General features: G+C 66.6%; 59 protein-coding genes and 1 pseudogene (1 of these 60 running past the window's edge). 33 read left to right on the forward strand and 27 right to left on the reverse strand.

Going from position 1 to position 54,532, the window contains the following annotated elements; genetic code table 11:
* From HZI36_RS00260 to HZI36_RS00280, 5 genes are all read left to right on the forward strand, one after another.
* On the forward strand, positions 1-882 hold the 3' portion of the coding sequence (locus HZI36_RS00260; protein ID WP_179400605.1) for a glycosyltransferase family 2 protein. The gene continues 81 nt to the left of window position 1, outside the view; only the last 882 of its 963 coding nucleotides appear in the window; its start codon lies beyond the left edge, outside the window; the stop codon is at positions 880-882.
* 66 nt (positions 883-948) lie between these two features.
* A complete protein-coding gene (locus HZI36_RS00265) occupies positions 949-2,112 on the forward strand; it encodes a glycosyltransferase family 4 protein (protein WP_179400606.1) in 1,164 nt (387 codons plus the stop codon).
* Positions 2,109-3,599, forward strand: a complete 1,491-nt coding sequence (locus HZI36_RS00270; RefSeq protein WP_179400607.1) for an O-antigen ligase family protein — start codon at positions 2,109-2,111, stop codon at positions 3,597-3,599. Before HZI36_RS00265 ends, HZI36_RS00270 begins: the two co-directional genes overlap by 4 nt.
* On the forward strand, positions 3,596-4,753 hold the full coding sequence (locus HZI36_RS00275) for a glycosyltransferase family 4 protein (protein ID WP_179400608.1): 1,158 nt from the start codon (positions 3,596-3,598) through the stop codon (positions 4,751-4,753). The genes HZI36_RS00270 and HZI36_RS00275 overlap by 4 nt, the downstream gene beginning before the upstream one ends.
* 46 nt (positions 4,754-4,799) lie before the next feature.
* Positions 4,800-5,966: a glycosyltransferase family 4 protein gene (locus HZI36_RS00280; RefSeq protein ID WP_179400609.1), complete on the forward strand. Its 1,167-nt coding sequence runs from the start codon at positions 4,800-4,802 to the stop codon at positions 5,964-5,966.
* Between the two features lie 19 nt (positions 5,967-5,985).
* Here HZI36_RS00280 and HZI36_RS00285 read toward each other — a convergent pair whose 3' ends face one another.
* Both HZI36_RS00285 and HZI36_RS00290 read right to left on the reverse strand, forming a co-directional pair.
* Positions 5,986-6,822 carry an AraC family transcriptional regulator gene (locus HZI36_RS00285; protein ID WP_179400610.1) on the reverse strand — a complete coding sequence of 279 codons (837 nt, stop codon included), beginning with the start codon at positions 6,820-6,822 and terminating at the stop codon, positions 5,986-5,988.
* 20 nt (positions 6,823-6,842) lie between these two features.
* Entirely contained in the window at positions 6,843-7,184 is a 342-nt protein-coding gene (locus HZI36_RS00290; RefSeq protein WP_179400611.1) for an FKBP-type peptidyl-prolyl cis-trans isomerase, read from the reverse strand.
* Positions 7,185-7,494: 310 nt separating this feature from the next.
* On the opposite strand from HZI36_RS00290, the gene HZI36_RS00295 reads away from it, so the two are divergent.
* Both HZI36_RS00295 and HZI36_RS00300 read left to right on the forward strand, forming a co-directional pair.
* Positions 7,495-8,439, forward strand: coding sequence for a metal-dependent hydrolase (locus HZI36_RS00295; protein WP_179400612.1), 945 nt, complete (start codon positions 7,495-7,497; stop codon positions 8,437-8,439).
* A 556-nt stretch (positions 8,440-8,995) separates the two neighbouring features.
* Complete coding sequence (locus HZI36_RS00300; RefSeq protein ID WP_179400613.1) at positions 8,996-10,492, forward strand: sigma-54 dependent transcriptional regulator; 1,497 nt, start codon at positions 8,996-8,998, stop codon at positions 10,490-10,492.
* 8 nt (positions 10,493-10,500) lie between these two features.
* Here HZI36_RS00300 and HZI36_RS00305 read toward each other — a convergent pair whose 3' ends face one another.
* Genes HZI36_RS00305 through HZI36_RS00320 form a run of 4 tightly spaced genes read right to left on the reverse strand, consistent with a single transcriptional unit; the run spans position 10,501 to position 14,611 of the window.
* On the reverse strand, positions 10,501-10,884 hold the full coding sequence (locus tag HZI36_RS00305; protein WP_179400614.1) for a GtrA family protein: 384 nt from the start codon (positions 10,882-10,884) through the stop codon (positions 10,501-10,503).
* Positions 10,885-10,904: 20 nt separating this feature from the next.
* Positions 10,905-11,966, reverse strand: coding sequence for a glycosyltransferase family 2 protein (locus HZI36_RS00310; protein WP_179400615.1), 1,062 nt, complete (start codon positions 11,964-11,966; stop codon positions 10,905-10,907).
* 24 nt (positions 11,967-11,990) lie between these two features.
* Positions 11,991-13,373, reverse strand: coding sequence for a glycosyltransferase family 87 protein (locus HZI36_RS00315; protein ID WP_179400616.1), 1,383 nt, complete (start codon positions 13,371-13,373; stop codon positions 11,991-11,993).
* Complete coding sequence (locus HZI36_RS00320; RefSeq protein ID WP_179400617.1) at positions 13,373-14,611, reverse strand: glycosyltransferase family 87 protein; 1,239 nt, start codon at positions 14,609-14,611, stop codon at positions 13,373-13,375. Before HZI36_RS00320 ends, HZI36_RS00315 begins: the two co-directional genes overlap by 1 nt.
* Positions 14,612-15,662: 1,051 nt before the next feature.
* Here HZI36_RS00320 and HZI36_RS00325 point away from each other — a divergent pair.
* The 17 genes from HZI36_RS00325 (at position 15,663) to HZI36_RS00405 (ending at position 30,120) form a co-directional block, all read left to right on the forward strand.
* On the forward strand, positions 15,663-15,833 hold the full coding sequence (locus HZI36_RS00325) for a Flp family type IVb pilin (RefSeq protein WP_179400618.1): 171 nt from the start codon (positions 15,663-15,665) through the stop codon (positions 15,831-15,833).
* A gap of 111 nt (positions 15,834-15,944) precedes the next feature.
* Positions 15,945-16,115, forward strand: a complete 171-nt coding sequence (locus HZI36_RS00330; RefSeq protein WP_179400619.1) for a Flp family type IVb pilin — start codon at positions 15,945-15,947, stop codon at positions 16,113-16,115.
* Between the two features lie 24 nt (positions 16,116-16,139).
* Positions 16,140-16,373, forward strand: coding sequence for a Flp family type IVb pilin (locus HZI36_RS00335; RefSeq protein WP_343049903.1), 234 nt, complete (start codon positions 16,140-16,142; stop codon positions 16,371-16,373).
* A gap of 31 nt (positions 16,374-16,404) precedes the next feature.
* The gene (locus HZI36_RS00340) at positions 16,405-16,944 is read left to right on the forward strand and encodes an A24 family peptidase (RefSeq protein ID WP_179400620.1); all 540 of its coding nucleotides are present in this window, start codon (positions 16,405-16,407) and stop codon (positions 16,942-16,944) included.
* 29 nt (positions 16,945-16,973) lie between these two features.
* On the forward strand, positions 16,974-18,374 hold the full coding sequence (locus HZI36_RS00345) for an ATP-binding protein (protein WP_179400621.1): 1,401 nt from the start codon (positions 16,974-16,976) through the stop codon (positions 18,372-18,374).
* Positions 18,375-18,410: 36 nt separating this feature from the next.
* Entirely contained in the window at positions 18,411-19,262 is an 852-nt protein-coding gene (cpaB, locus tag HZI36_RS00350) for a Flp pilus assembly protein CpaB (protein WP_179400622.1), read from the forward strand.
* A 99-nt stretch (positions 19,263-19,361) separates the two neighbouring features.
* On the forward strand, positions 19,362-21,383 hold the full coding sequence (locus HZI36_RS00355; protein ID WP_179400623.1) for a type II and III secretion system protein family protein: 2,022 nt from the start codon (positions 19,362-19,364) through the stop codon (positions 21,381-21,383).
* A 20-nt stretch (positions 21,384-21,403) separates the two neighbouring features.
* Positions 21,404-21,703, forward strand: a complete 300-nt coding sequence (locus HZI36_RS00360) for a hypothetical protein (RefSeq protein WP_179400624.1) — start codon at positions 21,404-21,406, stop codon at positions 21,701-21,703.
* A 25-nt stretch (positions 21,704-21,728) separates the two neighbouring features.
* Entirely contained in the window at positions 21,729-23,015 is a 1,287-nt protein-coding gene (locus tag HZI36_RS00365) for a pilus assembly protein TadG-related protein (protein ID WP_179400625.1), read from the forward strand.
* A 43-nt stretch (positions 23,016-23,058) separates the two neighbouring features.
* On the forward strand, positions 23,059-23,592 hold the full coding sequence (locus tag HZI36_RS00370; RefSeq protein WP_179400626.1) for a TadE/TadG family type IV pilus assembly protein: 534 nt from the start codon (positions 23,059-23,061) through the stop codon (positions 23,590-23,592).
* Positions 23,589-24,071 (forward strand): TadE/TadG family type IV pilus assembly protein, encoded by a 483-nt coding sequence (locus tag HZI36_RS00375; protein WP_179400627.1) that lies wholly within the window; start codon positions 23,589-23,591, stop codon positions 24,069-24,071. Before HZI36_RS00370 ends, HZI36_RS00375 begins: the two co-directional genes overlap by 4 nt.
* A 22-nt stretch (positions 24,072-24,093) precedes the next feature.
* Positions 24,094-25,302: a CpaE/TadZ family protein gene (locus HZI36_RS00380; protein ID WP_179400628.1), complete on the forward strand. Its 1,209-nt coding sequence runs from the start codon at positions 24,094-24,096 to the stop codon at positions 25,300-25,302.
* Positions 25,303-25,326: 24 nt separating this feature from the next.
* Entirely contained in the window at positions 25,327-26,694 is a 1,368-nt protein-coding gene (locus HZI36_RS00385; protein WP_179400629.1) for a TadA family conjugal transfer-associated ATPase, read from the forward strand.
* A gap of 35 nt (positions 26,695-26,729) precedes the next feature.
* Complete coding sequence (locus tag HZI36_RS00390; protein ID WP_179400630.1) at positions 26,730-27,707, forward strand: type II secretion system F family protein; 978 nt, start codon at positions 26,730-26,732, stop codon at positions 27,705-27,707.
* A gap of 40 nt (positions 27,708-27,747) precedes the next feature.
* A complete protein-coding gene (locus HZI36_RS00395) occupies positions 27,748-28,719 on the forward strand; it encodes a type II secretion system F family protein (protein ID WP_179400631.1) in 972 nt (323 codons plus the stop codon).
* Between the two features lie 283 nt (positions 28,720-29,002).
* Positions 29,003-29,422: an MbcA/ParS/Xre antitoxin family protein gene (locus tag HZI36_RS00400; protein WP_179400632.1), complete on the forward strand. Its 420-nt coding sequence runs from the start codon at positions 29,003-29,005 to the stop codon at positions 29,420-29,422.
* 5 nt (positions 29,423-29,427) lie between these two features.
* Positions 29,428-30,120, forward strand: coding sequence for an RES family NAD+ phosphorylase (locus tag HZI36_RS00405; protein ID WP_425485186.1), 693 nt, complete (start codon positions 29,428-29,430; stop codon positions 30,118-30,120).
* A 63-nt stretch (positions 30,121-30,183) separates the two neighbouring features.
* Here HZI36_RS00405 and HZI36_RS00410 read toward each other — a convergent pair whose 3' ends face one another.
* Positions 30,184-30,915, reverse strand: a complete 732-nt coding sequence (locus HZI36_RS00410; protein ID WP_179400634.1) for a metallophosphoesterase — start codon at positions 30,913-30,915, stop codon at positions 30,184-30,186.
* 112 nt (positions 30,916-31,027) lie between these two features.
* On the opposite strand from HZI36_RS00410, the gene HZI36_RS00415 reads away from it, so the two are divergent.
* On the forward strand, positions 31,028-31,681 hold the full coding sequence (locus HZI36_RS00415; RefSeq protein ID WP_179400635.1) for a DUF1345 domain-containing protein: 654 nt from the start codon (positions 31,028-31,030) through the stop codon (positions 31,679-31,681).
* Positions 31,682-31,748: 67 nt separating this feature from the next.
* On the opposite strand, the gene HZI36_RS00420 is transcribed toward HZI36_RS00415, so the two are convergent.
* Entirely contained in the window at positions 31,749-32,417 is a 669-nt protein-coding gene (locus tag HZI36_RS00420) for a glutathione S-transferase family protein (RefSeq protein ID WP_179400636.1), read from the reverse strand.
* Between the two features lie 301 nt (positions 32,418-32,718).
* Here HZI36_RS00420 and HZI36_RS00425 point away from each other — a divergent pair, with 301 nt between their 5' ends.
* Entirely contained in the window at positions 32,719-34,356 is a 1,638-nt protein-coding gene (locus tag HZI36_RS00425; RefSeq protein WP_179400637.1) for a DUF3459 domain-containing protein, read from the forward strand.
* Positions 34,357-34,366: 10 nt separating this feature from the next.
* Here HZI36_RS00425 and HZI36_RS00430 read toward each other — a convergent pair whose 3' ends face one another.
* The 3 genes from HZI36_RS00430 to HZI36_RS00440 all read right to left on the reverse strand — a co-directional run bounded on the left by HZI36_RS00430 (position 34,367) and on the right by HZI36_RS00440 (position 37,286).
* Positions 34,367-34,957: a thiamine phosphate synthase gene (locus tag HZI36_RS00430; protein WP_179401032.1), complete on the reverse strand. Its 591-nt coding sequence runs from the start codon at positions 34,955-34,957 to the stop codon at positions 34,367-34,369.
* Between the two features lie 46 nt (positions 34,958-35,003).
* The gene (locus HZI36_RS00435) at positions 35,004-36,347 is read right to left on the reverse strand and encodes a hemolysin family protein (protein ID WP_179400638.1); all 1,344 of its coding nucleotides are present in this window, start codon (positions 36,345-36,347) and stop codon (positions 35,004-35,006) included.
* A gap of 78 nt (positions 36,348-36,425) precedes the next feature.
* A complete protein-coding gene (locus tag HZI36_RS00440) occupies positions 36,426-37,286 on the reverse strand; it encodes a sensor histidine kinase (RefSeq protein ID WP_343049904.1) in 861 nt (286 codons plus the stop codon).
* 211 nt (positions 37,287-37,497) lie between these two features.
* Between HZI36_RS00440 and HZI36_RS00445 the strand changes: the two genes are divergently transcribed.
* Positions 37,498-38,406, forward strand: coding sequence for a patatin-like phospholipase family protein (locus HZI36_RS00445; RefSeq protein WP_179400640.1), 909 nt, complete (start codon positions 37,498-37,500; stop codon positions 38,404-38,406).
* Between the two features lie 96 nt (positions 38,407-38,502).
* Here HZI36_RS00445 and HZI36_RS00450 read toward each other — a convergent pair whose 3' ends face one another.
* Positions 38,503-39,423: a DMT family transporter gene (locus tag HZI36_RS00450; RefSeq protein ID WP_179400641.1), complete on the reverse strand. Its 921-nt coding sequence runs from the start codon at positions 39,421-39,423 to the stop codon at positions 38,503-38,505.
* 39 nt (positions 39,424-39,462) lie between these two features.
* Positions 39,463-40,320, reverse strand: a complete 858-nt coding sequence (locus tag HZI36_RS00455) for a LysR family transcriptional regulator (RefSeq protein WP_179400642.1) — start codon at positions 40,318-40,320, stop codon at positions 39,463-39,465.
* A 103-nt stretch (positions 40,321-40,423) separates the two neighbouring features.
* Here HZI36_RS00455 and HZI36_RS00460 point away from each other — a divergent pair, with 103 nt between their 5' ends.
* The 3 genes from HZI36_RS00460 (at position 40,424) to HZI36_RS00470 (ending at position 43,509) form a co-directional block, all read left to right on the forward strand.
* On the forward strand, positions 40,424-40,807 hold the full coding sequence (locus HZI36_RS00460; protein WP_179400643.1) for a tautomerase family protein: 384 nt from the start codon (positions 40,424-40,426) through the stop codon (positions 40,805-40,807).
* Positions 40,808-40,934: 127 nt separating this feature from the next.
* Positions 40,935-42,566: a CHAD domain-containing protein gene (locus HZI36_RS00465; RefSeq protein WP_179400644.1), complete on the forward strand. Its 1,632-nt coding sequence runs from the start codon at positions 40,935-40,937 to the stop codon at positions 42,564-42,566.
* A gap of 37 nt (positions 42,567-42,603) precedes the next feature.
* A complete protein-coding gene (locus HZI36_RS00470; RefSeq protein ID WP_179400645.1) occupies positions 42,604-43,509 on the forward strand; it encodes a TOBE domain-containing protein in 906 nt (301 codons plus the stop codon).
* 46 nt (positions 43,510-43,555) lie between these two features.
* Here the strand turns inward: HZI36_RS00470 and HZI36_RS00475 are convergent, their stop codons facing one another.
* The 4 genes from HZI36_RS00475 to HZI36_RS00490 all read right to left on the reverse strand — a co-directional run bounded on the left by HZI36_RS00475 (position 43,556) and on the right by HZI36_RS00490 (position 46,737).
* On the reverse strand, positions 43,556-44,257 hold the full coding sequence (locus HZI36_RS00475) for an ABC transporter ATP-binding protein (protein ID WP_179400646.1): 702 nt from the start codon (positions 44,255-44,257) through the stop codon (positions 43,556-43,558).
* Positions 44,258-44,376: 119 nt separating this feature from the next.
* Complete coding sequence (gene modB, locus HZI36_RS00480) at positions 44,377-45,051, reverse strand: molybdate ABC transporter permease subunit (protein ID WP_179400647.1); 675 nt, start codon at positions 45,049-45,051, stop codon at positions 44,377-44,379.
* 29 nt (positions 45,052-45,080) lie between these two features.
* Positions 45,081-45,866 (reverse strand): molybdate ABC transporter substrate-binding protein, encoded by a 786-nt coding sequence (modA, locus tag HZI36_RS00485; protein WP_179400648.1) that lies wholly within the window; start codon positions 45,864-45,866, stop codon positions 45,081-45,083.
* Positions 45,867-46,038: 172 nt separating this feature from the next.
* On the reverse strand, positions 46,039-46,737 hold the full coding sequence (locus HZI36_RS00490; RefSeq protein ID WP_179400649.1) for a phosphatase PAP2 family protein: 699 nt from the start codon (positions 46,735-46,737) through the stop codon (positions 46,039-46,041).
* Positions 46,738-46,983: 246 nt separating this feature from the next.
* Between HZI36_RS00490 and HZI36_RS00495 the strand changes: the two genes are divergently transcribed.
* Together HZI36_RS00495 and HZI36_RS00500 are read left to right on the forward strand one after the other, a co-directional pair.
* Positions 46,984-48,081 (forward strand): extracellular catalytic domain type 1 short-chain-length polyhydroxyalkanoate depolymerase, encoded by a 1,098-nt coding sequence (locus HZI36_RS00495; RefSeq protein ID WP_179400650.1) that lies wholly within the window; start codon positions 46,984-46,986, stop codon positions 48,079-48,081.
* Between the two features lie 82 nt (positions 48,082-48,163).
* Positions 48,164-48,340, forward strand: a complete 177-nt coding sequence (locus tag HZI36_RS00500; RefSeq protein WP_179400651.1) for a DUF3563 family protein — start codon at positions 48,164-48,166, stop codon at positions 48,338-48,340.
* Between the two features lie 108 nt (positions 48,341-48,448).
* Here HZI36_RS00500 and HZI36_RS00505 read toward each other — a convergent pair whose 3' ends face one another.
* The 3 genes and pseudogenes from HZI36_RS00505 to HZI36_RS27455 form a co-directional block, all read right to left on the reverse strand.
* The gene (locus tag HZI36_RS00505; protein ID WP_179400652.1) at positions 48,449-48,868 is read right to left on the reverse strand and encodes an organic hydroperoxide resistance protein; all 420 of its coding nucleotides are present in this window, start codon (positions 48,866-48,868) and stop codon (positions 48,449-48,451) included.
* 166 nt (positions 48,869-49,034) lie between these two features.
* Positions 49,035-49,487: a MarR family winged helix-turn-helix transcriptional regulator gene (locus HZI36_RS00510; RefSeq protein ID WP_179400653.1), complete on the reverse strand. Its 453-nt coding sequence runs from the start codon at positions 49,485-49,487 to the stop codon at positions 49,035-49,037.
* A 171-nt stretch (positions 49,488-49,658) separates the two neighbouring features.
* Positions 49,659-49,763, reverse strand: a pseudogene (locus HZI36_RS27455) (BPSS1780 family membrane protein); the annotation flags it as partial.
* Between the two features lie 96 nt (positions 49,764-49,859).
* Here HZI36_RS27455 and HZI36_RS00515 point away from each other — a divergent pair.
* Positions 49,860-50,930: a site-specific integrase gene (locus HZI36_RS00515; RefSeq protein WP_179400654.1), complete on the forward strand. Its 1,071-nt coding sequence runs from the start codon at positions 49,860-49,862 to the stop codon at positions 50,928-50,930.
* Between the two features lie 30 nt (positions 50,931-50,960).
* Here the strand turns inward: HZI36_RS00515 and HZI36_RS00520 are convergent, their stop codons facing one another.
* From HZI36_RS00520 to HZI36_RS00550, 7 genes are all read right to left on the reverse strand, one after another.
* Positions 50,961-51,212 carry a hypothetical protein gene (locus HZI36_RS00520; protein WP_179400655.1) on the reverse strand — a complete coding sequence of 84 codons (252 nt, stop codon included), beginning with the start codon at positions 51,210-51,212 and terminating at the stop codon, positions 50,961-50,963.
* 61 nt (positions 51,213-51,273) lie between these two features.
* Positions 51,274-51,768, reverse strand: coding sequence for a hypothetical protein (locus HZI36_RS00525; protein ID WP_179400656.1), 495 nt, complete (start codon positions 51,766-51,768; stop codon positions 51,274-51,276).
* Positions 51,768-52,004, reverse strand: a complete 237-nt coding sequence (locus HZI36_RS00530) for a hypothetical protein (protein ID WP_179400657.1) — start codon at positions 52,002-52,004, stop codon at positions 51,768-51,770. The genes HZI36_RS00525 and HZI36_RS00530 overlap by 1 nt, the downstream gene beginning before the upstream one ends.
* Positions 52,004-52,462 (reverse strand): hypothetical protein, encoded by a 459-nt coding sequence (locus tag HZI36_RS00535; protein WP_179400658.1) that lies wholly within the window; start codon positions 52,460-52,462, stop codon positions 52,004-52,006. Before HZI36_RS00535 ends, HZI36_RS00530 begins: the two co-directional genes overlap by 1 nt.
* Before the next feature lie 711 nt (positions 52,463-53,173).
* Complete coding sequence (locus HZI36_RS00540; protein ID WP_179400659.1) at positions 53,174-53,593, reverse strand: beclin/Apg6 coiled-coil domain-containing protein; 420 nt, start codon at positions 53,591-53,593, stop codon at positions 53,174-53,176.
* A 42-nt stretch (positions 53,594-53,635) separates the two neighbouring features.
* Positions 53,636-53,848, reverse strand: coding sequence for a hypothetical protein (locus HZI36_RS00545; protein ID WP_179400660.1), 213 nt, complete (start codon positions 53,846-53,848; stop codon positions 53,636-53,638).
* A gap of 196 nt (positions 53,849-54,044) precedes the next feature.
* Complete coding sequence (locus HZI36_RS00550; RefSeq protein WP_343049946.1) at positions 54,045-54,431, reverse strand: PDDEXK family nuclease; 387 nt, start codon at positions 54,429-54,431, stop codon at positions 54,045-54,047.
* Positions 54,432-54,532: the final 101 nt, after the last annotated feature.

The following is a 54,532-nucleotide window of genomic DNA, read 5'->3' on the forward strand; positions in this document are numbered from 1 at the left end:
CGCATGCCGGACGAGGTGATCGTCGTCGCGCGTCCGGACGACGACGCAACGCACGAGCGCCTCGCGGACCCGGCCGTCGGTGGCGCGCTGCCGCTGCGCGTCGTGCCGGTCGGCGTGCCGGGGCAGGTCGCGGCGCTGAACCACGGGCTCGACGCGGCCCACGGCGACGTGATCGCGATCACCGACGACGACGCGGCGCCGCGCCCCGACTGGCTCGCGCGCATCGACGCGGCGTTCGCGGCCGATCCGCTGCTCGGCGCGCTCGGCGGGCGCGACTGGGTGCACGAGAAGGGCCGCGTGCTCGACGAATCGCGGTCGCTCGTCGGGCGCGTGAGCGCGTCGGGCAGGCTGATCGGCAACCACCATCTCGGCGTCGGCGACGCGCGCGAAGTCGACATGCTGAAGGGCGCGAACATGAGCTACCGGCGCGCGGCGATCGAGCGGGTGCGCTTCGATACGCGGCTGCGCGGCGCCGGCGCGCAGGTCCACAACGACATGGCGTTCAGCATGCGCGTGAAGCGCGGGGGCTGGAAGCTCGTCTACGACCCGGCGGTCGCGGTCGACCACTATCCGGCCGAGCGCTTCGACGACAACCGGCGCGATGCCGCGTCGCTGAACGCGGTCGCGAACGCCGCGTACAACCTGCATCTGATCCTGCGCGAGCATCTGCCGCCGGTGCGGCGCGAATTCGCGTGGTGGTGGTACATGCTGGTCGGCACGCGCGTGTATCCGGGGCTCGCGCACGTGCTGTTGTCGCTGCGCGGCGCCGACCGGTCACGCGTGCACGCGCACTGGCGCGCGGTGCGCCGCGGCGCGCAAGACGCGCGCCGCACCGCGGTTCACGCGCCGCATCACGCGGCGCTGCCGCCCCTGACGCGATGAATATGCGATGAACACGCGATGAACGACGGGCCGCGCGTTTGCCGCGCGGTCCAATCCGGAGGGCTCATGAGTGCAGCAACGAAGGTGCACGTGCATCTGTTTTACGGCGCCGATCCGCGGACTTACCGGAAAGGCGACGACATCGGCTGTCTGTATGGCTATCACCACGCGGAATCCGACGAGTTCGCGCTGACCTACTCGCGGGACGTGCGCGAGCACCGTGTCGTCGGCATCGCGCGCCGCGCGCTGAAGGCGGTGCTCGGCTTCGACGTCGTGCATGCGTGGCGCAACCGCGCGGCACTGCTGCAAGCCGATGTGATCTGGACGCATACCGAGCAGGAGCATCTGGCGGCCGCGCTGATCCTGAAGCTCGCGGGCGCGCACGGCCGCCGGCCGCTGCTGCTCGCGCAGAGCGTCTGGCTGTTCGACAAGTGGGCCGGCTATGGCGCGGCGCGCCGCTGGGCGTACCGGAAGCTGCTCGCGCGCGCCGACGTGCTGACGACGCTCGCGCGCGACAACGCGGAGCTGTGCCGCCGCTATCTCGACCGCGACGCGGTCCACGTCTATTACGGACTGAACACGCAGGACTTTCCGATCGGGACGCCGCAACGCTGGCTGCCGAATCGTCCGCTGCGGATCGCGGCGATCGGCAACGATCGCGACCGCGACTGGAAGACGTTCCTCGAAGCGTTCGGCGGCGATGCGGGCTATGACGTGCGGCTCGCGACGCGCCGCCGCGTGCCGCGCGCGTGGCATGCGCCGAACGTCCCGAATGTGCGGGTGGCTTCCGCATCGGGGCTCGCGAAGCAGCACGAACTGTACGACTGGGCCGATGTGATCGTCGTGCCGCTGCGGCCGAACTTCCATGCGTCGGGGATTACGGTGATGCTCGAGGCGGCCGCGCTCGGCAAGCCGATGATCGTGTCGGATGTCGGCGGGCTGCGCGACTACTTCCCGCACGGCACGGCCGCGTACGTGCCGCCGTTCGACGCGCGCGCGATGCGGCACGCGGCCGACGCGTTCGCCGCGCAGCCGGAGCACGCGCTCGAGTGCGCGCAGGCCGCGGCCGAGCGGCTGCGCGAGCGCGACCTGACCACGCAGGCGTTCGCCGCGCAGCACGTGCGGATCACGCGTGAGCTGCTGCGGGCCGGCCATGCGGGCGCGCAGCAGCCCGCGCGGCGGCCGGTCGCGGGTGCGCGCGCGTCGTCGAACCAGGCGGGCACGCGATGAGCACGACCGTCACTGCCGCTGCCGGTGCAGGTGCGGTTCGGCCGCCGCGCGCGCGTCGCCTGCTGGGCGAGCCGAGGCACTGGCTCGGCCAGGCCGGGCTGTGGACCGTCACCGCCGCGCTGATCGCCGCGCACCAGGGCACTGTGCTGACGCTCGCGTTCCCGGTGCTGTCGATCGCGGTCGGGCTGTGGCTGTATTTCATGAGTCCGGCGCGCTACGTCGGCTTCATGTGGTGGACGTGGTTCTTGAGCCCCGAGGTACGGCGGCTCGCGGACTGGTCGAAGGGCGCGTACACGCCGACGAGCCTGATCCAGATCGCGCCGCTCGCGGTGACGATGATCGCCGGGCTCGGCCTGCTGCGCCACTACCGCGCGCTCGGGCAGCGGCGCGGGATTCCGGTGCTGCTGATCCTGCTCGGGCTCGCGTACGCGTATTGCGTCGGCATCGTGTCGAGCGGCGTGCTCGCGGCGACCTATGACCTTGCGAACTGGGTCTATCCGGTGTTGATCGGCTTCCACATGATGGTCAACGCGCGCGACTACCCCGAGTATCGCGACACGCTGCTGTCGACGTTCATCTGGGGGATGCTCGTGATGGGCGTGTACGGCGCGGTGCAGTTCTTCGTGATGCCGCCGTGGGACGTGCTGTGGATGGTCGGCTCGCAGATGAATTCGCAGGGCGACCCGGTGCCGTACGGCGTGCGCGTGTTCAGCACGATGAACTCGTCGGGCCCGTTCGCGTTCGCGATGATGGGCGCGCTCGTGTTCGTGCTCGCGGCGACGCAGCGGGTCCGCTGGCTCGCGGGCGCGGCCGGCTTCGTGTCGTTCGGCCTGTGCCTGGTGCGCTCGACGTGGGGCGGCTGGGTGATCGCGCTCGCGCTCCAGTTGTTGCAGTCGAGCAACCGCGTGCGCGTGAAGATCGTCGTCAGCGCGCTCGTGCTCGCGGGGCTCTGCGTGCCGCTGTTGACCGTCGGGCCGGTTGCCGACCGTCTCGGCCAGCGTCTGCAGTCGATCACGGATCTGAAGAACGATCGCAGCTACGACGACCGTAACCAGTTCTACGCGACGTTCGCGGCGACCGCGTTCACCGACGTCGCCGGCGAAGGGATGGGCGCGACGGGCGCGTCGACGAAGCTGTCGAGCGATAGCGGCGAGCTCGGCAAGTACGGCAGCTTCGACAGCGGCGTGATGAACGTGCCGTTCGTGCTCGGCTGGCCCGGCACGCTGCTGTATCTCGCGGGCACGATCTGGCTGCTCGGGCGCACGTTGCGCGTCGCGTTCCGGCTGCGAAACGACAAGTTCGTCGGCGCGTGCCTGAGCCTGTGCCTGTCGGTGTTCGCGATGCTCGTGTTCACGAACTCGCTGATCGGCACGGGCGGCCTGCTGCTGTTCACGAGCATCGCGTCGATTCTTTCCGCGGCGCACTGGCAGAAGATCCGGCGCCGGAGCGCCGCCATGCATTTACCGTTACAGGGGAGCGACCATTGAGAATCGCGATCGTCACGCACGTCGTGCGCCATAACGACGGGCAGGGCCGCGTCAACTACGAGATCGCCCGCGCGGCGCTCGCCGAGGGGCACGAGGTCACGCTCGTCGCGTCGTTCGTCTCGCCCGAGCTGCTCGAACATCCGCGCGTGCGCTGGGTGCCGGTGAAGGTCGGCCGCTTCTGGCCGTCGAATCTCGTGAAGCAGCAGGTGTTCGCGATCCGCAGCGCCGCGTGGCTGCGCGCGAACCGGGCGTCGCACGACGTGCTGCACGTGAATGGTTTCATCTCATGGATCAAGGCCGACGTGAACACCGCGCACTTCGTGCACGGCGGCTGGTTCAAGAGTCCGTACTATCCGTTCGGACCGACGAAGGGGATGTGGTCCGCGTATCAGTACGTGTACACGCGCGTGAACACCGCGCTCGAGCGCTGGGCGTACCGGCGTTCGCGCGCGATCACCGCGGTGTCGCAGAAGGTCGCGGACGAAATCCGCGGGCTCGGCATCGACGGCCGCAAGATCAGCGTGATCCACAACGGCGTCGATACGAACGCGTTCGCGCTCGCGCGCGCCGATCGCGCGGCGTTCGGGCTGCCGGACGACGCGTTCCTGCTTCTGTTCGTCGGCGATTTGCGCACGCCGCGCAAGAACCTCGGCACCGTGCTCGACGCGCTGACGAAGCTGCCTTCGCACGTGCATCTCGCGGTCGCCGGCTACTTGCCGGGCAGCCCGTACCCGGACGAGGCGCGCGCGCTCGGGCTCGAATCGCGCGTGCATTTTCTCGGGCTCGTGAAAACCATGCCGACGCTGATGCGCTCGGTCGACGCGTACGTGTTCCCGTCGCGCTACGAGGCGATGAGCCTGTCGCTGCTCGAGGCGATGGCGGCCGGGCTGCCGGTCGTCACCGCGCGCACCGCCGGCGGCGCGGAGATCATCACGCCCGCGTGCGGGATCGTGCTCGACGATCCGGACGACGCCGCCGCGCTCGCGGACGCGATCGGCACGCTCGCGCGCTCGCGCGAGCGGTGCCGCGCGATGGGCGCTGCGTCGCGCGAACTGATGACGCAATTCGGCTGGTCGCGGATGGGCGCGCAATACGTCGCGCTCTATCGCCGCCTTGGCCAGCCTTCCCAACCGGCCGTGCTTGAACGCGCTTGAACACACTTGAACGCGCCGAGCAAGCGGTCACGCAGGAGCAATTTCGATGAATCCGTCTTCTTCCCCGTCGATCCGGTCGCTGCAGATCGGGATGCACTGGTTTCCCGAACGCGCGGGCGGTCTCGACCGGATGTACTACTCGCTCGTCGGCGCGCTGCCGGGCGCGGGTGTCGCCGTGCGCGGCCTCGTCGCCGGCTCGGACAGCATCGAGCGTGACACCGGCGGCGCGATCCGCGGCTTCGGCCCGGCGTCGCAGCCGCTCGCGCGGCGGATGCTCGCCGCGCGCCACGCGCTGCGCGACGTGGTCCGCGCGGAGCGGCCCGACGTGATCTCGTCGCACTTCGCGCTCTACACGTTCCCCGGCCTCGACGTGATGCGCGGGATTCCGCAGGTGTCGCACTTCCAGGGGCCGTGGGCCGACGAGAGCCAGGTCGAGGGCGCGGCGTCGCTCGGGCAGCGCGCGAAGCGCTATCTGGAGCAGACGGTCTATGCGCGCTCGTCGCGGCTGATCGTGCTGTCGCAGGCGTTCGGCGAGATCCTGACGAGCCGGTACGGGATCGATCCGGCGCGCGTGCGCGTGATCCCGGGCTGCGTCGACACCGCGCAGTTCGACACGCCGCTCACGCCGGCCGACGCGCGCCGCAAACTGCAACTGCCGCAGGACCGGCCGATCGTGCTCGCGGTGCGGCGGCTCGTGCGGCGCATGGGGCTCGAGGATCTGATCGATGCGATCGCGCTCGTCAAGCAGCGCCATCCGGACGTGCTGCTGCTGATCGCGGGCAAGGGACGGCTCGCCGACGAGCTGCAGGCGCGTATCGACGCGGCGGCGCTCGGCGACAACGTGAAGCTGCTCGGCTTCGTGCCGGATCAGCATCTCGCGGCGCTGTATCGCGCGGCGACGGTCAGCGTCGTGCCGACCGTCGCGCTCGAGGGCTTCGGGCTCATCACCGTCGAATCGCTGGCGTCGGGCACGCCGGTGCTCGTGACGCCGGTCGGCGGGTTGCCGGAGGCGGTCGCGGGCTTGTCGCAGGATCTCGTGCTGCCGGAGACCGGCGCGCACGCGATCGCGGACGGGCTTGGCGCGGCGCTGTCCGGCGCGATCGCGCTGCCGGATGATGCGGCGTGCAAGCGCTACGCACGCGAGCATTTCGACAACGCGGTGATCGCGCGGCGCGTCGCGCGCGTGTACGAGGAGGCGATCCGCGCGGGGTGACCCGCGTGGATCGAGCGGCTCAGTGCCGCTCGCCGCGCCAGCGGCCCGGCGCGATGCCGAACCGTTTCGTGAACGCGTGCGTGAACGCGCTCTGGTCAGCGAAGCCGACCTGTCCGGCGATGTCCACGAGCGCGTGCCGCTCGTCGGCGAGCAGCACCACCGCGGTGTCGAGGCGCAGCCGCTGCAGATAGCGATGCGGCGTCTCGCCGAACGCGTCGACGAACAGTTGATGAAAGCGCCGCATCCCGAAGCCGCAGTGCGCGGCGAGATCGGCGATGCGCAGCGGCTCCGCGAGCCGCGCGCGCAGCCACGCGTCGATCCGCGCGAAATCGAGGCCCGCGGCCGGCGCGGCGATCCCGCTGTCGCCGATCAGCGCGCCGCACAGCCGCGCGGCGGCCTGCCACTGGAAACGATGCGCGCCCGCGTGCCGCGCGTCGTGGCGATGCCTGGCGTCGAGGTCGAGGTCGAGGTCGAAGTCGAGATCGATGTCGAGGCCGACTTCGAGCCGCGACGCGGCGGCGGCGAGCTGCGCGACGAGCGCGGTCAGACGCGGATCGATCGCGATCGCGCGCGCGGTGTCGAACAGCCGCTCGGGCACCGCGAGCGACGTCGCCGGCAGATCGAGCACGAGCTGGCGGTTCTCGCCGAGCCCCGCGTACTCGTGCCGCGCGCCGGCAGGGATCAACCACGCCGCGTGCCGGTTGATCCGCTCGCCGACGCCGTCGACGGCCATCACCATCGCGCCGTCGACGCCGAGCACGACCTGATGGAAGTCGTGCACGTCCGATGCCTCCGACGCGCCGTAGCGCCGGAGCGCGAGCGTCGGGGACGGCGACGAGGATGGGGCGTGGATCATCGCGGCGGGCGCAGCCGGTGTCAGACGGCGAGCAGCTCGACTTCGAACACGAGCGTCGCGTTCGGCGGAATCACGCCGCCCGCGCCGCGCACACCGTAGCCGAGTTGCGGCGGAATCGTCAGGCGGCGCACGCCGCCGACCTTCATCCCCTGCACGCCTTCGTCCCAGCCCTTGATCACCATCCCGCCGCCGAGCACGAACGCGAACGGGTCGTTGCGGTCCTTGCTCGAGTCGAACTTCTGGCCGTCGGTCAGCCAGCCGGTGTAGTGAACGCTGACCGTCTGGCCGGCTTTCGCTTCGGCACCGCTGCCTTCGGTCAGATCTTCGTATTTGAGGCCCGACTCGGTCGTGACGACTGACATGACTTGCTCCTGAAAATGAACGATTGAAGCCGCTATTGTAGGGGAGCCCGGGCCGGATCGCCCGGCCGGGCGACCCAAACGCGCGTTTGAATTGTCGTGCGTACGCGCTGATTTTTCGGCCTTTCGCGGCCGGCCGGCGTTTGGAAGCGCACCACTACCGTGCGCCTTGCGCGAGCGGGCGGCGCCGGCCTATCGTTACAGCTGTCAATGTAACGATTCGCGCGGGGCGCGGCGGCCGGACCACAGCCGGCTGGCCCGCCACCCGCGCGCCCGCGGCGCCGATGCCGCGGCCGAGAACGGAGAAACAAGAATGAATGCGTCAGCAACCGCTACCGCCGCCGAAGTGATGCCGGTGCGCCGCGACCTGGTTTTCGATCTGCCGGTCGAGCGCGCGAAGGACTGGCACGCGATGGGCCCGCACGTCACGCACTTCTTCAACGCACTGTCGCTGCTGTTCCCCGCCGGCGAGCGCTTCTTCATGGATTCGGTGCGCCACTACCGCGACCGGATCGACGATCCGGTGCTGAAGAAGCAGGTGATGGGCTTCATCGGCCAGGAGGCGATGCACACGCGCGAGCACGTCGAGTACAACGAGATGCTGCAGGCGAACCGGCTGCCGGCGCGCAAGCTCGACCAGCGCGTATGGAGCATTCTCGGCTTCATGAAGCGCAAGCTGCCGCATTCGGTGCAGCTCGCGCACACGATCGCGGCCGAGCACTACACCGCGATGCTCGCCGACCTGCTGCTGCGCGATCCGTCGCGGCTCGAAGGTTCGGTCGAAGGCTACCGGCAGATGTGGGTCTGGCACGCGCTCGAGGAAACGGAGCACAAGTCCGTGTCGTTCGACGTGTGGAACGCGGCGATGAAGCCGGGCCTGCGCCGCTACCTGATGCGCGTCGGCGTGTATCTGCTGACGACGCTGACCTTCTGGCCGTCGGTGTTCGCGATGCACGCGACGCTGCTGTGGGCCGACCGCAAGCGCCGCGCGCGCAGCGAGCGGCCGAGCCTGCTCGACAGCGCGCGCGGGATGCTGAGGCTGACCGCGTTCCTGTACGGGCCGCGCCACGGGCTGTTCCCGAGCATCACGCGCGAATGGCTGAGCTTCCTGCGGCCCGGCTTCCATCCGTGGGATCACGACAACCGCCAGTATCTGACGCGGGTCGATGCGCTCGTCGCCGAATACGGTTCGCACGACGGCGCATCCGCCGGTCGCGGCCGCGTGACCGCGCTCACGCCGCTGCCCGCCGTGCGCTGAATTGTGCGCTGAAGTTGCGCTGAGTTGTGCCGGCACCGGCGACGGCGCCGGCGGGCGCTTCCGTGCGCCGTTCCGCGCGCGCGATGTTGCGCGCGCACATCAATCCCGTTCGTCTGAGGATTGATCCAGATCGAACATTGTGCATGCGAACGGGCGGCCCGACCGGCCGTTCGCATCGACCCGCCGGCATCCGCTGATCCCCCCGACACCCGCCGACGCCGCTTTCCCGCTCACCGTCGCGCGGCCGCCGAACGCCGCGCGAGCCGCGCCGGGCGGCCGTCCTGGCGGTTTCATCCGAATCCGTCATGTTCTCCCCGACACGCGCGCCGGCCGGCGCGCGTCAGGCTTTTCGATCGCGCTACCGGGATAACACCCATCTAGCCGCGCCGCGCCGTCGCCGATATACCGCTGTAGGGAAGGTTCGGGCCGGCGGGGCATGCGCCGTGGGGTATTTTATTCGGACGGAATTCCGGCGAACATGTCGGTTCCGATGTCCGGTCCGCGGCGTGTTGCTGCGCAGGCCGAAGCGCGATACCAACGCAATACGGGGAAGAAGATGGTTGCAAAAGCACCCGAGTCGAGGCGGGTAGGGACGTCGGCTGCGCGCGACGCGGCGGCACCGGCGTCGATTACCGCGCCTGAAGCCGGCCGGCGGCTGTACGTGATCGCGCGTTCGCCCGACGAGCCGTTGCTCGATCAGTTGCGCTCGCTTGGCTGGGAGATCTCGATCGCGAAGACCGCGGGCGCCGCGCAGAACATGACGGCCACCGTCGGCGTGGCCGCGGGGCTCATCGATTTCAGCGGCTTCACGTCGCGCGACTATCCCGCGCTGAAGTCCTGCCTGAGCCAGCCGGCGATCGGCTGGATCTCGGTCACGACCGCGGGCTCGTCGATCGGGCCGGCCGTGCGCGAGCTGATCCGCAGCTATTGTTTCGACTATGTGACGCTGCCGCTGCCGTACGAATGGATTTCGCACGTGCTCGGCCACGCGCGCGGCATGGCCGCGCTCGATCGCGTCGACGGCGCCGCGTATGCGGCATCGATCGGCGAGCACGGGATGATCGGCAACTGCGAGGCGATGCAGCAGTTGTTCAGCACGATCCGCAAGGTCGCGAAGACGGATGCGAGCGTGTTCGTCTCCGGCGAATCGGGCACCGGCAAGGAACTGACCGCGCTCGCGATCCACGAGCGCTCCGCGCGCGGCAAGGGGCCGTTCGTCGCGATCAACTGCGGTGCGATTCCGCATCATCTGCTTCAATCCGAACTGTTCGGCTACGAGCGCGGCGCGTTTACCGGCGCGAGCCAGCGGCGCGCGGGCCGGATCGAGGCCGCGAACGGCGGCACGCTGTTCCTCGACGAGATCGGCGACATGCCGCTCGAAGCACAGGCGAGCCTGCTGCGCTTTCTCGAGATGCGCAAGGTCGAGCGGCTCGGCGGCAACGAATCGACGCCGGTCGACGTGCGCGTGATCTCGGCGACGCACGTCGATCTCGACAGCGCGGTGCAGGAGGGACGCTTCCGTTCCGACCTGTTTCACCGGCTCTGCGTGCTGCGGATTCACGAGCCGCCGCTGCGCGCGCGCGGCAAGGACATCGAGATCCTCGCGCATTACGTGCTGCAGAAATACAAGACCGACAGCGGCCGCAAGATCAGCGGCTTCACGTCGTCGACGCTCGACGCGATGCGGCGCTACGAATGGCCCGGCAACGTGCGCGAGCTGATCAACCGCGTGCGGCGCGGGATCGTGATGGCCGAGAGCCGGCTGCTCACGCCGCACGATCTCGGCCTCGAGGTTCCCGGCGAAAGCGAGCCGGTGACGCTCGAGCAGGCGCGCGCGATCGCGGAGCGCACGGCGATCGAGAACGCGCTGCTGCGCAACGATCACCGGATCAACAAGGCCGCCGCGGAACTCGGCATCTCGCGCGTGACGCTGTACCGGATGATGATCGAGTACGGCCTGCACGACAGCGCGGACAACGGCGAGAACGGTGGTGGCGGAGACGGCGGGAAGGACGGCGATCCGTCGGGCGAAGGGCATCGGCAGGTCAGCTGAGGCTCGCTTCAACGGTAGGTCCAGAGCCGGTGCAGCACGAACGTGACGGGCGGCACGAACAGCACGACCGCGACGATGCTCCAGAGCGCCGCGAGCCCGAGCATCTCGGTCGCGCGCGCGAGCAGCATCGTCTCGGCGAGGCCGCACAGCGCGACCGCGAGGAAGCGCAGCAGGTTGTTCCAGCGCACGCTCGACGAGAAGCTCCACAGCGTGTTCGCGAGGTACGAGAACACGGTCGCGCAGACGAACGCGACCGCGTTCGCGGCGACCGGCGTCGCGTCGAACAGCGCGAACATCGCGGACGCGATCAGCGTGTGAATCGCGGTCGAGCAGAGGCCGGAGATGCCGAAGCGGAACAGTCGCTCGCGCTCGGCGTACAGGACGCGGATCATGACGTTCTCCACCGTGCCGGTTAGCGCGCGGCGACGCGGTGGCGCGGCTGCGCGCGGCGGCGCGCGAGCTCGGCGCGCGCATACAGCGCGTGGCGCTGCGCGTCGCGCGCGACCGGCAGCGCGGTCACCTTGCTACGCGCCTGATAGCGGCGGCGCACCAGATAGACGGGACGCTCCTTCGATTCGTAGTAGATCCGCCCGATGTATTCGCCGACGACGCCGATGCCGATCAGCTCGATGCCGCCGATGAACAGCATCACCGAGATCAGCGACGCATAGCCGGGCACCGGATTGCCGAACAGCAGCGTGCGGGCGATCACGAACGAGCCGTACAGGAACGACAGCAGCGCGATCCCGAGCCCGATGTAGGTCCAGCTGCGCAGCGGCACCGTGCTGAAGCTCGTGATCCCTTCGAGCGCGAAGTTCCACAGCTTCCAGCCGGAGAACTTCGAATGGCCGGCGCTGCGCATCTCGCGCTGGTATTCGACGATCACGGTCCGGTAGCCGACCCACGCGAACAGCCCCTTCATGAAGCGCCGGCGTTCCGGCAGGCTGCGCAGCGCGTTGACGACCTGGCGGTCCATCAGGCGGAAATCGCCGACGTTCTCGGGCAGCTTCACTTCCGACAGCGCGTTGTGCACGCGGTAGTAGATCGCGGCAGCGGTGCGTTTCGCGAACGAGTCGCACGCACGGTTGCTGCGCTTCGCGGCGACGACTTCGGCTCCGTCGCGCCAGTGCTCGATCATCACGGGGATCAGGCTCGGCGGATCCTGCAGGTCGGCGTCGATCGGGATCACCGCGTCGCCAATCGCTTCGTCGAGGCCGGCCGTCAGCGCCGCCTCCTTGCCGAAGTTGCGCGACAGATCGATCACGCGCACACGCGCGTCCTTCGCGCTGTAGGCGATCAGGCGCTCGAGCGTGTCGTCGCGGCTGCCGTCGTTCACGCAGACGATCTCGAAGCGGATCGATTCGATGCCCGACATCAGCGGCATCACCGCGTCGAAGAAGTGGTCGATCGCGTCGCCTTCGTTGTAGAACGGCACGACCAGCGAGATGAGCGGTGTCCGGATGTGAGCCCGCATGATGGTTCCCCTTGGTATGCCGGTCTAGCGGTGGCCGCCGAGCGGCAGCGAGCGGTCGAGCCGAACCGCCAGATGGGCGGCGCGGTGCGGCCTCGCGGCATGTGCGAATTCGGTTTCGTTCGCGACGTCATGTGCGTCGGGCAGACACGGCGACGCGCGGCGTTCCTGCGCGATGCGGGCGACCAGCAGCGCGAGCGAGCCGAGCGTGATCAGCGGGACGAACTGGACCTGGATATAAACGACGATCGCGAGGCACGCGACCGGCGTCACCCACAGCAGCGTGAGCCATTCGCGATCGAAGCGCCGCCAGCCGTACGCGAGCGCATGGCGCGCGTACCACGCGATGACGAGGCCGAGCCACGTGAGGTCGTAGTCGTACAGATACGGGCTGACGAGCAGGCTCGCGCACGCGAGCGTGGCGGCGCGCAGCGAATAGGCGCAACTGCCGCGCCATGCGTAGCCGACGGCGGCGAAGGCCGCGATGCCCGAGAGCGTCTGCAGGCCCTGCGCGACGAAGCGTGGCAGGCCGGCGAGCATGACCATCGAATAGACGGTCGGCATCCGGTCGAGCTTCGCGTGGCCGGGGACGCTGATCGCCTGATACGCGAAGTCCAGCCCATGCGCGAATGAAATCCACGTGCCGATGCCGAATGCGAGCGTCGCCAGCGCGGCGATGCCGGCGACGCTCGCCGTCCACGCGACCAGCGCGCGCCATTGGCCCGAGCAGAGCAGCGCGAACGGGAACAGTACCGCGAATTGCGGCTTGACCGTCAGTATTGCGAAGCAGATGCCGGCGAGGGCGGGGCGCCGTTGCAGCAGCAGCAGCCCGAGCCCGCCGATTGCCGCGGTGAAGAGACTGGTTTGCCCGACGATGACGACCACGAGCGCCGCCGGGAACGCCACCGCGCAGAGCGCGGCGGTATTGTGCTGCACGATGCCGCGTATGACCGCCACGAACATCGCATACGTCGTGCCGAGCCAGAGCATGGCGGCCAGCACGAACGGCAACCATCCGAGCGGCGACACCAGCAGTAGCATATGCGGCGGATAAAGCCACAGCAGCGCGCCCGTGGATCCATGCATCGACGGAACGATTCGCTCCTCGATCGCGCGCAGCACGGCCGGATCCCACGCGGTCGCCGCATGCCCATGCACCGCGAGCCACGCGGCACTCCAGATCGCGGTGAAATCCTGCGACATCGGCGACATGTCCACGGCGTGCGGGAGATTCAGGCGCGTCAGGTAGATCAGGATGAACAGCGACCCGCCGATCAGAGAGGTATACGAGTACGTGCGCACGCGATGCAGGTTGATCCAGTGCGGGCGCCGGCGCGGGCCGGCCACCGGCAGCTCCGTGTGCATGTCGGCCGTGGCCGGTGCGTGATGGCCGGGAAGATGAAGGTTCATCACAGCTCCCTGGGGACGAGTGCGGCGCGCCGGACGACGACGAACAGCACCGCAAGCAGGACGACGGGACCGAACTGCGGCGCATGCAGCACGCGATTGCAGAGTTCGAATACGGGAAGCAGCCACGCGAGCACGATCACGCCCTGGTCGCCGGGCAGCCAGCCTGCTTCGAGGCCGTACGCGACGAGGCAGAACACGGCGATGCCGAGCCACGTGAGTTCGTAATGCCATAGATACGGCGTCGTGAGCAGCGTCGCGATCGCCAGCACGGCGGCGCGCAGGCGCAGGTCGCGCGTGCGGCGCCATACGCCGACGGTCGACGCGATCGCGAGCATCGCGACCGCGAACTGCATCGCGTACGCGATCGACAGCGGCGCACCGGCGAGCCGCAGCGCCGCGAACGTCGTGGGTGACGCGTCCCAGTATGCGGCGCTTCGCATCAGGTGATAGCTCTGCACCGACGATACTGCATGAATGGCGCCGTGTATCGCGCCGGTGCCGCTGATCATGAGGCTCGCGCAGACGAACGCCACGGTGCCGACCGCCGCTGCCGCGAATGCGCGCCACGCGCGAGCGGCGATCAGCGCGACCGGAAACAGCACGGCGAGTTGAGGCTTGATCGCGAGCAGGCTGATCAGCAGGCCGGCGACGATCGGACGCCGGTCCAGATGAACGAGTGCGAGCGCGGCGATGCCGGCGGTCGCGATGCTGTTCTGCCCCTGCATGAACGCGATGAATACGGCGGGATAGGCCAGCACGACGAGCGCGGCGAGCCGCGGCCGCGGAAGCAGCACCCGCAGTCCGGTCAAGGTCCGGAGTGCGTGTGCATAGCATAGAAAACTGCCCGCGAAAAAGAGGAAATACGCGGGCAGAAAGGGCACGAGCGAAAGCGGGGCGACGAACAGCAGCATCGTCGGCGGATAAAGCCACGGCAGGAACATGCCGCTTTGAAACTGGTCGAGCAACGCGTATTGCGCGTGAGCGAAGGCCCGGCTGTCGTAGACGGACGCGGCGTGGCCGTGCAGCGTCATGTCGGATGCCGTCCAGAACACGGCGAAATCGGAACCGGGGCGGATCACGTCGCGCGTGGTGAAGCCGTGACTCATCGTTGCCCAGAGGGCGGTCAGAACACCGGCGGCCAGCAGCATCGCGCAGCTGTACACGACCACCCGGTCGGCCGTCAGCCAGCTGGTGCAGCGCCACGCGCGATAGCGCGATCCCCGATTTGCCATGTACATGATGCCCCGTCCACTGTTGCGGCCGCGCGGTCGACGCGGCCCAGTCCTTCGTATGTGCTTTGCATTGGCTCGGATATCGGAGCGTTTTCGCTCTCTGGTGATGTCCGGTGAATTCATTGTTCAAAAAAAAAACGCGCGACGCAAATCGCCGCGCATTTCATCGGGCGTTTAATTTGTGGTAGAGGCGGGAAAACGGCCGATTGGGGCCGCTGAAAACGCTTTTGGCGGGTATCGGCGTATCAACGCTGAAACATTTCGCGTTTTTGGCCGAGACAAATCCATGTCGGCCATGCGATGCCTGGTCGGGCGGGCCGATTCGGGAAAGTCCCGAGAAAATTTTTTCGACCTTGCCGGGCGGGGCTTTGCGCGCGCCGGGCACCGGCGCACGGCGCCGAATGTGTATCAGAAGCGAAACATTTCGTCAGTCGAGTCCCGCAGCCGGTGCGGCCCGTTTGATCGAGCGGCTTGCGCCGCCTGGGTTTTCCGTGAGCTGGCCCGCTCCTTGCGCTATGGATTGCGCGGAAGTCGACGACGCGACAACCTGCCGATTCAGACTATCGATAAATCCAGAATCGGACCGTTGTCGCTCGCGGGGTGAGGTCGGGGCGTGGGGTTTGCACCGGCGCTCCCGGTAACGCGAGTAGTCGCCGCCTGACCAGCGGAATGCCGGCAACGTCCGGTCATGAGAATAAGCAGGAACAGAAGTCGGGGTAGAAAAATGATTAGTCGAGACCATTCGCGGCTTTCGAGCCGCAATCGCAACGCCGCGTGTCGCCTGGCCGTTGCCTCCCGTGCGTTTGGCCGGCGTGTGCCGGCTGGCGTCATCGCCGTCCCGAGCGGACGGCGCATCCGGCTCATCGCCGCTCATGCGCATCAGGAATGTGCCTCCTCGGTCGCCGCCGCTCTTTCGACGCGAAAGGGCATGTGCGCGCGAGCCCCGATACCTCTGTGTCCGGATCAGGTGTTCCGGGTTTCATGTCGTGCCTGAGGTAGATCGCCCGAAGCCAATGGTGGCAAGGGTTTTTTTGTACTTATCCGCAAGGGGAAAGCCATGTCGAACCTCGTTCAGCAAGTCAAGCAATTCGTCCGTGACGAAGATGGCGTGACCGCCATCGAATACGGCCTCATCGCGGCGTTGATCGCGCTGCTCATCATCGCTGGGGTCACGGCCATCGGCAAGACGCTCAGCGATGTGTTCAACGATATCGCCACCAGCATCTGATGGATCGGGCCACGGGCGATTTGGGCGGCCGAATCGTCCGTCGGCACCTGCCGGCGAGCCGGGAAGTTCAGGGTGATGGTTCACATCGAGTTATCTGCCAGGAGAACGTGAATGTCGACGATCGTTCAGCAATTGATGCGGTTCGCACGTGACGAAGACGGCGTAACCGCGATCGAATACGGCCTCATTGCAGCATTGATCGCATTACTGATCATTGCTGGCGTGACGTCCATCGGTCAGACGCTCAGCGATATTTTCAACGATATCGCTACCAGTATCTGATGAGCCGGACGGCGGGCGATTTGAGTGGTCGGTTCGTCCGTCATCTCTTTCGACGAGGAATCGGGGGGCGCCATGCGCATTGACGTGAATGCGGTATCGCGGTGGATCGACGACGAAGGCGGTGTGACGTCGATCGAGTACGCGCTGATCGGAATGCTGATCGCGGTGGTCATCGTCAGTGCCGTGTCGGCGCTCGGCACCAAGATGCACGACTTGTACCAGACCGTGGCGTCGCAAATCATCGCCGCGGTTCATTGACGAAATCCGAATCCGACAAACGAGCCTAGCCATGCTGCCCCCCGTGCCCCCTCATCCGGTTCCGCTGTGCGTGACGGCACTCGTGCTCGTCGCGGCCAGCACGGACATCACGAGCCGCCGCATCCCGAATCGCCTGGTCGCGGTCGGCCTCGCGGGCGCGCTGATCGCGCAGTGCGTGCTGCACGGCGTTGCGTCGGGTGCGTTCGAATGGTTCGCCGGCGCCGCAACCGGCTTCGCCTTGCTGTTGCCGCTCTATCTGTTGCGCGGGATGGCGGCGGGCGACGTGAAGCTGATGCTCGCGATCGGCGCATGGGTGGGGCCGTGGATGGTCGCATGCATCGTGCTCGCGACCTGCGTCGCCGGCGGCGTCGGCGCGATCGCGGTCACGATCTGGCGCGGGAGCATGCGCCGGATGCTCGGGAACGTTCGCCATCTGTTGCGTCGCGCGCTGGCCGGTCAGTCAACCTCGCGCGCGGCCATATCGGAACAGATGACGTCCGTCGGCTCGTTGCCGTACGGCGTGGCGATCGCGGCGGGCACGCTGGCCATGCTGTTCGCATCGGCGATCTAGATCGGTTTTACGTGACGAGTGGAGCGACCATGAACGTTGACCCTACCGAACCGCGGCACGATGCGCAGATCGCGCATCTGCCCGATCCGTCACCGTCGCGGGAAGCGCATACGAAGCTGCACGCGCGCCTGCCGCACGCACCGCGTTCGCTCGCGGACACCGGGCTGAGCGCGACGTTCCTGTCGGGGCTCGTGCTGAAGTCCACGCTGCAGCACGGCCGCTCGAAGTACAGCGACCTGATCGAGCGGCACTGCCTGCCGATCGCGGTGCTCGACGACGTGCTGAAGTTCCTCGTGCGCGAGCATCTCGTCGAGATCACGCATCGCGGCACGACCGATCTCGACGTGACGTTCCAGCTGACCGACGCGGGCCGCACGTTTGCGATGGAAGAGAAGGTGCGCAGCAACTACAGCGGCCCGGCGCCGGTGACGCTCGAAGCGTATCTCGACATCATCGCCGAGCATTCGGTGCGCAAGATCCGCATCACGCGCGACGACGTGCGCGCCGCGTTCGCCGGCATCGTGATCGACCCGGCGATTCTCGACGGCGCGGCCGCATCGATGAACGCGGGGCGGCCGCTGCTGATCCACGGGCCCGCCGGCAGCGGCAAGACGTTCCTCGCCGAACGGCTCGCGACGCTGATGCGCGGCCACGTGCCGGTGCCGTACGCGATCTACGCGGGCGGCGAGATCATCCAGATCTACGACCCGCTCGTGCACGTCGACGCGTCGACGTCGCACGAGGGCAAGTCGGTCGACCGCCGCTGGCGGCTGTGCGAGCGTCCGGTCGTGCTGTCCGGCGGCGAGCTGACGCTCGACGAGCTCGACCTGCGCCGCGACGACATGGCCGGCTTCTACCAGGCGCCGCCGCACATGAAGGCGAACATGGGGATGTACATCGTCGACGATCTCGGCCGCCAGCGCGTCGAGCCGCGCGATTTGCTGAACCGCTGGCTGCGTCCGCTCGATCGCGGCATCGACCTGCTCACGCTCGGCTCGGGCAATCGCTTCGTCGTGCCGTTCGACGTGTGGCCGGTGTTCTCGAGCAACCTCGCGCCCGAGCAGTTCGGCGACGAAGCGTTCCTGCGCCGGCTCGGCTCGAAGCTGTACGTCGGCCCGATGCCGGTCGAGGACTATCGCGTCGTGTTCGACGCGGTCTGCGCGTCGCTCGGCCTCGTGCAGGCGCACGACGCGTTCGATTACCTGCTGCACCGCCTGCATCTGCCGACCGGCAAGGCGTTCCTCGCATGCTTTCCGGCCGACCTGCTGCGGCTCGTCGCGGCTTCGGCGCGCTACCGCGGCGATCCGATGGAAGTCACGCACGAAGGGCTGCACGACGCATGGGTCGACTACTTCGGCTCCGCGCCCGAGCGGGACAGCAATCATCCGCCACCGGCCGAGCGTACGAGTCGCACGCTGGCCTCAGGTTGAAGTCGATCCATTCACGTTCCGTCGAGGAGCATTGCCATGAAAAACAGTCGCGCACTCACGATGCTGGTCATCGCCATGATCGCGGGGCTCGCCGCCGTCGCGTTCGCGTCGCGCTGGCTCGTGCAGACATCCACGAGCGCCGTCACGCAGATCGCGGTGGCGGCCACCGATCTGAATCTCGGGGAGCCGCTCGGGCCGAACCAGATTCATCTCGTCAACTGGCCGACCGGCAGCGTGCCGCCCGGCGCGTTCACCGACATGAAGACGCTCGACGGCCGCGTCGTCCGCACGAGCCTCGCGCGCGGCGAGCCGGTGCTCGAATCGAAGCTCGCGCCGGTCGGCACGAAGGGCGGGCTGTCCGCGGTGATCGATGAGGGCGCCCGCGCGATCACGGTGCGCGTGAACGACGTCGTCGGCGTCGCGGGCTTCGCGCTGCCGGGCAACTATGTCGACGTGATCGTCAACACGCAGCAGACGGGGCAGGGCAAGTCCTCCGACTCGCAGCAGCAGAGCATCTCGAAGATCGTGCTCGAGCATATCCTCGTGCTCGCGGTCGCGCAGCAGGTCAGCCGCGACGACACCGCGCCGAAGGTCGTCAACGCTGTGACGCTCGAAGTGACGCCCGAGCAGGCCGAGAAGCTCGACCTCGCGCGCAGCGTCGGCACGCTGTCGCTCGTGCTGCGCAACCAGATCGACAAGCAGACGATGAACACGGACGGCGCGACGAAGGTCACGCTGCTCGGCGAGCCTCCCGCACCGCAGGCGGCGCCCGTGCCGACGCACAGCCGGCCCGTGCGGGTGCGTGTCGCGTCGCATTCGGCGCCGGCCGCGCGCCGCGACTGCATCGGCGTGCTGAGCGGTGTGGCCGGCAGCGTCGAATGTTTCTAAAGCATCAACAACATGTTGCATCCAGGCCGCGGTGCAGGTGCGGCGGCCTTTGACAGTTACACCCGGCGCACCCGTCGGGCACTCGGGGGATCAGACGAAATGAAGATCAAACCGCAACGTTCCGCAGCCGGGCCGACGCGTGCGCGCGTCGTGCGCGGCACGATGGTGGCCGCGATGCTCTGCGTCGGCTGGTTCAACGTGTACAGCGCGCTCGCGCAGGAAGCTGCCGAAGCCGGCGCGCTGACGAAGGGCAGCACCGCGCCGGCGGCGATGGCCAAGGGGCCGATGCAGATGACGATCAGCATGGCCCCGGCGCCGGCCGCGGCTGCGGCCGCGGCGCCCGGGCCGCTGCGCGGGCCGAACTGCGTCGGCCCGGTGCGCGACACGGTCAGCGTCAGCGTGCCGCTCGGCAAATCGATGCTCGTGCCGATGCCCGAGCCGGTCCGCAACCGCACGATCGGTAACCCGGCCGTTGCGCAGGCGACGATGGTGTCGCCGCAGACGCTCTATATCCTCGGCCTGTCCGTCGGCACGACGAACATGATCGTGCAGGGCAGAAGCGGCGCGTGCCGGATCATCGACGTCGCGGTCGGCGCGGACGCGGCCGGCCTGCAGGCGTCGATCGCCCAGCTGATGCCGGAAGAGCGCGGGATCCGCGTGTCGACCGCGGCCGACACGATCGTGCTCGCCGGCACGGCGTCGAGCTCGCAGGCCGCGGAGCAGGCGGTCGAGATCGCGAAGGCCTATGCGAATTCCGGCGGCAACGGAAAGTCGGCCGGCGTGCTCAACATGCTGAGCGTCACGTCGCCTCAGCAGGTGATGCTCGAGGTGAAGGTCGCCGAAGTGTCGAAGACGCTGATCAACCAGCTCGGCGCGGCGTTCAACATCCAGGGCGGCTTCGGCTCGTGGACCGGCGCGCTCGTGAGCAGCCTGCTCGCGGGCGTCTCGAGCGGTTTCGCGATCAGCAAGGCGAACAACCGGCCGTTCAACGTGGCGGTCGACGCGCAGAACACCGACAACCTCGTCAAGATCCTCGCGGAGCCGAATCTCGTGACGATCAGCGGCCAGGAAGCGTCGTTCCTCGCCGGCGGCAAGATCTTCATCCCGGTGCCGCAGAGCAGCGGCAACGGCACGTCGACGATCACGCTGCAGGAGGAGGAGTTCGGCGTCGCGCTGAAGTTCACGCCGACCGTGCTCGCGAACGGCCGCATCAGCCTGAAGGTCGCGCCGGAGGTGTCTGAGCTGTCGCCGACGGGCGTGACGCTGAGCGCGACGAACGTGAACGGGATCTCGATCCTGCCGCTGATCACGACACGGCGCGCATCGACCACGGTGCAGATGGCCGACGGCGAGTCGTTCGCGATCGGCGGGCTGCTGCAGGACAACATCACCGGCGCGCTGAAGGCGATCCCCGGTATCGGCGAGCTGCCGGTGATCGGCGCGCTGGCCCGCAGCACGTCGTATCAGCAGGACCGCACCGAACTGCTGTTCCTGATCACGCCGCACCTGGTGAAGCCGCTGCCGACCGCCAACGTGCCGCTGCCGACCGACAGCTTCTCGCATCAGAACGAAGCCGACGTGTTCGCGACCGGCAACATGGAAGGCCGCAAGGGCGTGAAGAAGTCCGCGCTCGCACCGGCGGGCGGCGCCGATGCCGGCGGCGCGCAGCAGCAGATGCAGATGCCCGCGCCGGCACCGGCTCCGGTGCCGCAGCCGAGCCAGCCTGCCGCGCCGACGGCCGCGCTGACCGCACCGCGCACGCCGCAGGCGGACGCGGCGGCCGCACGGCCGGCCGTGCCGACGGCACCGGCGGCGACCGCGCCCGCGGCGCTGCACGTCGAGCCGCAGCCGCAGGCGGCGCCCGTGGCGCAGGCGATGCCCGTGCCGCAGGCGATGCCTGTTGCGCAGGCGATGCCCGTGGCGCAGGCTGCCGATACGTCGGAGGACGCGCACGCCGCGCGCATCGAGGCGGCCGCCGCGCGGATCGCCGCGGCGGACCAGGCGGCGCAGGCGCAGGCGAAGCCGTCGCACCCGCTCAAGCGCCGTGTGCCGCCAGTCGCTCACGCCCAGCAGGTCGCGGCCGTGCGTCCGAATCCGGCGCCGTCGTCCACCGATCATTGAAGACATTCAAGGGGAAGCTCATGAAATCCGCCTACCTCGTCATCGCGCGCCGCGCGGCACTCGCGGTGCCGCTCGTCGCCGCGCTCGCCGGCTGCATGTCGTCGACGCCCGTGTGGGACAGCCGCTTCGGCGACTCGTATCGCGCGACGATGCAAGCGCAGATCATCGATCCGCACGCCGCGGACCACGCGCCGGCCACACCGGTCGTGTCGGGCACCGCCGCCGCGGGCGCGATCGACAACTACAACCAGTCGTTCCAGAAGCCGGAGCCGAAGACAAACACGTTCGTGATCGGCATCGGCAACGGTGGGGCGCAATAACGGCAGAACGCTCAGGGAGATTGTCATGTCCAGCGCCGTTCGTCATCCTGAAAGCATCGTTCGCGGCACGCGTCGCCAGCGCGGCGCGGTCGCGGTCATCGTCGCGCTGGCGCTGGCGGTGCTGATCGGGTGCGTCGGGCTGGCGCTGGATCTTGGCAAGCTGTATGTCACGCGCAGCGAATTGCAGAACAGCGCCGATGCCTGTGCGTTGTCGGCCGCGCGCGACCTGACTGGCACCATCAGCCTGTGGGTCGCGGAGGCGGATGGTCTGGCCGCCGGCACGTCGAATTACGTGTTCTTCCAGAACAGGCAGATCACCAACACGTCGCCGACGACGCTGACCGTCGCATTCAGCAGTTCGTTGAGCAATGCGTTTCAGTCGGCCGGCGCGCTCGCCTCGCCGACCAATATCAAATACGTGAAGTGCACGACCGGTCTGTCGAGCATCACGAACTGGTTCATGCAGGTGCTGAGCGTGATCCCGGGCGTGAGCGTCGCGAACGCGTCCGTGACGGCAACCGCGGTGGCGACGCTCGGGCCCGGGCAGACAGGCTGCGGGATTCCCGTCTTCATTTGCCAGCAGAGCGGCGGTACCAGTTATTCCGTTGGGCAATGGTTCACGATGTCGACGGATCCGTCGGCGAGTGCCAGTTACGGGCCGGGAAATTTCGGTTGGGTCATTCTGGACCCCAACGCTTCACCTTCGGACACCGTGCTCAGGAACGAGCTCACGGGCAACTATTGCAGTTTGCCGCCAGTGAATACCCTGCTGGGTACGACAGGCTTCAAGAGCAATGACCAGGATGCATGGAACACGCGCTTCGGCATCTACACGAACGGCGGCGCGGGGACCCCGCCGACGAGCGCGACGTCGAACGGCTTGCCCGATTTCACGGGCTACGACTATGTCTATGGCGGCTATCAGGACATGACCAAGGCGGGTTCGGGATATGCGCTAGGGGATGCGTATACCCATTTCACGCAAACCGACCGACCTGCGTTCCAGCCTTATCAGGGGACGATGTCGGGCGGCAGCGCGAAGAGTTTTTACCAGTCATACGGGGCGGATCGCCGGGTCGCGGTGGCGCCGGAAGCGGATTGTTCCGGATTGCAAGGGAGCAGCACCCAGGTGCCCGTCAAAAAATGGGATTGCGTGCTGTTGCTCCAACCGATGACGGGCGGCAAGGGGAGCACGGTCAACATCGAGTACCTCGGCTCGTCGACCGATCCTTCGGCCACTCCGTGCGGAACGGACGGCTTGCCCGGCAACGGCACGTCGACCGGCGCACAGGTGCCGATGCTCATTCAATGAACGGGGGGCGATCATGAAAAAACATGCATTTCGCCGCTCGAGCATGCGTGGTGTCGCGGCGGTCGAATTCGCGCTCGTGCTCATTCCGCTCGTGCTGCTGGTCACCGGCGTGGCCGAGTTTGGCCGCGCGATCTACCAGTATGAAACGCTGACCAAGGCGACACGCGACGCCGCGCGTTATCTGTCCGTCTACCGGCCGAGCGATACGACGACCTATCCGATCTCGGATGCAAGGTGCCTCGTGGTGTACGGCGCGACGTGCGACAACGCGGGCACTTCGCCCGTGCCCCTTGTGCCCGGCCTCACGACGTCGATGGTCTACATTTGCGACTCCAGCAATAACCCCGGCAATACTTCGTCGACGAGCACGAGCAGCTGTACCGCCTCGCTGGATCCGACGGATCCGGCGCACTTCGCCAGCGTGACCACTTACGATTCGACGGGTGCCGCGCAAGGCAGCGTCAATCTCGTCGAGGTCAAGATAAAGGGCTTTTCATATCAGCCGATACCGGCCTACCCGGGCATGACGGCGTTCAGCTTCGGCGACATCATCACCGTGATGAGGCAAGTCATATGAACGCGCGCCGTCGTTTTCTCCTTCATCACCGCGCGGAGCGGGGCGCCACAGCCGTCGAGTTCGCGATCGTATGCGCGGTGTTCTGCACGCTGTTGATCGGCATCATCGAGTTCGGCCGAGTGATGTTCTACTGGAACACGGCAAGCGAGGCCGTGCGGCTCGCGGCGCGCACGGCGACCGTCTGCGACGTGAATTCAAGCGTCGTCGCGAAGCGGGTTACGACGCTGCTGCCGATCCTGCAGACCGCGAACGTATCCGTCAGCTACACCCCGTCGGGATGCACCGCCAGCACGTGCTCGTTCGTCACCGTCAGCGTGACCAACGTCACCATTCCGACGTTCATTCCGCTGCTGTCCGTGCGGGCCGGTGGGGTCCCGATGCTGGGCTCCGGGCGCATCACAGTGACGATGCCGCCATTCACGACAACGCTGCCCCGCGAAAGCCTCACATCGTCGACGGGCGGCACCGTTTGCCAATGATCGAGCACAAGGGGCACACAAAATGATCAACATCCTCGTCGCCTCCGACGACACCGCGCGACTCACGCAGATCGCGCGGCTCGTGACCGATTGCGGCAACTATCGCGTCACCCGAGCGACCGGCCGGCCGTCGCAGATCGAGCATCGCACCGACGGGCTCGATGCGTTCGACGTGCTGATGATCGACGGGGCGTCGATCGATGCCGCCGAACTGTCCGCGATCGAGCGGATGTGCCGGCTGCACCTCGGGCTGACCTGCATGCTGATCACCGCGGACGCGTCGCCGCACACGCTGCTCGATGCGATGCGCGCGGGCGTGCGCGACGTGCTGCCGTGGCCGCTCGAGGTGCGCACGCTCAGCAGCGCGCTCGAGCGTGCGGCGGCGCAGAGCACGCGGCGCGACAGCACCGATACGCGGATCATCTCGTACATGTCCTGCAAGGGCGGCACCGGCACCAGCTTCGTCGCGAGCAACGTCGCGTTCGAGCTCGCCGAGGGGTTCAAGAGCCGCGTGCTGCTGATCGACCTGAACCAGCAGTTCGCCGACGCCGCGTTTCTCGTCACCGACGAAACGCCGCCGTCGACGCTGCCGCAGCTCTGCACGCAGCTCGAGCGTCTCGACGGCGCGTTCCTCGACGCGAGCGTCGCGCGCGTGACCGAGACGTTCCACGTGCTCGCGGGCGCGGGCGATCCGGTGAAGGCCGGCGAGATGCGCGAGGACGCGCTCGAATGGATCCTCGGCGTCGCCGCGCCGCGCTACGACTTCGTGATCTTCGATCTCGGCCTGAGCCTCAATCAGCTGTCGATGGTCGCGCTCGACCGCAGCGACCAGATCCACGTCGTGCTGAACCCGGTGATGACGCACCTGCGCGCCGGGCGGCGGCTGCAGGAGATCCTGATGTCGATCGGCTATCCGCTCGACCGGCTGCGGCTCGTCGTGAACCGCACCGCGCGCGCGACCGAGCGCACGCGCGCGGCGCTCGAGGAAGTGCTCGGGATGCGCTCCACCTGCACGATTCCGGACGACGTCGACAACGTGCTCGAGTCGATCAACCAGGGTCATCCGATTTCGCGGATCGCGCGCAATTGCGCGGTCACGCGCGCGCTGCAGGCCTGCGCGAAGCAGCTCGTCGAAGGCGACACGCGCCCGGGCCACGGCGCGGAACGCAATGAACCGCTGATCTCGCGGCTGTTCGGCCGCGGAGCGGCGCCGAAGCTCAAGTCCATGTGACAGTCATTTCTCGGGGAAACCATCATGTCATTGCGCGAACAGATGTCTTTGCAACGGGCTCAGTCGTTCGGCACGCGCGGCGACCCGTCCGGTGGCGCGAATTCGATGGTGCGCGAGGCGTACCAGAAGCTGCGCCGCGAAATCCATGCGGCGGTGCTCGAGCGCGTCGAGCTCGAGCGGCTGTCGCGCATGCCGCTCGAGCAGGTCCGTCTGGAAATCTCGGCGCTGATCTCGCGGATCCTCGACGAGGACAAGCTGATCGCGAACGACATCGAGCGGCGCCAGCTGTCGATCGATGTGTATGACGAAATGTTCGGCTTCGGTCCGCTCGAATCGCTGCTGCGCGACCCGAGCGTGTCGGATATCCTGGTGAACACGTACAAGCAGGTCTACGTCGAGCGTCACGGCCAGCTCGAGCTGACCGACGTGACGTTCTACGACGACGCGCACCTGATGAAGGTGATCGAGAAGATCGTGTCGCGCGTCGGCCGGCGGATCGACGAATCGAGCCCGATGGTCGATGCGCGGCTGCCGGACGGCTCGCGCGTGAACGCGATCATTCCGCCGTCCGCGATCGACGGGCCGCTGATGTCGATCCGGCGCTTCGCGGTGAATCCGCTGAAGATGGACGACCTCGTGCGCTTCCAGAGCCTGACGCCGCCGATGGCGGAGCTGCTCGACGCGCTGTCGCGCGCGAAGGTGAACCTGCTCGTGTCGGGCGGCACCGGCAGCGGCAAGACGACGCTGCTCAACATTCTGTCCGGCTTCATTCCGTCGAACGAGCGGATCGTGACGATCGAGGACGCGGCCGAGCTGCAGCTGCAGCAGCCGCACGTGCTGCGGCTCGAGACGCGCCCGCCGAACATCGAGGGCAAGGGCGAGATCACGCAGCGCACGCTCGTGCGCAACGCGCTGCGGATGCGTCCGGACCGGATCATCCTCGGCGAGGTGCGCGGCGCCGAAGCGCTCGACATGCTGAACGCGATGAACACCGGCCACGAAGGCTCGCTCGCGACGATTCACGCGAACACGCCGCGCGATGCGCTGACGCGGCTCGAGAACATGATCAGCATGGGCGGGCTGTCGCTGCCGCCGAAGACGATGCGCCAGCAGATCGCGTCGGCGATCTCGGTCGTCGTGCAGGCCACGCGGCTGACGGACGGCAAGCGCAAGATCATCAGCATCCAGGAGCTGACCGGCATGGAAGGCGACATCATCAACATGCAGGAAATCTTCACGTTCAAGCGCTCGGGCGTGGACAAGGACGGCAAGGTTCGCGGGCATTTCGGCGCGACCGGCGTACGGCCCAAATTCGCGGAGCGGCTTCAGGCATTCGGGATCAACCTGCCCGATGCGCTCTACGATCCCTCGCATCGCTTCGAGACGAACTGAGCGCGGCGCGCGTTGCCCTCTGACGAGGAATGGCCATGGACTCCATTTTCTACACCTTTGTGATTCTCCTGTTCGTCGCGGTCGTGCTGGCGATCGAGGGCGGCTATCAGTGGTGGAACGCACGGCACGGCTCGGCGGCGAAGCGCATCGAATCGCGGTTTCGCGCGATGTCGGCGGGCGGGCAGGTGCAGAAGGAACGGCTGTCGATTCTGAAGGAGCGCATGCTCAACGATTCGAGGCCGTTCGACCGCCTGCTGATGCGGTTGCCGCGCGTGCGGTCGATCGACCGGCTGCTGCAGCAGTCGGGGATGAGCTGGTCGGTCCCGAAGCTGGTGGGCATTTGCGCGATCTTTCCGCCGGTCGTGATGATCGTGCTCAGTCTCACGGCGCTGCCGATCGCGATCGCGGCGCTGATCGCGCTCGCGTCCGCGGGCCTGCCGCTGCTCCACGTGCTGCGGTGCCGGCAGCGCCGGATGCGCAAGCTCGAGCGGCAGTTGCCGGACGTTTGCGACATGATCGCGCGCGCGCTGCGCTCCGGCCACGCGTTCACGAGCGCGATCGGCATGGTCAGCGACCAGTTCTCCGAGCCGATGGGCAGCGAATTCCGGATCACGTTCGACGAGATCAACTATGGCGTGTCGCTGCACGACGCGCTGATGAATCTCGCGACGCGTGTGCCGGTCCAGGATCTGCGCTACTTCGTGATCGCAGTGCTGATTCAGCGCGAGACGGGCGGCAACCTCGCGGAGCTGCTCGACAGCATCTCGACGCTGATTCGCGAGCGCTTCAAGCTGTTCGACAAGATTCGCGTGCTGTCGGCGGAAGGGCGGATGTCGGCATGGGTGCTCGGGCTGCTGCCGTTCGGCACCGCGGGCATGATGATGCTCGCGAACCGCGAATTTCTGTCGGTGCTTTGGGAAGATCCGGCGGGCCTGAAGGTCGTCGGCGGGATGCTGGTGCTGATGCTGTTCGGCCTGGTGTGGATGCGCAGCATCATCCGGATCCGTGCGTGACGCGCGGCCGGATGCTGGATGAATCGATCGGGGACGAATCATGCAAAACCTGAATATGATGCAAATCCTGCTGCTGGGCGGCCTGTTCGTGCTCGTCTTCGGCGGCGCGCTGGTGGCGATGCTCGTGTTCGCGCCGCGCAACATGCAGCGCCGGATTCAGCAGGCGGGCGGCGCGGCGACGATCGGCGCCGGCAGCGGGATGGACGACGCGACGCCCGCGTGGGTCGCGAAGCTCACGGAGATCTCGCAGCCGATCTCGAAGCTGTCGGTGCCGAAGGAAGGCTGGGAAGCCTCGCCGTTGCGCGTGCGGCTGATGAATGCGGGCTGGCGCAATCCGAACGCGGGGGGGATCTATTTCACCGCGAAGACGCTGCTCGCGCTCGTGCTGCCGTCGATCGCGCTGCTCGTGCTGATCACGACCCGGATCGCGGCGGATCGCGAGATGCTGTCGTTCATCCTCATCCTGATCGCGACGATCGGCTACTACCTGCCGAATCTCGTGCTGTCGCGGAAGATCGCGACCCGCCAGCGCGTGATCTTCGAGGATTTCCCGGACGCGCTCGATCTGCTGACCGTCTGCGTCGAAGCGGGCCTGAGCCTCGACGCGGCGCTGATGAAGGTCTGCGAGGAACTGCGCTTCCGCAGTCCGGTCGTCGCGAGCGAGCTCGACCTGATGCTGCTCGAGATGCGCTCGGGCTTCCCGAAGGAGACGGCGTTGCGCAACCTCGCGCTGCGCACCGGCGTCGAGGACGTCGAATCATTCTGCGCGATGCTGATCCAGGCCGACCGTTTCGGCACGAGCATCGGCGATTCGCTGCGCGTGCTGTCGGACGTGCTTCGCACGCGGCGCCGGATGCGCGCGGAGGAGCGCGCGGCGAGGATCGCGCTGAAGCTGCTGTTCCCGCTGATCTTCTGCATCTTCCCCGCGCTGCTGACCGTGTTGCTCGGGCCGGCGTTCATTCATATCTACCGCGTGCTGCTGCCGACGTTCGCCGGCAGCCCTCCGGGCTGATCCGTCCCGGGCGGCGGCCTGCGGTGCGTGGGGCCGCCTGACGCGGGTGGTGCGCGTGCGCCGCATCACCCGCTGCCGTCAATATCGGAATGCTCCGCGCGGGTCGTTCGCACCTGCCGTTTCCGCCCCTGTCGACGCTCGCGTGGCCTATTCCGGCCTTCTTCAGACATTCAATCCACGATGGACGAAATATCCCGTCTCGGGAGAGCGACGGGCCTCGCCCCTTGCATAAATACGTAAATAGACTAATCTTGTTTATGAATTCATTTCGAGACTAACGATCATGTCGCAACCTGCCTACCGTCCCGATTCCCCTCCGCCGCAGGCGACGGTCGCGCGGATGTCCGAGGCCGGTCTGCGGGCGTTTTTCAACATTGCGCGCGACTGGGCGCTGTCGGTCGACGAGCAACTCGTGCTGCTCGGCTCGCCGGGCCGTTCGACGTTCTTCAAATGGAAGGCGGCGCCTGAAACGGCGCGATTGCCGCGCGACACGCTCGAGCGGCTGTCGCTGTTGCTCGGCATCTACAAGGCGTTGCAGATCCTGTTGCCGCAACCGGCCGCGGCCGACGCGTGGGTCAAGCGGCCGAACGTCGCCGAGCCGTTCGGCGGCAAGCGCGCGCTCGACCGGCTGCTGGCGGGCAACGTCAGCGATCTCGTCGCGGTACGGCAATATCTGGACGCGATGCGGGGCGGCTGGGCGTGAAGGAAATCGAACCGTTGCAGAACTGGCCCACGACTGCGCTCGACTGGACGCCTGCCTATCGCGTGATTCCCACCCGTTTTCCGGCGATCAACCTGTTCGACCGGGTCGCGTCGGCCGAGGATTTCGACGCGCTTTACGCGCTCGAGGCGTTGACCAACGACCGCGTCCGCAGCGAGGTCGGCACGCTCGACCTCGTGCCGCCGGCCGAGCGCCGTTTCGGCGCCGGCTGGGGGCCGATCATGGCGGCGTTCACGCACCTGAATCCGCAGGGCAGCCGCTTCTCGGACGGCCGCTACGGCGTGTTCTACTGCGCGCGCGAGCGCGCGACGGCGATCGCCGAGACGCGCTATCACGGCAGCCTGTTCCTCGCCGCGACGAACGAGCCGCCGATGCGTCAGCAGATGCGGCTCTACACGGTGATCGCGCAGGGTGACATCGTCGACGTGCGCGCGTGGCGCGAACGCGATCCGATGCTGCTCGATCCGACGCATTACGGCGCAGGGCAAGCGCTCGGCCGCGCGGTGCGCGACGCGGGGGGCGCGGGTGTCGTCTATCCGTCGGTGCGCGACGCGGGCGGCGAATGCCTCGCCGCGTTCCGCACGACGGTGCTGCGCGATTGCCGGCATGCGGCGTATCTCGAATACAACTGGAACGGCTCGGCGATCGATGCGGTGTTCGAGCTGAATCAGGTCGGGTAATGACGTTGCGCGGGCGACCGCGCGTGCGACCGATGCACGCTCGTGGCATCCGTCTCGCGTCGCTCAGCCGGACGGCCAGTCCACCGCCGCCCGCCCCCGCGCCTCCACCTGCGACATCGACCAGCTCGCGCCGGTCAGCGGCTCGACGAGCGTGAGCCGTCCGCCCGACGCGAACGCGCCGGTGTCGATGAACCATTGCGCGCCGATCCGCGCCGGCATGCGCACCGGCGTGTGGCCGCAGCAGGTCGGCGACAGGCCGGCCTGCCGTGCGGGATCGGCGAGCCCCTGCACGAGATCGCGTCCCCAGATCAGGCGATCGCGCACGGGCGCCGAGTAGTCGCCGGCATCGAGCTCCGCGTCCGCGCCGAAGAATTCCGCGTGCAGCACGTTGAAGCGGGTGGAACCTTCGCCGATCACGCGCACGAGCGGCAGCGCGTCGACGCGCACCGCGATCTCGCGCAGACGCGCGAGCGGCAGATCGGCACCCCAGTCGCCGCCGATCCGCCGCCACGCGTCGGCGGGCAACTGGCCGTGCGCGACCGCGCACAGCACGTCTTCGTGATTGCCGCGCACGACGAAGCACCACGGACGATCGAGCAGATCGAGCGCGGCTTCGGACGCCGGGCCGCGATCGACGAGATCGCCGACGGAAAACAGCCGGTCGCGCGCCGGATCGAACCGGACGTCGTGCAGCAGCGCGCGCAGCGGCTCGACACAGCCGTGCAGGTCGCCGACGACGAAGTCGCGGCCGAGTGCGTTCGCCGGGTGGCGGCAAAGGACGGGCGGGGTGTTCATTTGTCTATCTTAGGCCTTCCGGTACATGGCCACGTCACGCTGGAGCGGCGATAATCAGTGCGCCGGCCGCTGGATCCGGCCCTTTTGATCGACTCTCGAAGACACAAGCAAGATGACGCTCTATCCCCAGGTGTTGCGCAATCGTCCGCGGATGGTCGCGGCGTTCGTCGCCGGCGCGCTGTGCGCGGCCGTGCTCCCTTATCCGCTGCGGCCGGTCGTGCGCGCGATCGTCGGCTGGGACGTCGGCGTGTGGCTCTATCTCGCGCTGATGTGGATTCGCATGGTGCGCGCGCATCACGCCCAGGTGCGCGAGATTGCGATCCGCGACGACGAGAACGCGACGACCGTGCTGACGGTCGTCTGCATCGCGACGGTCGCGAGCATCGCGGCGATCGCGCTCGAGCTCGTCAGCGCGAAGACCGGCGGCTTTCGCGTGGAGCTCGGCCATTACCTCGTGACCGGCGCGACGATGTTCGGCGCGTGGTTTCTGATCCCGACGATGTTCACGCTGCACTATGCGCGGCTCTACTACACGTCGCCGAAGGATGCGCGCGCGCTCGCGTTCCCGGACCGCCATCCGGAGCCCGATTACTGGGACTTCCTGTATTTCGCGTTCACGATCGCGGTCGCGTCGCAGACAGCCGACATTTCGCTCGCGAACCGCGCCGCCCGCCGCGCGGCACTCGCGCAGTCGATTCTGTCGTTCTACTTCAACATGGCCGTGCTCGGACTGTCGATCAACGTCGCGGCCGGGCTGCTGAGCTGATCGACCGGGCGCGGCTCGCCGGCAGGCGGCGCCCGCCGCCCGCCGCTCACCGCCGCCCGCTCACCGATCACGACAGCAGCGCGTAAGGCCCGCCGCGTTCGAGTGCGCGCTGGTAGGCGGGCCGCGCGTGGATCGTCTTCAGGAACGACGCGATCGCCGGATGATCGGCGCCGGTGCCGCGCGCGGTCGCCGCTTCGAGCGGGAAGCTCATCTGGATGTCCGCGGCGCTGAACGCGTCGCCCGCGAACCAGCCGGTGCGGCGCAGCGCACCGTCGATGTAGCCGAGGTGCAGCGCGATCTGCGGATCGATGAAGGTCGACTGCAGCGTCGCCGCGATCTTGCGCGCGATCGGCTTCGCGAAGAACGGTATCGGTGCCGATCCGATCCGCAACGCGACGAGCTTCAGCAGCAGCGGCGGCATCGCCGAGCCTTCCGCGTAGTGGAGCCAGTAGCGATAGTCGAGCCTCGCCTGCGTGCCGGCCGGCGGCGCGAGGCGCCCGTCGCCGTAGCGCTCGACCAGATACTCGATGATCGCGCCCGATTCGGCGAGCGTGTGCCCGTCGTCGGTCACGACCGGCGACTTGCCGAGCGGATGGATCGCATGCAGCTCGGGCGGCGCGAGCATCGTTTTCGGATCGCGCTCGTAGCGCACGATCTCGTACGGCACGTCCAGTTCTTCGAGCAGCCAGAGCACGCGCTGCGAGCGCGAGTTGTTCAGGTGGTGGACGGTGAGCATGGCGGGGCGGGCGGTGGGGGCGGGAACGCCATCATAGTCGCTCGCGCGTCGAGGCCGGCGTCTATTCGTGCATCTGATTGTGCGCCTTCCAGTGCGCCTTTCCGTCCGCCTGTTCGGGATCACGACTACCCCGCGCGTTCGGGGTGGGGTCGAGACGCGATTAAAAAACGTTTGCGGCAGTCACCATGCCCGACAAACCGGCGCATACTGTTGATCCCTTCCGCTTGGCCAAAAGCATGCCAGGCCAATGCGCCGCGACAGCGGCGCAGCCGCGCGGCCCGGCACGCACGAGGAGTGCGTCATGTCCGATTGCCCTCACGATCCGTATGCGCATCACTACGTTCACTGTCTGCCGTTCGGCGCGCAGCCATGCGGCGGGACGGACGCGACGCCGCGCACGCATTTCCGCGTGTGGGCCCCGGGCTGCGGGCAGGTTCAGCTCGAGCTCGACGCCGGCGGCACGCAGCGCACGATCCCGATGACGCAGGCCGGTCCGAACTGGTTCGAAGTGTTCGCCCAATGCGGCGTCGGCGCGCGCTATCGCTACCGGCTCGACGATACCGAGTCGATTCCCGATCCCGCGTCGCGCTCGCAGCCCGACGGACTGAACGGGCCGAGCGAAGTGGTCGATCCACGCGCCTTCACGTGGCGCCATACGTTCTGGCGCGGCCGCGCGTGGGAGGATATCGCGCTCTACGCGATCCGGCCGCATGCGGCGGGCGGCTACGACGGCGTGCGCCGGCGGCTGCCGCAGCTCGCGCATCTCGGCGTGACCGCGCTCGAGCTGCTCGCGTCGCCGCACGACAGCCTGCCGTTCGCGCCGCTCGCGCGCGACGGCGGTCCCGCCGCGCTGAAGGCGTTGATCGACGATGCGCACGGCTATGGCCTCGCGGTGCTGCTCGAGCTCGATTACGCGCGTTTCGGCAGCGGCACCGACGCGCTGCGCCATTACGCGGCGCCGTTCTTCCACACCGGTGACGATCCGCTGCAGGCGCCGCCGCTCGCGCTCGATCACCCGGAGGTGTGCGATTTCTTCTGCGACAACGCGCTGTACTGGATCGAGGAATACCGCTGCGACGGGCTGCGGCTGCGCGAGGCGGATCGCATCGGCAGCGCGTGGCTGCGCGAAATCGCGGACCGCGTGAAGGGCGCGGTGCCGTCGGACCGGACGATCCATCTGGTGCTCGGCAGCGAGCGCCATCCGTCGCATCTCGTCGACACGCATTTCGACGCGCAATGGAACGGCTGCGGCGAACGCGCGCTGCACCGGCTGACCGGCCGCGAGGCGGCGCACGCGGAGGGCATGTCCGCGCATCAGTCGATCCATGCGCTCGCGCGCGCGCTGACCGCCGACGGCGCGGCGTTCCGTCCGGCCGCGACGCAAAGCGATGCCGGCGCGGGCGATGCGTCGTTGCCGCTGACGTCGCTCGTGCTGTCCGACGGCGCGTGGCAGGACGCGGCGCACGGCCGCGAGGCGGGGCTCGCCGCGCTCGCGCTGTCGCTGCTGACGCCGCAGATCCCGTTGATCTTCGACGAAACGACGCGCGATCTCGAACGCGCGCACTTCGTGCAATCGGCGCTCGCGGTGCGCGCGAAGCTGATCGCGCCGCGGCTCGCGGACTGCCGGCCGCAGCACGCGCACACGCTGCGCACCGACGGCGCGGGCGAGGCTGACGCGCTGCTCGCCGCGTGGTGCCTCGCCGACGGCGAGACGCTCAGCATCGCGTTGAACCTGTCGCCGGACGCGGTGCCGTTCGACGCGCCGGAAGGGATGATCGTGTTCGAGACGCCGGCGCGCGCACGCGATCAGGTCGGCGACGGCGAATTGCCGCCGTACTCGCTCGTCGCGTGGCTGACGGGCGACGTCAATCACTACGCGCTCACGCACGACGTGCGGCGCATCGAAGGGGGCGGCGCGTGGCGCGCGCTGCGCGCGTGAGCGCCGCGCGTCACCAGAAGTCGCGAATGCCGGCGATCCCGTACGCGTGATGGCGGCGCGCGTCATCCAGATGCGCGCGCGTCATCCCGCCGAGCGCGTAGACCGGCACCGCGACCTGCGCGGCGAGCGTCGCGAAGCGTTCCCAGCCGAGCGTCGGCGCGCCGGGATGGCTCAGCGTCGGCAGCACCGGCGACAGCGTGACGAAATCGACGCCGATGCGTTCCGCGCGACGCAGGTCGTCGAGCGTATGACAGGCTGCGCAGACGAGCCGGCCGGCCGGCAGCGGCCGCCGCGTCGCCGCGTGCAGCGCGGTGCCGTCGAGGTGCCGGCCCGCGCGGGGGAGCGACGCCAACGCTGCGTCGGCGATCTTTCCGTTCAGCAGCAGCGTCGCGCCCGCCGCATCGCAGCGTGCGAGCGCGTGCTGCGCGATCCGGAAGAACGCTTCCTCGTCGAACGACTTGATCCGTAACTGCACGAGCATCTCGCCGCGCGCGAGCACGGCCGACAGGTGCTCGAGAAACGTCGCGCAATCGGCGTCCGACGCGGACGCCGGCTCCGGCGTGACGACGTAGCGGCGCGGCAGCGCGGGCGGCACGTTCATCATGCGCTCGCGGCGCAGCGCAGCGAGCGGGCGCGCCGATGCGCGGTCATTCGTCGGCCTCCTTCGCGATTTTCGGATAGACGCGCACGAGCACGATGCGCGGCCCGTTCATCTTCTTCACGACGACGTCGAAGCGATCGAAGGAGACGCGCTGCCCCTCGGCCGGCAGATCGCTCAGCGCGTGGATCACGAGGCCGCCGACCGATTCGGCGCGGCCTTCGTCGATGTCGATGCCGAGCGCCTGCTCGAGCGACACGACGGGCAGGCTGCCCTTGCCCATCAGCGTGCCGTCGTCGAGGCGGCTCCAGTCGTCGGCGCCCTGGCGGAATTCGTCGTGAATCTGCCCGACGAGCGCGCCGAGCAGGTTGTCGAGCGTCAGGAAGCCGATCGGCTTCGCGCCCTTGTCGCCGACGAGCGCGAAGTGCGGCGCGCCCTTGCGGAAGCGGCGGAACAGGTCGAGCGCGGGCGTGTCGGGCCGCACGACCTGGACCGGGCGCACGTAATCGGACAGATCGTCGAGCGCGGCGCCCGCGTGGCGCGCGAGCAGCAGATCCTTCAGGTGGATCAGGCCGCTCACCCGTTCGCGCGACGCGTCTTCGAACAGCGGATAGCGGCTGAAGCGATGCTGCGCGACGATATGCATGTTGTCCTGCAGCGAGATGTCGCGGCGCAGCCCGATCATCTCGTTCGCGGGGCGCATCAGGTCCGACACCGTCATCGACGAGAAGTCGAGCGAATGCGCGAGCGTATTCCATTCGTCGCGGCTGTAGGCGGCGCGCGCGGACGGCGACGGCGGCGCGTTGCCCGCGTTGCGGCTGCGCAGGATCAGCTTCAGCTCGTCGGTCGAGTAGTGCGCGTCGCCGCCATGCTCGGACGACAGGCCCGCGATCCGCAGCACCGCGTTCGCGCTGTTGTTCAGCACCCAGATGGCCGGATACATCGTCCAGTAGAACGCATACAGCGGCAGCGAGACCCACAGGCCGACCTGTTCCGCCTGACGGATCGCCATCGACTTCGGCGCGAGCTCGCCGACGACGATGTGCAGAAACGAAATCATCGAGAACGCGCACACGAGCGACACCAGATGCACGACCTGCTCCGACGCGATGCCGATTGCCGCGAGCACCGGGCCGAGAAGCTGCGCGAACGCGGGCTCGCCGACCCAGCCGAGGCCGAGCGACGCGAGCGTGATGCCGAGCTGGCACGCGGACAGATACGCGTCGAGCCGGCCGTGGACGATCGCGAGGATGCGCCCGCGCAGCCCGCGCTTGCGCGCGAGCGTCTTCACGCGCGTCGCGCGCAGTTTGACGAGGCCGAACTCGGCCGCGACGAAGAAGCCGTTCAGGGCCACGAGGAGCAACGCGCCGACGAGCGCGAAGAGCTGAATCAAGGAATCACTCCGGAAAAGACGGAAGCGTCAGTATAAGGATCGAAAGATCGATGCAAGAGCTGGCCGAACGGACGATGTTCACATCGGCGCTTCGCCGGGTAGCATCAGAACGATCTCGGAGGGGCGGCCGTCGGCGAACGGATCGTGCGCGAACGTGCCGCCGTGCGCGAGCGCGACGCGCTGCGGCAGCGCGAGCGTCCATGCGACGCGTTTTGCGTTGCGTTCGCGCAGCATCTCGCGGCGCGCGAACGTCTCGAGCACGTGCGCGCGGCCCGCGTCGACGAGCGTGCCCGCATCGACGACGCACGCGACGCGCGCGACGACCTGTGCGTGCTCGAGCGTGCACGAGAACGACACGCGGCCGTTCACGGCGCTCGCCTCGATCGCGGCGATCAGCATCGTCCAGAGCGCCTGCTCGACGCGCTCGCGATCGGCGACGAGCGGCGCGGCGACGTCGGGTAGCGTCGCGTCGATCATCACGTCGCGCGCATCGGCGAGCGCGGCGCGCGCGAGCACGAGCACGTCGTCGAGCAGCGGGCGCAGCGCGAACGGCTGCGGCGCCAGCGCAAGCGTGCGCGTGTCGGCGCGCGGCGCGTCGAGTGCTTCGTCGATCAGCTTCGTCTGCTGGTCGATACCCGCGCGGATGCCCGCGAGCGCGCGCTGCAGGTTTGGATCGGCGCGGCCGGCGTAGGCGCTGCCGGCGTGGGTGCGACCGGCGTAGGCGCTGCCGGCGTCGGTGTGCGCGAGCTGGCGCTCGAGTACGTACGCCCAGCTATGCATCGCGTTCAGCGGGCTGCGCAGGTCGTGAGACGCGCTCGACAACGCCTGGTCGCGCAGGAACAGCGCGGCCTGCGCGGCAAAATGCGCGGCGCGCTCGCGCAGCAGCGCGGCGGCGGAATCGGCCGGCGCGGCGGCGTTATCGGCGGGAGTGGCGGTCACGGGCGGGCCTGTCGGTGGCGGTTGCGGGCGAAGTGGAATCGCCATTATAGGGAGCGGGCGGCCCGCCGCCGCGCGCAATCGTGCCCGGCCTTGTTCACGCCATCACGGCCGGGGGTGGCACGGCGTACATTGAGCGGCCAGCCATTATGTGCGAATCTGTATCGCCGACTTCGGCGTTCACCATTGCACCGTCCCGGCATCGGAGACAGTCATGCCCCTCGATCGAAGCGCTCGTCCGGAAATGACCGCTTTCGTCTTTGCAGGCGGCGGCAGCCTTGGCGCGATCGAGGTGGGCATGCTGCGCGAGTTGCTGAATCACGGCGAACGGCCCGACTTCCTGGTGGGCGCGTCCGCCGGCGCGATCAACGCCGCGTATTTCGCCGGGCAGCCGGACGGCGACGGCGTCGCGAAGCTCGAAGCACTGTGGTGCAACATCCGCCGGCGCGACATCATGCCGTTTTCGATGCTCAGCCTGCTGAGAACCCTTCTGCAGAACCGCACGCACCTCGTCGAGGCGACCGCGCTGCGGATGCTGCTGGAAAGGCATCTGCGGTATCAATACGTGGAGCGCGCGTCGCTGCCGCTGCACGTCGTCGCGACCGACATGCTCAGCGGCAGCGAAATCGTGTTTTCATCGGGCCTTGTCGTCGACGCCGTGCTCGCCAGCGCGGCGATCCCGGGGGTGTTTCCGCCGGTGCGGATCGGCGGCCAGTTGATGGTCGATGGCGGCGTCGCGAACAACACGCCGGTCTCGGTTGCCGTCGCGCGGGGCGCGACGCGCATCGTCGTGCTGCCGGCTGGCTTCGCATGTGCATTGCACAAGCCGCCGGGAAGCGCGATCGCGCAGGCGATGCATGCGCTGACGCTCGTGATCGCGCGTCAGCTCGTGCGCGATCTGGAGTTCTACCAAAGCCACGCCGCGATCTTCGTGGTGCCGCCGCTGTGTCCGCTGGACGTCTCGCCGTACGACTACACCCAGTGCAGGCAACTGATCGAACTCGCGGCCGAGCGGACCCGCGCGTGGCTCGGCGATGGCGGCCTCGAACAAACCTTCATTCCGAGCGCGCTGCACGAGCACACGCACTCGGCGGAGCGGCCGACCTGCGATGCCGGCGTTTAGATACGATGAAAGCGCCAGTTCACGTCGATAACGGGCTGGCGAACGGGCTGGACGAAAATCCTTTGAGGGGCTGGCCGCCATCAGCGTGAACAGCCTCTACGCCGGCAGCGCGTCGTCGTCCTTTTGCGTGGCGCTGCCCGGCAGCAACTGGCACGCGAGCAGGCCGGCGAGCATCAGCGTGCAGCCGAACATCGCGCGCGGCGTCAGCGTCTCGCCGAGCACGAGCCAGCCGGCGAACGCCGCGAACACGCCTTCCATGCTGAAGATCAGCGCCGCGTGCGCGGGCGCGGCGTCGCGCTGCGCGACGACCTGCAGCGTGTAGCCGACACCGACGGACAGAATGCCGCAGTAGAGCAGCGTCGGCAACGCGCCGCGCAGCACCGCGACGCCGATCGGCTCGATCGCGATCCCGGCGGCGGCGCACAGCGCACCGCAGACCGTGAACTGCAGGAACGCGAGCACGAGCGGATCGATGCGCCGCGCGAAGTGGCCGACCGCAAGCACGTGTACCGCGATGATCACCGCGCCGGCGAGCTGGAACCAGTCGCCGTACAGCATCGAGAAGTGCTCGTCGACGCTGAGGAAGTAGAGGCCGAGCGCCGCGAGCAGCGCGCCGCACCAGGTGCCGGTGCCGATCCGGTGGCGCGCGAACACGCCGAGCAGCGGCACGATCACGACGTAGAGCGAGCTGATGAAGCCGGCGTTCGCGACCCGCGTGTACTGCAGGCCGAACTGCTGCAGCGAGATCGACACCGCGAGCAGCAGGCCGAGCGCGAGGCCCGGCAGCAGCAGCGCGGGCGACCGGCGGATCGCGGCGAGCTGGGCGCGCGCGGCCGCGTTCAGCGCGAGCAGCGGGACGAGCACGGCGGCGCCGAGCAGGAAGCGCAGCCCGGTGAACAGGAACGGCCCGATCACGCTGAGGCTGAGCCGCTGCGCGACGAATGCCGATCCCCAGATCGCGGCGGCGACGAGCATCAGCAGGTTGGCGCGGAGGTGCTTGCGGGCGTCGTGGTTCATGAATGCTTGTAATACGGCTGGCTGACGAAACCCGACAGTTTACGCCGACTTTGAAAGGTTGTCGGCAAATCGCCGTAATGCGGCGGCGTCGCGCGCGTCGCGCACGCGCGAATAGAGCACGACGTGCGAGTGGGGCAGTGGCGGCAGACCGAACTTCGCGCCGACGTCGACGAGTTCGCGCGGCGCGACGCGCCGCGCGAGCGGGCACACCGCGAGCCCCGCCGCGACGGCGGCTGCGACGGCCGCGACGCCGCCGCCGGTGAAGCGCTCGCGCCACGGGATGCCCGCATGATCGAGTGCGCGGAGCGCCGCCGCGCGCACGCCGCACGGGCCGGCCAGCACCGCGAGCGGCAGCGGCTCGCCCGGGCGCGGCGCCCAGTCCGGCGCGGCGAGCCACGCGAGCGGCTCGGTGAAGAGCCGCTCGCCGCCGTCGCGCGGCGGATCCTCGGCGGGCTCGTGGCGGACGATCGCGGCATCGAGCCGCCGCTCGTCGTACTGCGCGAGCAGATTGGCCGATTGGCCGAGGTGCATTTCGAGCGCGAGCGCGGGATCCTGTCGGTGCAGGCTCGCGAGCACGGCGGGCAGGTCGGGCACCGCGACATGCTCGCTGACGCCGAGCACGAGCCGCCGCGTGCCGGCCGACACCGTGCCGAGCGCGCGCTCGTGCGCGTCGAGCAGCGCGCGGGCGGCGGGCAGGAACGTCTCGCCGTCTGGCGCGAGCTTGACGACGCGTGGCGTGCGCGCAAGCAGCGGTTTGCCGAGATGCGCTTCGAGCCGCTTGAGCTTCAGGCTGACGGCCGATTGCGTCGTGCCGAGCGCGTCGGCCGCGCGCGTGAAGCTCGCGAGATCGGCGACCAGCACGAACGCGCGCACCGCATCGAGGTCGAGGACTTTCATTTCAGATGAAAATGGATGAAATATGCATTGATGACTGTTCATTATAGATGCGCGCGCTTAGCCTGAAGGTGCACGTCAATGGTTCACGGACAGGAGATCCGCCATGCCCTTTACCCGCATCGCCCTTCGCGAAGGCAAACCGGCCGCGTACCGCGCGGCGCTCGTCGACGGCGTGCATCGCGCGCTGATGAGTACGTTCGACGTGCCCGAGGACGACCGTTTCATGATCGTCACCGAGCATCCGGAAACGAATTTCGTGTTCGGCCGGCATTACCTCGACATCGATCGCAGCGACGATCTCGTGATGATCCAGATCACCGTGAGCAACACGCGCACGCTCGAGCAGAAGCGCGCGCTGTACCGGACGATCGCCGGAAACCTCGCGCAGCGGCCGGGCGTGCGGCCGCAGGACGTGTTCATCAACCTCGTCGAGGTATTGAAGGAGGACTGGTCGTTCGGCAACGGCATCGCGCAGTACGCGGTCTGACCGGTTCGAAGGGGTGGGTGCGTTCGGGTCGCTAACCGGTCTGGCCCCGTGTACTATGGAAGCATTCATCGCGAGCCGATGGCGGCGGCAACGCGCCGTTTACGGCACATCCTGAACGGGAGCTTCCATGTCGCGTGTGCTGGAGATCGTGCTGTGTCTGTCGTTGGAGGGCTGGCGGCCCAGCGCCACCGGCCGGTCGCGGACCGTTCAGCGGGATTTTGGCGCCGAGCTTGGCCGGGCGTGGCGGATCTGTCCGCAGGTCAAGATGCGTCGCGGCCACGAACGCGTGACGATCGAGCCGTGTCAGGTCGTCGAGGCCGAGCCGAGCCCCGGTGCGAACTGGCGAACCTGGGTCGAGTCGGCCGAGAGCCGCCGCGTCGTCGCGTCGCGCACGCAGGCGTTCGCGCCGGGCGTGACGTTGCGCGAGACGTTCGATACCGCGCATGCGGACGTCGCGGTGGCGGGCGCGGCGTCAGAGCCGGTCAGCCCGACGGCGCCGGCCGGGCCGCACGAACAGGCGGACGGGGCCGAGTCGCCGTCGTCGGTGAAGTCGCCGGCGGCCGCCGTTGCGCCCGGCACCGCCGGCGTGCAGCTCGTCTGCGAGCGCCGGCGCGGCCGCTGGGCCGACGACAGCGGCGTGTCGGTCGAGATGACGCTCGACGACATGACGATCCACGACGGCGCGGCGACGCGCCGCCATTGCGAACTGCGTCTCACCGCGCCCGATTGGGGCACCGTGGAGGCGCGCGCCGCCACACTGCGCGCGCTGTTCGCGGCCGCGCGCGAGTTGAGCGGCGCGTGGCCCGCGTTCGCGCAGCTCGCGAGCCTGATCGACCGTGCGTGCGACGGTGCGCTCGCGACCGCCGCGCCGGTGCGCGCGCGGTCCGTCGATCTGAGCCGCATGACGACGCAGCGTGACGCGCTGGCCGCGCTCGCGGGCGACATCACTATCCATTGGCTCGGCAACGAGGCTGGCGTGCTCGACCACGAGGATCCGGAGTTCGTGCATCAGATGCGGGTCGCGCTGCGGCGCCTGCGCACGCTGATGCGCCTCTTTCCGCATTATGCGAACGGCGGCTGGAGCGAGGCGTTCGAGGCCGATCTGCGCTGGCTGGCCGGACTGCTCGGCACGGTGCGCGATTGGGACGTGTTCTCGACCGAGAGCCTGCCCGCGCTGATCGAAGCCGACGGCGACAGCGCGGCGGCCTGGGCCGGCACGCTCGACACGGCGCGCGCGCAATGCACGACTGCCCGCGCGGACGTGCGGCAGGCGCTGCATTCCGCGCGCTACGCTCGGCTCACGCTCGGCTGGCTCGAATGGCTGAGCGCGTTTGCGTTGCCGGCCGATCCCGCCGCCGACGACGCGCCACCGCTGCGGCAGCATGCGGCAAAGCGTGTGCGGCGCCTGTTCGAGCGCCTCGCGAGCGTGCCGCCGCTTGCGACGCTCGATGCGGCGTCGCGCCATCGCGTGAGGATCGACGCGAAACGTCTGCGCTACGCGCTCGAATTCTTCGCGTCGCTTGCGTCGCGCCACACGCGCATCGACACGGTCAAGACGTTGTCGCGCGTGCAGAGCGTGCTCGGCGAAGTCAACGATGCGGTCGTCGCGCTGCATCGTCTCGAGGAACTTGCCGCACCGCCGTATCAGGTCGGCTTCGTGCGCGGCTACGCGGCGGCGCTCGAGCGGCATGCGGTGAGCGTCGCCGAAACGCTGCTCGCCGCGCTCCGGCCGCCGAAGGTCGGCGGCAAGGAGAGCTGATCTGCCCGACGCCGACGATTCCTGCCACGCCCTCGCCATGACGATCCCGCCTTCCGATTCCGACGAGACCCGTGCCGGCGCCGCCACGCCCGCCAACGCGCCCGCCGCCACGCCCGCCAACGCACCCGCCGATACCGCGCCGCTCGGGCTGGGCGGCGAACTCTGGCTGCGCGCCGGCGGGCGGACGCTCGGCGGCTCGCTGCGGATCGCGCTGCTCGCGGCGATCGGCGACACCGGCTCGATCACGCGCGCGGCGAAGGCCGTCGGTCTCAGCTACAAGGCCGCGTGGGAGGCGATCGACACGATGAACAACCTGGCCGGGGAGCCGCTCGTGATGCGTTCGACGGGCGGAAAGGGCGGGGGCGGCACTATGCTGACGCCGCGCGCGACCGCGTTGATCGCCGCGTTCCGCGTGATCGAGCGCGAACATCGCCGCTTCATCGACGCGGCGAGCGTCGCGATGGCCGGTTTCGACGTCGACTGGGCGCTGATCGGGAGAATCGGGATGAAAACCAGTGCGCGCAATCAGCTGTTCGGCAAGATCGCGTCGATCCGGCACGGTGCGGTCAATGACGAGGTGTCGCTGACGCTGCCGGGTGGTCAGGCGATCGTCGCCGTCGTCACGCACGAGAGCGTCGAAACGCTCGGCCTCGAGGTCGGCGGCGACGCGTGCGCGCTCGTGAAGGCGTCGTGGGTCATGCTCGCGGTCGAGGACGACGGCGAGCCCGCGCTCCGCCTGTCCGCGCGGAATCAGTTGCGCGGCGTCGTCGATAGCGTGAAGGGCGGCGCGGTCAACAGCGAGGTGACGCTCGCGCTCGACGGCGGCGGTACGCTCACGGCGATTGTCACCAACGACAGCGTCGATGCACTGTCGCTTGCGTCGGGGCGGAACGCGATTGCGTTGTTCAAGGCGTCGAGCGTGATTCTGGCGGTGGCGGGCTGAAAAGGGCGCCGATGGACTGTGCCTGGGCCATGCCCGGGCCGTGACGTTACGCGATGCGGCCGGTCCACGCGGTCTGGGGTGTTTCCGGCTGCACGCGCCCTTCGTGCAGGAACACGACGTGATCGCCGAACGCCGCGACATCGTCCGGGTCATGCGTGATCATCACCATCGGAATGTCGAGCCGCGTCTGCAGTTCGGCGAGTTCGTGTCGCATCCGCACGCGCAGTGCGCCGTCGAGTGCCGAGAACGGCTCGTCGAGCAGCAGGATTCGCGGCCGCGCGACGAGTGCCCGAGCGAGCGCGACGCGCTGCTTTTGCCCGCCGGAAAGCTGCGCCGGATAGTGGCCCGCGAGCGTTTCCAGATCGAATGCGCGCAGCCAGTGCGCGACTTCCGGCGGCAGCACCTTCGCGCGCGGGTTGCGCCAGCCCGGTGTCAGGCCGAACGCGATGTTTTGCCGGACGTTCAGATGCGGAAACAGCGCGTAGTCCTGGAACAGGTAGGCGACGCGGCGCGCCTGCGTCGGCACGTCGATGCGGCGCGCGGCGTCGAACAGCGTGTCGCCGCCGAGCGCGATCGCGCCTTCGTCCGGCGCGAGCAGGCCCGCGATGGCCTGCAGCGTCAGGCTCTTGCCGGCGCCCGACGGTCCGAACAGCACGATGCGCTGCGCAGTCGACGAGAACGACACGCGGAGCGAAAAGTGCCGCTCCGCGCTCGCGAACGTTTTGCGGATGTCGACGACGAGGCTCATGCCTGCCTCCGCCGGGCCGCCCCAAGGCGGCTGACCGCCCCCTCGGGGGGCAGCGAACGAAGTGAGCGTGGGGGCCGTTTCATCTCAGCCTCCGCCGGGCCGTCGGCAAATGTTTCATCTCAACGCGCTCCCGACAGCACGCGCGGCGGCACGAACCGTCCGGCCGCGAGCAGCACGATCACGCAGGTGACCGACGTGACGAGCACGAGCACGTTCGCGGTCGCGTCGTCGCCGGCCTGCACGGCGGCGTAGACGGCGACCGACAGCGTCTGCGTGCGGCCCGGCAGGTTGCCCGCGATCATCAGCGTCGCGCCGAACTCGCCGAGCGCGCGCGCGAACGCGAGCAGCGCGCCCGCGAGGATCCCGCGCGCGGCGAGCGGCAGCGTCACGCGGAAGAACACGGCGGCTTCGCCGATGCCGAGCGTGCGCGCCGCGCGTTCGAGCTGCGGGTCGACCGACTCGAACGCGGCGCGCGCGGATTTCAGGATCAGCGGAAACGCGACGACCATCGACGCGATCACCGCGCCCTGCCACGTGAACACGAGCTGAATGTCGAACCGGTCGAGCCACGCGCCGATCACGCCGCGCCGGCCGAGCAGCACGAGCAGGTAGTAGCCGAGCACGGTCGGCGGCAGCACGAGCGGCAGCGTCAACAGCGAGTCGACGACGTCGCGCGCGCCCGAGCGCCAGCGCGCGAGCGCGTAGCCGGCGGCGACGCCGAGCACGACGTCGAGCGCGGTGGCCCAGCCGGCCACCTTCAGCGACAGCAGCAGCGGAACCCAGGCATCGTGCATGGCTTTGCGCAACGCGCAACGCGGTGGACTCAGCGCGAGGCGGGCTTGAAGCCGAACGTCGCGAGCACCGACTGGCCTTGCGGCGACGCGACGAAGTCGATGAACGACTGCGCGTCGGCCGCGTGGCGGCTGTCCTTGACGACGGCGATCGGATAGGTGATCGGCGTCTGCGTCGGGACGGTCGCGACGACTTTCACGCGCCCCGGCATGATCGCCGCGTCGGTGCCGAACACGAAGCCGGCGTCGACCTCGCCGCGCGCGACGTAGTCGAGGCTCTGGCGGACGTTCGCGGCGAGCACGCCCTTCGCGCTGACCGCGTCCCAGACGCCGGCCGCCTTCAGCGCGCCTTCGGTATAGCGGCCGACCGGCACCGAAGCCGGATCGCCGTACGCGACGCGCTTGATGCCCGGTGCGGCCAGCTCGCGCACCGATGCGGGCGCGGACGCACTGTCGGCCGGCACGATCAGCACGAGCGAATTCGCGGCGAAGTCGCGCCGCGTGGCGGGCGCGATCACCTGCTCGGCGGCCGCGCGATCCATCGCCTTCTGGTCGGCGGACGCGAACACGTCGGCGGGTGCGCCCTTCGCGATCTGCTGCATCAGCACGTCGGACGCGCCGAAGTTGAACAGGACCTTGCTGCCGGGGTGCAGTTTTTCGTACGCGTCGCCGACGGCCTTGAACGCGTTCGTCAGGCTCGCGGCCGCGGACACGACGAGTTCGCCGGCGGCGTGCGCGGTCGCGTGGAACGTGAGGCCGAGGACGAGCGTCGCGAGCGGCAGCAGCCGACGCGCAGTGAAGCGGGGGGATGAATGCATGGCGATGATCGAAGCCGGACCCGGCGTGAATGACGAAAAGGCAATCGTAATATAACGCGGGTGATAACGCTTCGCCTATTGGTCATGCGACGGCGGCCTGACGCGTGCCCTTCCGCGTGCTCTTATTACGTGTGCGCTTAAGCGTGCCCTTACGCGTGCCCTACGCGTGCCCCTACGCGTGCAATTCGCCGCCCGGCATCGTCGCGCGCCGCAGCGACGACGGATGCGACGCGGGCCGGTAGTTCGGATTGGCCTTCCAGCGCGCGCGCACGTACGGGCGCTCGTGGCCGGACAGATGCAGCGCGACCTGGGTGACCCAGCGATGCGACGGCACGGTGATCCCGTGCAGCGCGACGGTGACGAGCGCGAGGCTCGCGGCGACGGCCGGCACCGACCACCGGTGCGGCACCGCGCGCCACGATCCCCAGATGAACGCGAGCGCGGCGAGCGCGCCGACGATGCAGCCGGTGATCGCCTCGGACGGTGAATGCGCGTCGAGCGCGACGCGCGAGAAGCCGACCGCGACGCCCGCGCCGAGGCCGAGCGCGATGCCGACGAGCCGCACGGGTGTGCGCGTGCGGCTCAGCATCAGGAACATCGCGACCGGATAGACCGACGTCGACAGCATCGCATGTCCGCTGAACCCGGTGAAATCCCACGCGCGGATACCGATGCCCCAGCCGAGGAACGCGATCTTCGTGAGCGCGACGACGGCGATCGCGACCGCGAGCACGAGCAGCCATGCGGCGGCGCGGCGCCAGGAGTAGCCGAGCGCGAGCCAGACGGCAATCGTGACGGCGAGCGGCAGGGTCAGGCCAGCGCCCCCAAGCGTGGTGATCGAGATCCAGAGGTGAGACGGCAGATCGAACATCGAAACGGCAAAAACGAGAGGCGGGACGACAAACGCTTGTTTGACGCGTGAGGCGACACGAACGACGACGGAGACAAGCGGCACAACCGTCAGTATAGCCCCGCTCGGCGAGCGCCCGGATTTTTACGGTGTCGGGAACTAACTCCGAGCAGGATAAATCCCAGAAACAATGGTATTGTGCATTGCACAAATCGGATGAAAACACCATCCGTAACGTCCCTTATTCATTGATTGCGAGCCCGAACGATGACCAAAAGTCTGACGAAAGTATGGCTGGGCGGCGTGAAACGCATGCTGACCTCGCCGTCGAAGCGCGCGCCGCGCGCCGTGATTGACGTCGCCGCGTCGCCCGCCGGATCCGATGCCGCTTCCGTGCCGACCGTCCGCGAGTCGCGGGTGCGGCCGCGCGCGGCCGCATGGGCGGCCGGAAAATGGACGCACGGCGAGCACCCGATGGCGCCCGCCGCCGGGCGGCTCGTGCAGCTGTTGTCGTACGGCCTTTATGTGCCGCCCCGCGCGCGTCGCCGCCGGATGCCGCTCGTCGTGATGCTGCACGGCTGTCAGCAGACGATCGACGAATTCGCGCAAGGCACGCGGATGAACCTGCTGGCCGACCAGCACGGGTTCGCGGTGCTGTATCCGCAGCAGTCCGTGCGCGCGCACGCGCACGGCTGCTGGCACTGGTACGAGGACACCGAGCGCGCGGGCCGCGGCGAGGCGCACGCGATCGTGTCGCTGGTCGACGCGCTGGTCGCCGAGCACGGTTTCGACGCGTCGCGCGTGTATGTGGCGGGGCTGTCGGCGGGGGCGGGCCTCGCGTCGCTGCTCGCGGTGCATTGTCCGGAGCGTTTCGCGGCGGTCGCGCTGCATTCGGGCCCGGCGTTCGGCGAGGCGAATTCGGGCATTGCGGCGATGGACGTGATGCGCCGCGGCGCTCGGCAGGATCCGGTCGAACTGGTGGATGCGCTCGTCGAGCACGGCACGTATCCGGGGATGCCGGCGCTGATCGTGCATGGCGACGGCGATCACGTCGTCGCGCCGAAGAACGCGGACCAGCTCGCGACCGAGTTCCTGCGCCTGAACGAGCTCGTCGACCGGCGCGGCGCGCTGCGCGGCGGTGAGCGGATCGAGACGCACGAGCCGGGCGCGCTGATTCGCGATTACCGCCGGGATGGCGCGTCCGTCGTGCGGCTGTGTCACGTGAAGGGGCTCGATCATGCGTGGGCCGGCGGCGACGACACGGTGCCGTTCCACTCGGCGGTCGGGCCCGATGCGAGCGAGCTCGTCTGGTCGTTTTTTGCATCGCACCAACGAACTGTCGCGGCGGAGCGACGCACCGCGTGATCGATGCTGGCGGGTTTCTAGGGTTTTCCCTATAATACGGGAATACGCCTAAGTGCAAACCCTTGAATTCGCGAGATCGATCATGTACTTGCTGAGCCACCTCTTCCTGATGCTGACCCAATCCTCCGAGCGCGCCGAGAAGGAACGCTCGGACGCTTACCTGGCCGACGCGACCGATCTGCACGACCTCGAATTCCGCATGCGCGAACTCGATCGCGGTGCGTCCCGCCGCGCGTCCTGGATGGTGCACACCGAATGAAAACGTGCCGGATCGCTGGCTGATCCGGCACTTCGCATGACCAGGCGCGCGTGGCTTCCATGCCACTTGCGCCCTTGTCCTCTTGCCGCCGCATCGGGCGCGCGGTGCTCAGACGAGCACGAGCCGCACCGACACGTTGTTGCGCGTCGCGTTCGAGTACGGGCACACCTGATGCGCCTTGTCGACGAGCGTTTGCGCGGCATCCTTGTCGAGGCCCGGCAGCGACACGCGCAGTTCGACGTCGAGTGCGAATCCGCCGGCGTCGTTCGGGCCGATGCCGACTTCGGCCGTCACCGTCGTCTCGGCGGGGAGCGCCTGCTTGCTTTGCCCGGCGACGAATTTCATCGCGCTGAGGAAGCACGCCGAGTAGCCGGCCCCGAACAGCTGCTCGGGGTTCGTGCCTTCCGCGCCGGTGCCGCCCAGCTCGCGCGGGGCGGCCAGCTTCACGTCGAGCCGGTTGTCGGCTGAAATCGCGCGGCCGTCCCGGCCGCCGGTGCTCGTTGCGCTCGTCTTGTACAGAATGTTCATGGTGCGACTCCTGTCTGGATGGGGGAAGCGGCCCGGCCCTCGGCACTGGCCACGACTTAAATATAGTGCACAAATTGTTAGTGTGCAAACTATTTTCGACGTGCTGCCCAAATTAGATTGGTCGAATCGTTCAAGCGCGGATCGGGCGGGCCGGGCCCGGACGACGTCAGCGATCCGTCGAAGCCGACAGCGCGTCGTGCAGCCGCTTCAGATCGGAGCGGAGCCGGACGAGGAATTCCGGCGTCTGCTGCATCGCGCAGAACAGATCGGCCGGCACCGTGCGTGCCGTGTCCTTCAGCGCCGCGCCGTCGGCGGTCAACCGGACGAACACCACGCGCTCGTCGGCCGCGCTGCGCACGCGCTCGACATAGCCGAGCGCCTCGAGGCGCTTCAGGATCGGCGTGACCGTCGCGGAATCGAGATCCAGCCGCGCGGCGATGTCCTTGACCGCAAGGTCGTCGCGTTCCCAGAGCACGAGCATCGCCAAGTATTGAGGATAGGTCAGCGACAGCTTGTCGAGTAGTGGCTTGTACGCTTTCGTCATCGCATGCGAAGTCGAGTACAGCGCGAAGCAGAGCTGCTCGTCGAGGGTTTGCGGGAGCGTGAGCACGGAGTTCATGATCGGAGCGTGCCAGGCATCGGCACGAAATATTTGCGTGCTAATGATTTTGCGCGCGATCAGTGGATTTGAACAGCGGGTGGATTTGAACAGCAGGCGGATTTGAACAGCGGCGACCGGCACGCGAGCAGGCCACCCACGCCGGTCACCCGCGCTGGCCGCCGGGGCAGGTCAGCGCGTCGCGGGCGGCGCGGCCTGCGCGTTCGGTTCCTGCACGCCGAAGCAGCCGCGATAAGTCGCGTAGAACGAGCAATAGAGCATCGTCGTCACGAGAATGCAAAACCGTTGTAAAACAATGGGTTAGATGAAGTTGCAAACCAAGATTCCTCATTTTTTGCACGTTGGTGCAAATTTGGTGCAAATGAGGCACATATGGCTAGCATCCTCAAAAAGGGCGACAAGTGGCAAGCACGGGTGATCCGCAAGGGGTTCCCAGCACAGAACAAGTCCTTCGACAGTAAAACAGAAGCACAAGCTTGGGCGACAGAGATTGAAGCTGCAATGCAAGCGGGAACGTTCGCAGCTAACCAAGCCGACTTGGCAATTACATTAGGCGAACTGATCGATAGGTATTTGGACTCAGATCCCACGCTGCACGTCCTACCCAACGGACCGCTAGTAACCAAAAATACAACGTACTTGAAATGCAGGTTACTCAGATTGAAAGAGCGTCTGGGTCAGTACAGCGTCGAAAATTTGACACCCCAAGTACTATCAAAATACAGAGACGAGCGCCTTAAAGTCGTTTGTGCTGGTACGCTGTTGCGTGAAATAGCAGTCTTGGAAGGTCTGTTTAAACGTGCCCGCAGAGATTGGGATATGACGCTTCCAAATCCGTTCGGCAAGTTCATAAAACCCAAGTACTTCAGCGAACGCGACAGAATACTCACAGACACAGAGCTTGATCGTTTGTGGGTCGAGCTAAAGAGCCGTGACGAGTTGTGGGAGCCGCGCAAAGCGAAGAACAGCATTAACCCGCATCTGCTGCCACTTGCCAAGCTTGCACTTGAGACTGCAATGCGACGTAGCGAGATGTTGGAGCTTACTTGGGATCGGGTTGATCTGGAACGCAGAGTCGCCTATCTGACTAAAACGAAAAACGGCAAACCCAGAACAGTACCGCTTAGCAGTACGGCTATTGCTATCTTCCAAGAGGTACGAGCAGCGCGTGAAAAGATGCCGCTGGAGGGTATTGAAGCTGCATCCAATCGCGTTTTCCCTATTTCGTATCGCGTAGTAGATCAGGCATGGATGCGTGCTGTGAAGCGGGCCAAGATTAAGGATTTTCGCTTCCATGACCTTCGGCACATGGCGATCACGAACATGTCTAAAAAGATTCCGAACGTGATCGAGCTAAGCCGTATTAGCGGCCATAGCAATCTCAAAATGCTTGCAAGGTACTACAGCACTAGACCCGAAGACCTCGCTTTGAAGCTTGGCTAAAAAGAAGGGGAGCACGTTAGCTCCCTTTTTCTACGGCCGAATTTTGTCGTGCTTTTCTTGGCCGTACTCTGCTGCGCCCTTGTCGTCGTTGAAGTACAGCCGCTCCATCCAGTTGCGACGGGCAGCAAAATACGGCGTATCGGGCAGCTTTCTACCTGTCCTCCTGCACCACGTAACGACACAAGCGAACGCGTTAAATTCGGCGTCAGCCGGTATTTGACCCGTCCCCTCAGCAATGATTGCGCTGCGTTCCTCGAACCACTCCAGCACATCGTCTTCCATGCCGACCACCCCTGTATATTTATACAGTATAGCCTGGAAGTACAGCTTAAACAGTGTCACATCAGACGACAGGACGAGACCAGCGCGTCTCTAGCACTTCAAAGCCAAAACGCGGTGCGACCTTGTCCCAGAACGCTCTGTTGCTACCGAACGTGATTGCATTGCAGTGGTAGTGCCTTGCCAATGCGTCTAGATCGTCGCTGAACGTGCGCATGATTGAAGCTTCTGCTTTGCCAGTACTGTCTTTATCGGTTCTCGCTGCAATCCAGATATGCAGTGCTGAGCCAGCATAGCCGTTCACTTTCTGCAATACGACAAACCCACTTGCCGAGTTGATAGCAGCAGTGCGATCGGGAGCCGGGGCGAGAGTAGTAAAAGCAAGCGTTGCACCGCCGCTTGTAATGGAGTTATAGACGTCAGGTACGATCCACTTGTCCGGTGCTTCCTGCTCTGTACGCAATGCAATCAAAGCAGGTTCTACCAGATGCCAAACTGCACGAACCTCAGATTTATCAATTACGATCAGTTGCTGTTCTTTGTTAGGATCGTACTGCATCAGTCTGCCTTGCGTAGTTCGTTCCAGCGTTCCTTTACTGCACCGCTAATTTCTTTCTCAAGTGCGTATTGGGCTTCTGTAGCGTAATCAGAAAGAAAAGCAATCTCAACCATGTGATCAACGCGTTCTTCAACTGTCATTGCGTCTGTGTTTATGCCGCATAGACGCTCAAGCTCCGTCTTTGCTTCGTCCAAACGCTCAAGCGTGACTTTGATCTCTTGTTTAATTGATGACATTATTTGTCTCCTTTGTTATTGTTGTTTTGGTCTGAGGTAAGCACGAAATCATCGCGCACGTACTTTTGTATCAACCAGTTCGGCATAGGTAGATGATGTACGCCGTGATTAGGTGCCCTGTGATGCTTTGCGCAAAGTGGGACTGTGTTGTAGATACTGTCCACAAAGTCTGTCGCTTCTTTAAAGCTAGACCAATCAAAGCTTGGGTGTGCTGCTTTAACTTTGTCCCAATCGACAGCACCTGCAAATGCCCACTCAATCCACGCATGGTGGATTTCAATACTGTCGTGACCTCCGCAGATATGGCAACCTGTACCAAGATCGTGCCAATGCTTCTTCGTTTTGCGGAATAGGGCAGATTCACTTCTCGGTGGGTGGTCAGGGTAGTACTCTGTAAAACTGCTTGTCTCTTTTACGATATGTTCGCCCGCTACGTGCGGATCTTGTTCTTGTTTCATACTGCTAACTTGTTATTATTGTTTTATACTGCTTCAACTACTGCCAAGGAGTCGATCATGCTTAGTTCAGAGGATTGGCGTAATACGGTTGTCCGTGAAGGCGTTGTTGTCTGTCGCGCATGCGAGGCACCTAACCCAACTATGGGCGCTTGTGCAGTGGGTGCAATGACGATCCATCAGGAGTACATCTGCGAGCAGTGCGGACATGAGTTCACTGCTATCTATGCTGTCGCTGGCTGCTACGACGGAATCGGTGACACGTGATTACAGATACTCGCTCCAACGTAGTTTGAAATGTACTGCATCTAATTCTGAGTCAAAGCTGAACACTACTGGTCTTGATCTTGTGACGGTTACGGTGGGTCCGTGTCCAATGTCCCATACGGTGCTAACGAACTGGTGCTCATGTTTCAAGACTGCATCAGAGTCGCAATACCCTTCGGTATGCTCTTCGCACCATTCACGCAACATTTCAAGGTTAGCTTTGTTGCGTGGATGAACTGTCACTGTATGGTTACTCATGCTCATCGCCCCACCTTCCCGCAAATCTCGTCAGCATCTTTCCTGCCTCTCCTGTCTCCGTCTTCCATAATTGCGATGATAAGTTTGTACAGGGGCCATGCCGCAATAGCCGCTAATAGATAGTGTGTCATTGTTATTCTTCTCGTTATCGTTTGATTATTGTAGTTACTCGTGCGCATCGCCCATCCATCAGCAGTACTTCAGCTTCAGCATCATTGCGAGATTTTCATCAGTGGTCTCGCAATACACGCCTAATTCATTCGTGCCGCCCCTATGGGATACCACGTAGTACGGGTTGTACTGGTTTACGAAATCAACAAACTCAACGAGAGCATCCGCTCCCTTAATCGTGAATGTCGTTTCGTAGATATTTGGCATTATTATGCTGATGCCAAGAAATCCATAAAGAGATGAATTTCGGATCTCTTGACTGAGTGCGCGACTGTGTTCGATGAACGCTTTGGTGAAATTGGATGCAGCATGAGAAACGTTCGCTTTTTCATCTTCTAATTTCTTGTTCTGCTGTTTCAGAGTGTCACATTCCTTTTTCAAAGCCTGCAATTCATCGTCTAATTTATTCTTACCGAAAGTTATTGTAAATCCCATCATTGTTATTCTTCTCGTTATCGTTTGATTATTGTTGCGCGGAAACTATTTTGGTGTAGTCGTTACTACGGGTAATTCAATCAACTTGCAAGCAAGTGCGGTTGCACGCTGTTCTAAAGCCAAATCCGCTGCCAGTTCAAGCAAACGTAGTTTCTCCGCTTCGCTACGTTCGAGGTCTTCCGTTAGTCGATCGATGTGTGCTTGAAGCATTGTCGCTTGCATGTAAAGCTGACCGATTTGTTGTTCTGTGCTGCTCATTGTTTTTGTCTCTGAAAATGAAAAAACCCTAGCGCATGGGACGAGCATGACACTAGGGCTTCTTCAAAGGCCGAATGGCCGGTACAAAAGTATTCAAAGGAGTTTGTTGCTAGTCTCGTCCACTGCACAATAGTATTTATATCAAGGTGTTGTCCACACTACGAATAGTGTGCGAAAACCTCGATTCTTATCTGCGCTATCGACCGTATTTGCTGATGTAATCTGTTAGTTCTTGCGTTCCATACTTGAACCACTCGACGCCGTTTTTTTCACACCAGTCAGCGTAGGTAGTATTGCTGTTCTTGTTGAGTTTGTTGTTTGGGTTCTGGAAAACCATCACCACGGTTATGCTGGGGTTCTGCGCTAGCACAGCCTTGAGCTTAGTACGGTCTGCACTTAACCAACGTCCCTTGGTTTCAAGGTAGATGTTGTCTGCTAGCTTCCAGTCAGGTGTGTACTGGTGCTGCACTACATACGGAATTCGGTCTGGTTCATACTCTAGTCCGTATTGCTTCGCGAATTTCTCTTCTAATTTGCTCTTGTACTGCACCTGAAATACCTTCTTCTTGTTGTTATGCGGTATTTAGTGCAGGCGGCCATGCTCGACTGGTGCTTGATTTATGCTCGATTTTCGACGTCAAGCATCACAGATTCTCCTTTATAAACAGTGGCTTATGTGATTTC

It is taken from the genome of Burkholderia guangdongensis (assembly GCF_013403875.1).
Taxonomy (GTDB): Bacteria; Pseudomonadota; Gammaproteobacteria; order Burkholderiales; family Burkholderiaceae; genus Burkholderia; species Burkholderia guangdongensis.

Bases quoted from the DNA above. Each gene is read 5' to 3' on its own strand.
- HZI36_RS00285 (WP_179400610.1), bottom strand. From the start codon at position 6,822: ATGATCCACGCCCCATCCTCGTCGCCGTCCCCGACGCTCGCGCTCCGG.
- modA (WP_179400648.1), bottom strand. From the start codon at position 45,866: ATGCATTCATCCCCCCGCTTCACTGCGCGTCGGCTGCTGCCGCTCGCG.
- HZI36_RS00525 (WP_179400656.1), bottom strand. From the start codon at position 51,768: ATGCAGTACGATCCTAACAAAGAACAGCAACTGATCGTAATTGATAAA.
- HZI36_RS00425 (WP_179400637.1), top strand. From the start codon at position 32,719: ATGTCCGATTGCCCTCACGATCCGTATGCGCATCACTACGTTCACTGT.
- HZI36_RS00330 (WP_179400619.1), top strand. From the start codon at position 15,945: ATGTCGACGATCGTTCAGCAATTGATGCGGTTCGCACGTGACGAAGAC.
- HZI36_RS00495 (WP_179400650.1), top strand. From the start codon at position 46,984: ATGACCAAAAGTCTGACGAAAGTATGGCTGGGCGGCGTGAAACGCATG.
- HZI36_RS00270 (WP_179400607.1), top strand. From the start codon at position 2,109: ATGAGCACGACCGTCACTGCCGCTGCCGGTGCAGGTGCGGTTCGGCCG.
- HZI36_RS00355 (WP_179400623.1), top strand. From the start codon at position 19,362: ATGAAGATCAAACCGCAACGTTCCGCAGCCGGGCCGACGCGTGCGCGC.
- HZI36_RS00380 (WP_179400628.1), top strand. From the start codon at position 24,094: ATGATCAACATCCTCGTCGCCTCCGACGACACCGCGCGACTCACGCAG.
- cpaB (WP_179400622.1), top strand. From the start codon at position 18,411: ATGAAAAACAGTCGCGCACTCACGATGCTGGTCATCGCCATGATCGCG.
- HZI36_RS00390 (WP_179400630.1), top strand. From the start codon at position 26,730: ATGGACTCCATTTTCTACACCTTTGTGATTCTCCTGTTCGTCGCGGTC.
- HZI36_RS00265 (WP_179400606.1), top strand. From the start codon at position 949: ATGAGTGCAGCAACGAAGGTGCACGTGCATCTGTTTTACGGCGCCGAT.
- HZI36_RS00340 (WP_179400620.1), top strand. From the start codon at position 16,405: ATGCTGCCCCCCGTGCCCCCTCATCCGGTTCCGCTGTGCGTGACGGCA.
- HZI36_RS00510 (WP_179400653.1), bottom strand. From the start codon at position 49,487: ATGAACTCCGTGCTCACGCTCCCGCAAACCCTCGACGAGCAGCTCTGC.
- HZI36_RS00290 (WP_179400611.1), bottom strand. From the start codon at position 7,184: ATGTCAGTCGTCACGACCGAGTCGGGCCTCAAATACGAAGATCTGACC.
- HZI36_RS00450 (WP_179400641.1), bottom strand. From the start codon at position 39,423: ATGAACCACGACGCCCGCAAGCACCTCCGCGCCAACCTGCTGATGCTC.
- HZI36_RS00415 (WP_179400635.1), top strand. From the start codon at position 31,028: ATGACGCTCTATCCCCAGGTGTTGCGCAATCGTCCGCGGATGGTCGCG.
- HZI36_RS00395 (WP_179400631.1), top strand. From the start codon at position 27,748: ATGCAAAACCTGAATATGATGCAAATCCTGCTGCTGGGCGGCCTGTTC.
- HZI36_RS00520 (WP_179400655.1), bottom strand. From the start codon at position 51,212: ATGGAAGACGATGTGCTGGAGTGGTTCGAGGAACGCAGCGCAATCATT.
- HZI36_RS00460 (WP_179400643.1), top strand. From the start codon at position 40,424: ATGCCCTTTACCCGCATCGCCCTTCGCGAAGGCAAACCGGCCGCGTAC.
- HZI36_RS00445 (WP_179400640.1), top strand. From the start codon at position 37,498: ATGCCCCTCGATCGAAGCGCTCGTCCGGAAATGACCGCTTTCGTCTTT.
- HZI36_RS00345 (WP_179400621.1), top strand. From the start codon at position 16,974: ATGAACGTTGACCCTACCGAACCGCGGCACGATGCGCAGATCGCGCAT.
- HZI36_RS00490 (WP_179400649.1), bottom strand. From the start codon at position 46,737: ATGTTCGATCTGCCGTCTCACCTCTGGATCTCGATCACCACGCTTGGG.
- HZI36_RS00545 (WP_179400660.1), bottom strand. From the start codon at position 53,848: ATGAGCAGCACAGAACAACAAATCGGTCAGCTTTACATGCAAGCGACA.
- HZI36_RS00305 (WP_179400614.1), bottom strand. From the start codon at position 10,884: ATGATCCGCGTCCTGTACGCCGAGCGCGAGCGACTGTTCCGCTTCGGC.
- HZI36_RS00540 (WP_179400659.1), bottom strand. From the start codon at position 53,593: ATGATGGGATTTACAATAACTTTCGGTAAGAATAAATTAGACGATGAA.
- HZI36_RS00430 (WP_179401032.1), bottom strand. From the start codon at position 34,957: ATGAACGTGCCGCCCGCGCTGCCGCGCCGCTACGTCGTCACGCCGGAG.
- HZI36_RS00315 (WP_179400616.1), bottom strand. From the start codon at position 13,373: ATGAACCTTCATCTTCCCGGCCATCACGCACCGGCCACGGCCGACATG.
- HZI36_RS00410 (WP_179400634.1), bottom strand. From the start codon at position 30,915: ATGAACACCCCGCCCGTCCTTTGCCGCCACCCGGCGAACGCACTCGGC.
- HZI36_RS00500 (WP_179400651.1), top strand. From the start codon at position 48,164: ATGTACTTGCTGAGCCACCTCTTCCTGATGCTGACCCAATCCTCCGAG.
- HZI36_RS00465 (WP_179400644.1), top strand. From the start codon at position 40,935: ATGTCGCGTGTGCTGGAGATCGTGCTGTGTCTGTCGTTGGAGGGCTGG.
- HZI36_RS00400 (WP_179400632.1), top strand. From the start codon at position 29,003: ATGTCGCAACCTGCCTACCGTCCCGATTCCCCTCCGCCGCAGGCGACG.
- HZI36_RS00300 (WP_179400613.1), top strand. From the start codon at position 8,996: ATGGTTGCAAAAGCACCCGAGTCGAGGCGGGTAGGGACGTCGGCTGCG.
- HZI36_RS00370 (WP_179400626.1), top strand. From the start codon at position 23,059: ATGCGTGGTGTCGCGGCGGTCGAATTCGCGCTCGTGCTCATTCCGCTC.
- HZI36_RS00385 (WP_179400629.1), top strand. From the start codon at position 25,327: ATGTCATTGCGCGAACAGATGTCTTTGCAACGGGCTCAGTCGTTCGGC.
- HZI36_RS00475 (WP_179400646.1), bottom strand. From the start codon at position 44,257: ATGAGCCTCGTCGTCGACATCCGCAAAACGTTCGCGAGCGCGGAGCGG.
- HZI36_RS00530 (WP_179400657.1), bottom strand. From the start codon at position 52,004: ATGTCATCAATTAAACAAGAGATCAAAGTCACGCTTGAGCGTTTGGAC.
- HZI36_RS00280 (WP_179400609.1), top strand. From the start codon at position 4,800: ATGAATCCGTCTTCTTCCCCGTCGATCCGGTCGCTGCAGATCGGGATG.
- HZI36_RS00375 (WP_179400627.1), top strand. From the start codon at position 23,589: ATGAACGCGCGCCGTCGTTTTCTCCTTCATCACCGCGCGGAGCGGGGC.
- HZI36_RS00505 (WP_179400652.1), bottom strand. From the start codon at position 48,868: ATGAACATTCTGTACAAGACGAGCGCAACGAGCACCGGCGGCCGGGAC.
- HZI36_RS00360 (WP_179400624.1), top strand. From the start codon at position 21,404: ATGAAATCCGCCTACCTCGTCATCGCGCGCCGCGCGGCACTCGCGGTG.
- HZI36_RS00420 (WP_179400636.1), bottom strand. From the start codon at position 32,417: ATGCTCACCGTCCACCACCTGAACAACTCGCGCTCGCAGCGCGTGCTC.
- HZI36_RS00310 (WP_179400615.1), bottom strand. From the start codon at position 11,966: ATGCGGGCTCACATCCGGACACCGCTCATCTCGCTGGTCGTGCCGTTC.
- HZI36_RS00325 (WP_179400618.1), top strand. From the start codon at position 15,663: ATGTCGAACCTCGTTCAGCAAGTCAAGCAATTCGTCCGTGACGAAGAT.
- modB (WP_179400647.1), bottom strand. From the start codon at position 45,051: ATGCACGATGCCTGGGTTCCGCTGCTGCTGTCGCTGAAGGTGGCCGGC.
- HZI36_RS00455 (WP_179400642.1), bottom strand. From the start codon at position 40,320: ATGAAAGTCCTCGACCTCGATGCGGTGCGCGCGTTCGTGCTGGTCGCC.
- HZI36_RS00470 (WP_179400645.1), top strand. From the start codon at position 42,604: ATGACGATCCCGCCTTCCGATTCCGACGAGACCCGTGCCGGCGCCGCC.
- HZI36_RS00535 (WP_179400658.1), bottom strand. From the start codon at position 52,462: ATGAAACAAGAACAAGATCCGCACGTAGCGGGCGAACATATCGTAAAA.
- HZI36_RS00515 (WP_179400654.1), top strand. From the start codon at position 49,860: ATGGCTAGCATCCTCAAAAAGGGCGACAAGTGGCAAGCACGGGTGATC.
- HZI36_RS00365 (WP_179400625.1), top strand. From the start codon at position 21,729: ATGTCCAGCGCCGTTCGTCATCCTGAAAGCATCGTTCGCGGCACGCGT.
- HZI36_RS00295 (WP_179400612.1), top strand. From the start codon at position 7,495: ATGAATGCGTCAGCAACCGCTACCGCCGCCGAAGTGATGCCGGTGCGC.
- HZI36_RS00320 (WP_179400617.1), bottom strand. From the start codon at position 14,611: ATGTACATGGCAAATCGGGGATCGCGCTATCGCGCGTGGCGCTGCACC.